Below are 57,671 nucleotides of genomic sequence, written 5' to 3'. Positions count from 1 at the left end.
CTCTCTGAGATGGTTAGTTGATTCTGAAGCTAAGAGAGTATACTCAGTGAAGAGAGAAGGACTTCTGAAAGAAAGAGGAGTAGATGTTCCGGATATTTATCTGACTACAATCGAATTTGAGAACGGTGTAGTAGCTCAGATGGAGAATGGATGGGTTACACCAAATGGTAACAGAAATGTGAATGACTTCCTTTGTGATGTAATGTGCACAGAAGGTATGATGAAACTGAACCTGTCTGCTCACAATATGATCGAGGAGATTACAGAAGAGTCATCAAGCGTACCGGATGTTCTGGTATCTAACATGGTGTTTGATAAGTGTAAGGGACTTTCTTATGAGAGTATCCGTGATTTTGTAGACAGACTGGTTGACGGAAGAGAATTCCGTGTAACGCTGGAAGATTCCAGAAAGACAGCGATTGCTATTCTGGCTATTCTTGAGTCTGCAGAGAAGGGTGTTCCGGTAGAAATCGAATACTAAGATTGAATAGAGAGTAAAGGTATAAGGGCGGGATATGGAGCGTATCCCGCCCGCTTTCTATAGAATGATATATGACAGGAGTGATGTTATGAAAGCGCGAAAAGGTATCTGGGCTGTGCTGGCAGGAGTGACAGGAAGTGCAGCCATGATGACAGCATTGATTTACAGGCAGGTATTCGTGTGTCCAAAGAAAAGACCGGAACAGGTGAAATTCCCGTCAGGGTCTCAGTATCAGCCGTATAAAGAGCAGGCAGAGGAACTGAGGGAGAAAATCAGGGAACTTCCGTATGAAGAGGTGAGTGTTAGGTCGCAGGATGGATTGAAATTGTATGGCAAGTATTATGAACAGAAGCCAGGCGCACCGTTAGAGATATTGTTCCATGGTTATCATGGTGCGGCAGAACGCGATTTTTGTGGTGGATTCTGGCTTGCCAGAGAGGCAGGACATAATGTGATCCTTGTAGATGAGCGCGGACACGGAAAAAGTGAAGGAAGAGTTTTAAGCTTTGGTATCAAAGAACAATACGATTGTCTGGAGTGGACAAAGTATGCGACAGAACGGTTTGGGGAAGACACGAAAATTGTGCTTGGCGGCATTTCCATGGGAGCTGCTATCGTATTGTTGGCAGCAGGGCTTGATTTGCCGAATACAGTAAAAGGCATTCTGGCAGACTGTGGATATACCTCTCCGAAGGAGATTGTACAGAAGGTGTCAGGAGACCGCGGACTACCGGTGAAGATCATGTATCCGTTGGCAAGGCTGGGGGCGAAGCTGTTTGGACATTTTGATCTGGAAGACGGAAATACAGAGGAAGTGCTTCGAAAATGTAAGGTTCCGGTATTGTTTATCCATGGCGAGGATGATCGTCTGGTACCATGCGAGATGAGCCGGAGAAATTATGAAGCATGCGCATCTGAAAAGATGATCTTTACTGTACCAGGGGCTGGACATACCTTGAGCTATATGGTAGATTATGAGGGATATCGGGAAACGGTATCTGCATTTATGAAGAAAATCGGATGCGAAACTGACAGAGAAACTGAGAGGTCGGAATGATCGACAGCACAAATCCTATGAAGGAGGTGCCGGAAGTGGCATTTTTAAAGAAAGAAAAGAAGAGACTGGTATTCCGCCTTGATAAGTCTGCAAGTGAGATTGTCGAACTGCTGGAGCATCCGAGGTTTGAGGACAATATCAAATATACATTTGAGAAAAATACAGGTACATATACATTTGCCATTACGAAGATACCATACCAGCTTGGCAAGCATCGTCCTGTGAATTACAGACTCTGGTTTGAACAGGGGAAAACAGGAAATTATCTGCTGATAGAAGCAGAAGAAGAGAAAAGCTTATTCGTTACATCCAATCAGGAGCCGGAGATTTACCGCTTCTTTATTCAGGTGTGCGGATGTGAACCTGTAGCAGCGGTGGAGTAACGAGTATGGCACAGTGGTATTCGGAACATATCTATCCGTGGATTGTATCGCTGATAGGAAGATTCTTTGGTATATTTCCATTTTCCGTGGCAGAGTTTTTGTTATATGCAGGGATTTTGTTGCTTGTTGGATCGTTAGTGCGGATCATATACCGGTTAATAAAGAAGAAAGCAGATAAAAAAGAAGGACTCCGGTATTTACGGAGGCTTGGCATAATAGCACTGATTCTGGCGGCCTTATATATGACAAACTGTGGGATTAATTATCACAGGAATTCCTTCGCGGAGAGTATCGGACTAAAAGCAGACACTTATACGGTGGATGAGTTAAAAGGCGTGTGTATGGAGCTGACAGAACGAGTTAATACATATGCCGGACAAGTGGAACGAGATGCGGATGGCGTGATGGTGCTGAGCGGTAATGAGCGAGAAGAAGCGGTTGCTGCAATGGAGCGTCTGGGTGAAAAGTGGGACGTGTTGGCAGGTTATTATCCAAAGCCAAAGCCGCTTGCTTTTTCGGCGTTTCTGTCAGTGCAGAATCTGACAGGGATTTATTCGCCGTTTACTGTGGAGGCGAATTATAATCAGGATATGACGCCTTATAATATTCCATTTACGGCATGTCATGAATTGTCCCATCTGCGAGGATTTATGCAGGAGGAAGAAGCGAATTTTATCGCATGGCTGGCATGTAAGGATGCGCCGGAGACAGAACTGCAGTACAGCGGCAGTATGCTGGGGTGGATTCATTGTATGAATGTGCTATATGAAGAAGACCGGGCGGCATGGTCAGAAATTCGAGAGATATTGTCAGAGGAAGCAGACGTAGATCTGAGGGAAAACAGCAAATTCTGGGACAAATGGGACGGCGCTGTGGCAGAAGTGTCGGAGCAGATCAATGATAATTACCTTAAGGCGAATGGACAAAAAGATGGCGTACAGAGTTACGGAAGGATGGCGGATCTGGTAGTAGCGTATTATCTGTGGGAAGAATAAAAACTCTGAACATAAATATTTAAATTAAAAAGAAAAAACACTTGCATTTTATAAAAAGCTATGTTAATATAATTAACGGTCACTGCTTGAGCGGTGACGATATGGCTCCATGGTCAAGCGGTCAAGACATCGCCCTTTCACGGCGGTAACCCGGGTTCGATTCCCGGTGGAGTCACTGCACAAGAGTGCATTATATGTTAAGGCGCCATAGCCAAGTGGTAAGGCAAAGGTCTGCAACACCTCTATCACCAGTTCAAATCTGGTTGGCGCCTCTTAAGAAGCCTCAGGAAATTTCCTGAGGTTTTTTTGCGTGATAAGCTATTACACAGAAAATTGTAGAAAGTTAACGAAAATTTTATAAAATCACTTGAACTTTTATGAAATAAGCCTATAATAAGAATCGGTTAAGAAAATGTTAAGAATTAGAGAACATTGGAGGTGTTTGTATGATTAGTTTCATCATTTGCTTAGCGCTTCTTATAGGAGGCTATTTCGTTTATGGAAAAGTGGTAGAAAACACATTTGCGCCGGATGACAGAGAGACACCGGCAGTCAGGATCAATGATGGTGTTGACTATGTGGTAATGCCACAGTGGAAGTTGTTCCTGGTACAGCTGCTTAATATCGCAGGACTGGGACCAATCTTCGGAGCAATGCAAGGTGCATTGTGGGGACCGGTTGTATTTTTATGGATTACATTCGGTACAATCTTTGCCGGTGGTGTACATGACTATTTTTCAGGTATGCTTTCTGAAAGAAATGGAGGAGCATCTATTTCAGAGGTATGTGGTATTTATCTTGGAAATGTAATGAAGAATGTCATGCGTGTATTCAGTGTAGTACTTCTGGTTATGGTTGGTACGGTATTTGCAGTAGGACCGGCAGGACTGATTGTTACGTTGCTTAGCAATAAAGGAGTTACCGGTGCATTTGCTAATCCGGAAGTATGGCTGTGGATCATCCTGGCATATTACTTTATTGCAACATTTATTTCTATTGATAAGATTATAGGTCGTATTTATCCGATTTTTGGTATCTGCCTGATTATCATGGCAATTGGTGTTATCTTTGGTATCTTTACAAATCCAAGTTACACGATTCCTGAGATTTGGAGCCATTTTACCAATATGCATCCGGCAGGCAAGCCAATCTGGAGCTTTATGTTTATCACAGTAGCGTGTGGAGCTATTTCCGGATTCCATTCAACACAGTCACCACTTATGGCACGGTGTATGAAGTCTGAGAAGCAGGGCCATTTCGTATTTATGGTGCCATGGTTGCTGAAGGTGTAATCGCATTGATCTGGGCAGCAGCAGGATGTGCTATTTACAAAGTGACAGGTGGACTTAGCACAGGATTGAATGATATTCTTGCTAATGGACAGTCAGCAGCTATCTATGATGTATGTATCAAGACAATGGGTACTGCAGGTGTTGCACTTGCCATGGTTGGTGTTATTGCCTGTCCGATTACTTCCGGTGATACAGCGTTCCGTAGCGCACGACTGGTACTTGCAGACTGGTTCAAGATTGATCAGGGTAAGATGCAGAAACGACTGGTATTGTGTGTTCCGCTTCTTGCTGTTGGCGCATTTGTAGGACATCTGGATTATTCCATCGTATGGAGATACTTCAGCTGGACCAACCAGACACTGGCTATGATCGTTCTGTGGACAGCCAGCATGTATCTGTTCCGTGAGAAGAAGAATTACTGGATCACAGCAGTTCCGGCAACATTTATGAGCGCGGTTTCTGTAACTTATTTCACCTGTGCAGAAGAGTGTCTGGGATTATCTACAGCAGTAGCTTATCCGGCAGGTATTATATTTGCAGTATTGTTCCTGGGTATTTTTATCCATGCGACAAAGAAGCCGATGAAAGAGCAGGCATAAGAGCATAAGAATAAGATAGAAACGAGATGATAATATGTTTAAACCACATAGATTAGGAGAGATATCCATTCCGGATGACGAATTACTGATTGATAAGAAGAACTGTAGAAAGATCGGACCTTGTGGAATTGGTGAGAAAGCGTTATATTTGAATAGTTTTTATATTGACAGAATATATTACATACCGATTCGTTCTGTAAGGAGGATTTTTAAAAGGGTTGCAATGAGTAAAGGCGGCTTCACGGGAAAAGGAGTATTTGGAACATTATCCTATCTTGTGGTTGCATATGGCAATGGTCAGGAAAAGCAATGCAATTTCAAACACGAAGAAGATGTGGACAGGTTCCTTGCTTATATAGAGGAAGCGTATCCGGACATCCCGGTGCATAGTGTGGAGGCAGAACGTAAGCTGGCAGAGAAAGAACGAAGGCTTGCGGAAAGACAGCGAGAGGTCAATGTAACTGCAGAGACAAGGAAGTGTCTTGACAGACTGGAACAGGCAGAAAAATTTCTGAAAAATCAGTCTGATATTTATGTGGATCTCAGCCAGTCTGCTAAGAAGAAGCGAATCTATGACAGAAGCAATCCGGCATATAAATGGGTGGCACTTGCCGTTGTTATTATGGGTGCCGGTGCATTCGTATATGGTGTCTGGGCGTTGCTGACGCATGCGGGATTCGGAATGTATTTCCTGTTGTTTGGTCTGGCGGCAATCTTCCTGTTTGCAGGAGCAAATGTGCTTCCTACATCCAGAAATAACCGCAACTATATAGAAAAGCAATTGGCAGATTCTATTCGTGCGATGGAAGATTATATTAAGGATTATCCGGATTTTCCGGTGCCTGCGCATTATGCGCATCCGATCGTGTTGGAAAGGATGCAGATGATTCTGAGAACAGGACGTGCAAGAACGATTCCGGAAGCATTGCAGATTCTGAAAAAAGATCTGAAAGCGTTGAATTCAAGCGTTATAGTTGAACAGGAGGAATATGAGGAGATTATTGCAATCAAACCAATGTTTCTCGTAATGGATTATAAGTAATGTAAATGAAAAGCCTGAGATTACATGAAGTATAAGGTCATGTGGTCTCAGGCTTTTTTTGTTTGCCGTTATGTTGCTGTTATATTAATTTACATTCGTTATTTCCTTTGGTGGCGAATGTTAGGAATTTATTCAGTGCAGGGGTCGGTTCAGGAGTCTCAGAATAGGCAACGACCAGGTTCCTGCGCAAGTGTTCGGTAAATGGACGGACACAGACGTTGAACGGGATGTTATGCAATAAGAGTTTTGGAAGTACGGTAATGCCGAAACCCTGTTCTACCATTTTAATGGCAGTGTAATCCTCGTTAATGCGGAATCTTATATTAGGTATAATGTGGTTCATGCGCAATAATTTACCGGTCTCGTAGTCAAAGTCATCTGCCGAAAGGATAAAATCCTGACCGTCAATATCAGCAAAAGATACAGTCAGTTTATTGGCCAGTGGGTGATCCAGGGAAGTGACCAACACAAGCTCATCTATTCCTATAGGAAGGCATGGAAGATCTTTGGCTACGTATTGTGAAACAAAAATACAGTCCAGTTCTTTTTTGTGGATTTTTTCAGTAAGCCGTTGAAAACTATCTACATAAAGCTGGAATGTGATGTTTGGATATTCGGATGAAAAATTCTTCAATACACCGGGAAGCCAGTGGTAAGCAATACTTTGAATCGTACCGATGCGTATAAAACCGCTGTTTAAATTGTTGATATTGGCTGCAATCTGCCCGATACGTTCATTGCAGGCACGCATATTTTTCAGCTCGGTAAAAATAGGTTCTGTTCCGGGTAGTGGTTCCATTCCGTTTTTGGAACGCTTAAATAATTTAAGCCCGATTTCTTTTTCATAATTACGGATTGTCTGACTGACGGCGGATTGTGTGTAGTTATGTTTGGCTGCTGCTTTTGAAATGCTTTGAGTCTCGTAAACATCGAGAATTATATCGTATTTTGACATGTAAGAACCTCCGTTCTGATGAAGAATGTTATCTTTCTATCATATTTTATAAAAAATATCATTAATAATCAATTCATCTATCGATATTATTCATTAAGTTTTCTGAATGATGATATTAAAATAACTGAAAAATAGAGCATAAATAATGGAAATTCATTAAACTTAAGGAAAACTGAATTGTTATATTATTTTTGCGAGCTTTTCAATGTTAAAAAAATAGCATACTATGTGACCAGAAGATAAAACCGTACGGACGTAAAAAATACAAATCTTAAGGAGGTAATCACATGGGTTACAGTTATTGGAACGGAGCAGAAGCAGCACATCGAAGAGTTATGATGAAGGCAGCGGGTTATTCAGATGAGGATATCCGCAAGAAACCACACATCGGAGTACCGAATTCCTATATGGCAGGTTCTCCGGGAACGGCACATCTGAGACAGGTGACAGAGGCTGTGAAAGAAGGAATCTGGGCAGCAGGAGGAATTCCGGTAGAATTTGGAATTCCGGCTACTTGTGGTAATGTGGCCAATGGTGCTGATGAGATGAAGTACGAACAGGTAGGAAGAGATATCGTAGCAATGTCCATTGAATTTGTGTCCAGAATACATAACTTTGACGCTATCTGTTGTGTGGCTTCCTGTGATCTGATCATTGCCGGATGTTATCTGGCAGCGTGCAGACTGGATATCCCGGCTATGGTAGTGACCGGTGGATCTATGCAGGCCGGTAATCACTGTGGAAAGACAGTTGTAGAAGCGGACCTCGATGCGGCAAGATTCTCTGGGGCATCTGAAGAAGAATTATTTGATATGGAAGAATGTGTATGTCCATCATTTGGTGCATGTCCATCCATGGGAACAGCCAATACCATGCAGATGTTGGGAGAGGTATTGAACCTTGTAATGCCTGGCACATCTACAATTCCTGCATCGGATAATGCAAGACTTCGTGCCGCAAGAGCAGCCGGAAAATATATGGTACAGCTTGCCAAATCTGGAAGAACACCAAAAGAGCTGATCACGAAAGATGTTCTGGAAAATGCGATCATGTTTGATATGGCAGTCGCCGGATCTACCAATGCGGTGCTCCACATTCTGGCATATGCATATGAGTTGGGAATTAAGATCACATTAGCAGATTTTGAAAAATACGCAAAAGAGATTTACTGTATCAACGCGGTTATCCCAAGTGGTCCGTATACGGTTGTAGATTTCCATTATGCGGGCGGTGTGAAGCAGGTGATGAAACAGCTTGCCGGTAAGCTTCATACAGATGCGCCGACCATGTATGGAAACACCTGGGGTGAGATTCTGGATACGGTTAAGAGTGAGCCGAATAAGGTGATCCATTCGATGGAAGATCCGGTAGCAAAGGAGCCGGGACTTAAGATTCTCCGCGGCAACATATCTCCGGCAGGAGCAATTGTACGTCCGACAGCTGTCTACGAAGAAGTAATGTATATTAAAGGCGCAGCAAAAGTATATGAATGTGACCAGGATGCATATAAGGCAATCATGGCTGGCGAGATCGTGGCGGGAGATATTCTGGTTATCCGTTACGAAGGCTGTAAAGGAGCACCTGGTATGAAGGAGCTGATGCTCAGTATTGATGCACTGATCGGACTTGGATTGGATAAGAAAGTTGGTTTGATCACAGATGCACGTTTCTCTGGATTTAATTATGGAGCAATTGTTGGTCATGTTTCTCCGGAAGCATATGATGGCGGCGTGATTGCACTGATAGAGAATGGTGATGAGATTGAGATGGATATTGCAGGAGGTACTGTAAATCTTCTGGTATCTGATGAGGTGCTGGCTGAAAGAAGAAAATCATGGGTGCGTCCACCACTCAAGCAGCAGAAGGGTGTGCTGAACATCTATGCTCAGAACTGCAGACCGGCGGAAGAAGGCGGAGCAATGCAGCCATGGGCACTGGATGCAGATTATGGTTACCTTCACGAATAGTTACTGTTAACGATTACGCATAGTGAGAAAGGATAGATTGGGGAACGGGTATGATTACAATATTAAGAATAGCAATCGTAGTGTTTGTTGTATGGTTTTTCTATCTGTTGGTGAAAGACGGCAGAGAAAATGGCTCGAAGGATGTTCCGATGAAGACAAAAGTTCTTTATGGAATTATGGGGTTTATACTAAATCTTCTGGATACGCTGGGAGTTGGAAGTAATGCGACACAGGCAGCATTTTTCAAATTTACCAAGCTTAGTCCGGATGAAGAACTTCCGGGTAATGGCAATGTTATCTTTGCCATCCCGGTAGGTGTGGAAGCACTGCTGTTTCTGAAAATCGTGGAAGTAGAGCCGGTTACATTATTCTCTATGTTGATAGCAGCAATGCTTGGCGGCATTGTGGGATCAAAAGTAATTACAAAGCTCCCGGTTCAGAAGATCCGTATGATTCTGTCAGTAACGCTTCCGTGTGTGGCAGTACTGCTGGTAATGAAAGTCAATGGATTTGGACCATTCGGTATGTTAGGAACGGCAACAGGACTCAGTGGCGGCAAGTTGATCTTGTCAGTTGCTATTAACTTTATCCTTGGCATGCTGATGTGTGCGGGAGTAGGTCTTTATGCACCATGTATGGCGCTCTGCGCATTAGTGGGAATGAATATTACTGTTGCATTTCCGATTATGATGGGTTCCTGCGCATTGCTGATGCCGCCTGCAAGTCTCGAATTTGTGAAGTCTGGAAGATACAATAGAGATGCAGCAGTCATCATGAGCATTACCGGTGTCATTGGTGTATTGATCGCGTATTTTATTGTCAAATCTATGCCAACAACAATTCTGACATATATCGTTGCAGTAGTACTGATCTACATGGCAATCAGCTTTGTTGTATCAAATCAGAAAGAGAAGAAAAAGGGAGAAAATTAATATGCCACATATCAGTGTAAAATTATATCCAGGAAAAAGTGAAGAAATGAAAGAGAATCTGGCAAAGGCAGTAAGAAAGGCACTTGCTGAGGAATCAGGTGTATGGTCACCGGACGATATTTCCGTATCTATGGAAGAAATTGCACCGGACAAGTTTGAAGCAGAGACGAAAGCAAGCTTCAAAAAGGATGAGTTATTGATCGACTCAAAATATATTAATTTTAAGTGATTTTGGAGGCACACGGCAATGGATTACAAGATAAATGTCAATTTTGACCGGTTTGAGGAGCAACTGAGGTCGTGGATGCGCATACCATGGGAGAGTTTTGTAGAATTCTGGTAGGCGGTATCCCGGAACCGCAAGGCAACACGATGATTGAAAAGAAAAAATGGCTGGAGGAGAACTGCGATTACATCCGTACAGCATTGATGTTAGAGCCGCGCGGACATCATGATATGTTTGGTGCAGTACTTTGCGAGCCGGTACATGAGGAAGCGGATTTTGGCGTTGTATTCATGGAGACAGGTGAATTTCTGAATATGTGCGGACACTGTACAATTGGTACAACAACGGTTGTTATCGAGGCGGGTATGATCGAGTCCCATGAGGGTGAGAATGAGGTTGTGCTGGATACTCCGGCAGGTATCGTAAGAACAAAAGCCATGGTGAAAGATGGAAAGGTAGAGAGTGTAACTCTGACTAATGTGCCGGCATTTGTATATCTGGAGAATCAGACAGTAACGATTGACGGCAAAGAGATTCATTTTACCATTTCATTTGGTGGAAGTTTCTTCGCATTGGTAGACAGCGAACAGCTGGATATCGGACCGATCAATGCAAAGACAGTTCCTGCATATACAACACTTGGTATGAAAATACTGAAAGAAGTCAATGAGAAGATTCCGGTTAAACATCCGGAACTGGATATTGATACTGTGGATCTGGTAGAGTTCTACGGTCCGACACCGAATCCGGATAAAGCAGATATGCGTAATGTGGTTATCTTTGGCGATGCGCAGGCCGATCGTTCTCCATGCGGTACGGGAACGAGTGCGAAACTTGCAACACTATATAAGTGGGGTGAGATTGGCGTAGGTGAGCCATTTGTATACGAGAGCTTCATGGGTTCACTGTTTAAGGGTGAGATCAAAGAAGTGACCAAGGTGGCAGATTATGATGCAGTAGTGCCGAAGGTAACAGGAAGCTGTTATCTGACCGGCGTGGCTACCTATCTGATCGACGGCAAGGATCCGCTGAAGTATGGATTCCTGATCGGATAAAAACAGATAACAAAATGGATGATATTGCAATTGGAGGATTAGATTATTATGTTATTGCTTTCCAGAGAAGATATTAAAAGTGTAATTACAATGAAGGATATTATCGAAGCGGATAAAAAGGCCTTTAAAATGGTAGTGGACGGTACAGTGGATACACCGCTTCGTACAGTTGTCAACGGTAAATATGACGGAGCATTTTTGTTTATGCCGGCATATGCACCAGAGATGGATGCAGCAGCAATGAAGGTCATTAACATTTTTCCACACAATATTGATAATGGACTTATGACGTCACCGGCGCAGGTAATGCTGATTGATGGAAAGACAGGCTACGTGATCGCGATGCTTGACGGTACTTATGTGACACAGCTCAGAACGGGTGCGTCTTCTGGTGCGGCGTTTGATCTGCTGGCTAAGAAGGACTGCAAAAAAGGAGCTATGATCGGTACAGGCGGACAGGCAGCGACTCAGCTTGAGGCAATGCTTGCGGCAAGGAAGCTTGAAGAAGTGAAGATCTTTGACCTGAATGAGGAGAGGTGTAAGGCATTTGCAGAACAGATGCAGGAAGAACTAGCTTCTTATGGCGCCAAGATCCTTCCGGCAGCAAGCTCAGATGAATGTATCGAGGATGCAGATCTGATCATTACGGTTACACCTTCACCAAAGCCGGTGTTTGACGGAACAAAAGTAAAGGCCGGTGCAACAATCAGTTGCGTAGGTACCTATGAGCCTCATAAACACGAGATGGATCCGGCTATCCTGCCAAGAGCATCTAAGATTATCTGTGATTCCAAAGAAGCAGCGCTGTCTGAGACAGGAGACTTGCTGATCCCGATTGCTGACGGAATTATTACAGAAGATGATATCCAGGGAAGCCTTGGAGATGTGATCAATGGCAAGATTAAAGGCAGAGAGAATGACGACGAGATCATTGTATATGAGACTGTCGGAGTGGCTGCACAGGATCTGGTGGCTGCAAAGGTAATCTATGATAAGGCCGTAGAAGCAGGAAAAGGACTTGTCTGGGGATAAGCCCGGTTAACTATGACAGATTAGGTGAATAAAATTGTAAATAGTGTGTGCTGAAAGCAGATGATATTTGTCATCTGCTTTTTGCATGTAAAGATATTTAACAAAAAAAGGTTGAATAAGAGAAAATATATGATAGAAGCGGAGCACTGTGTTAAAAAAATATCGGGTAAATTACCTAATTCTTATAAACGACCTGGAAAAATGGGTAATATTCCCTATGGAATCCCACCCGAGTAGCTACTTTTCTGAGAAAGGATTGTTTGATATTCTTTTAACAGAAATTGAATAGCGAATTCAAACAAAAGAAAAACAAAAGGAGGATAGTAAAGACAACACATAATAAATTAAACAACTTTAGGGGGTAAATTATGACTTTTGAATTTAATTTTGTACTTGTTGGTTTGATGCAAATTGTAGGTTTCTTTGTACAGGGATGTACAGGGTTTGGATGTACCGTAATCGCTGCGGCAGTTACAAATGGTTTACTGGGAACGACAGAAGGTGTTCCGTACGGAACATTGATCACACTTCCATTCTTATATTTTCTTGGTATTAAGGCATTTAAAGAAGTCTCATGGAAGGATCTTGCCAAGATCATAGTATTGTGTATGCCGGGTATTCTCGTAGGAAACTATCTGTTCCATGCGATCAGTCCTGTAGTAGCTAAAATCTGTATTGGTGGAATGGTTACTTTTATTGCATTGATGAATATTTACAAACATATTATCAAGCCGCTTGTTCTGAAGAAGAATGAGGAAGAAGAAGCAGATACAACATTTAAGAAAGTGCTTCGTTATGGATGTCTGATTCTCGGTGGCGTTGTACACGGTGCGTTCAACATTGGAGGACCACTGATTACAGTATATACGATCTCTGCTGTAAAAGAAAAAGAAAAATTCAGAAATACTATGAATATGGTATGGGTTATTTTGAATACATGGAATGCATTCTCACAGTTCAGAAGCGGCGTAGTTACACCGCATTTGTGGAGTGCACTTGCGGTTGGTGCACCGATGGCAGCAGTTGGTTTCTTTGTGGGTATGGCATTCCTGAAGAAAATTAATAAAGAGACTTTCCTGCGTATCGTATATTGTGTATTGCTGTTTGTTGGAGCAAACATGCTGATCACAAGCTTACTTGCGCTGTAATAGTTGCCTGATGGCAGATTTCTAAGTTATACAAAATCATGTAAAAAATTTAGAAATGGATTGAGAGACGATGGAAAAAAATACAAATAAAAAAACGATCATCGGTTGGGGGGTGACAATCCTCCTGCCACTGATCATTGGAGTAATCCCTGTACAGGGAATGTTTACAGAGGATCTTAGAAAATTCTTTATGATTACGGTGTTTGTAATTTTGATTATAGCGTTTGAGTTGATACCGAAACTGGCTGCTTCGATTTTGCTGCCAACGTTATATCTGGTTACAGGTCTGGCACCGGTGGAAGTTGCATTTGGCTCATGGACCAATACTACCGTCTGGATGGTACTTGGTGGACTGGTGTTCAGTGCTGTATTGGAGGAATGTGGACTTCTGGAACGAATTGCATATTTTATCATTACAAAATGTGGAGGAACATATGTAGGAACAGTATTTGCCTGCTTTGTAATAGGCATTATCCTGAACCTGATTACATTCTGTAATGGATGGCTGGTTGCCAGTGTACTGGTATATGGTGTATGTAAGGCAATGGGATTAAAGCCATCAAAAGAATCTGCACTGTTGTGTTTTGCTGGTACAATCGGTGCAACTGGATGTACCGTGTGTCTGTATTATCCAGGATACTTTTCTATCATAGAAGGATCTGTGCGCGAGTTTATTCCGGACTATACTATGACAATGACTTCTTCGTTGAAATACAATGGATGGTTCATCCTATGGTGTATTATTTGTATCTTGATCCTGATGAAGGTATATCATACCAAGGATCTGAAGACCAGTGCTGGCAAGGAAATACTGGAAGAACATTATAAAAGTCTCGGTCATATTACTGGCAAAGAAAAAAGAGGTATTATTCTGGTGCTGATTCTTCTTGTGTATCTTTGCTCTACAAGAATCACGGGTCTTCCGGCAGCATATGGATTCATGGTAATATCAGTACTTGTATTTTTACCGGGAATCGGTATTGGAAATGAAGGAACGGTTAAAAAGATTAACTTTACAACGGTATTTTTTGTGTCATCTTGTCTGGAAATTGGTATTGCGGGAGCTGCCGTTGGATTCGGAGATTTCCTTACATCAATTGCGGTACCTGCATTACAGGGAAAAGGAATGTTGTTTGTATGTCTGGCATTTATCATTATCGGAATGATCGCAAATCTTTTTATGACGCCGTATGCGATGCTCGGAGGTTTGTCACTCCCATTTGCGCAGATGGCAGTTTCATTGGGAATGAGTCCGGTTACAGCATGTATGTTGCTTCTGTACTCTTGCGAAGTATTGTTCTTCCCATATGAGTCAGCTGGTAATCTGATCATGTATGAGTTTGGAATGATGTCTATGGGACGTTTTGTAAAGGAAATGACATTAAAAGCTGTTATTATGATTGTCGGATTTGTTGTAGTGATGTATCCGATGTGGAAATTAATGGGATTTTTGTAAATTATAATTAGATATTCTCTTGAAAGAGTCTTTTGTTCTTTTGTGAAAGAATAAAGGGCTCTTTTTATGCACGTTGGGTAGTTGTCAACCTGCTCGATTTATGATTGATGCAGAGAAGCTGCGTTATTATAATAAGAATAAATATACAAATGTCAGGGAAAGGGGATGGCTTATGAAGCAGTTATATACCAGATGGGGAAAGAAGATAGATCCGGAACATGTACTTTCAGAGTATCCAAGACCGCTGCTTGTCAGAGATTCATATATCAATCTGAACGGATATTGGGAGTATGCATTTACGGATGCTTTTCAGAAGCCGGAGAAATACGATGGAAAGATATTGGTGCCATTTTCACCGGAAGCAGTACTGTCAGGAGTGAATCGTCAATTGCAGCCGGAGGAATATCTGTGGTACAAGCGTACCATAGATGTGAATGAAGTACAGTTGAAGAAGCATCGTCTGATTCTTCACTTTGGAGCAGTGGACCAGGCATGTGTTGTGTATGTGAATGGACATCAGACTGGCAGACATACGGGAGGATATCTTCCGTTTGAACTGGATATTACCGATGCTGTGCATGATGGGGCAAATGAACTTACAGTAGCTGTGAAAGATCGCAGTGATACATCTTATCACGCCAAAGGAAAGCAAAAATTAAAAGCAGGCGGCATGTTTTATACGTCTCAGAGCGGTATCTGGCAGACCGTATGGATGGAATACGTACCGGAAGTATATATAACAGAACTGGAAGCAATACCGGATATAGATCGGAACGTGGTAAGAATCTGTGTTCACGCGTCTGAACCGGAGCAGAAGTGCCGGATTACAGTGCATCAAGCGGCGATTTATCCGGAGCCAATGAAATGTGCAGAAGATGTTTCTAGCCTGTTTGGAATACCTGAGACGGTGATAACAGAAACTAAAGGGAACACAAGTGCATGGATTGAGATACCTGTTCCGGATGCCAGATTATGGACATGTGAAGAACCGTATCTGTATTATTACAAAGTAACAATGGGTGAAGATCAGATAATCAGTTATTTCGCCATGCAGAAGTTTTCACTGGAGCCGGATGCAGAGACAGAAGGGTTTCCACGTATCTGTCTGAATGGAAAAGAACAGTTTCAGAATGGTGTGCTGGATCAGGGATATTGGCCGGAGGGATTGTATACACCACCGTGTGATGAGGCATTTATCTTTGATATTACAGAAATGAAAAAGACTGGATTTAACATGGTACGCAAGCATATTAAGATCGAACCGCAGAGATGGTATTATCATTGTGACCGCCTTGGCATCGTAGTATGGCAGGATATGGTAAATGGCGGGGAACGATATAAGCACTGGTTTGTGACTTACCTCGCAACGGTAATGTCGTGGCTTAAGATTCCGATGAGAGACATTTATCCGAGCCTGCTTTCCAGAAAGAATAAGGCCGGACGTCTGGAGTTTGTCCGGGAAATGCGTGAGACGGTGTATGTACTGAAAGGACATCCGAGCATCGCATCCTGGGTAATCTTCAATGAAGGCTGGGGACAGTTCCAGACGGAGGATATGACAAGGCTTCTGCGTGAAATGGATCCGGATCGTCTGATCGATCAGGCGAGCGGGTGGTTTGATCAGGGTGGCGGAGATTTCTCAAGCCTGCATAATTATTTCTTTGGACTATTTATTCATCCGGAAAGAAAGCGCGCATCAGCATTATCGGAATACGGAGGATACAGTTATCCGGTAAGCGGACATACGGCGTGTGAAAAACAATACGGATATGGAGCATGTAAGACCAGAGAAGAGCTAAATAAACGCTGTACAGAACGGGCAGATAAGATGCGGGAACTGATTCCAGAAGGACTTTGTGCCAGCGTTTATACGCAGTGGTCAGATATCGAAGAAGAAGTGAATGGAGTCTATACCTATGACAGGAAAATCAGGAAGATTGATCGGGTATAAAATTTCGGATATCAGATTTTAAAAAAATCAAATAAATTTATATTTGCTGTAACGAAATGCTGTGTGCGGAGTCTTATTGGCAAAGGGGGTGAGGAGATGCAATTTGAAGAAATATATGCGCGATATTATAAAGAAGTGTATTATTATCTGCTGTCATTGGATGGAAACAGAGAGACTGCGGAAGAACTGACGCAGGAAACATTCTTTCGTGCAATGAAAGCCATTCATAAGTTTAAAGGAGAATGCCAGTTGGGAACATGGCTGTGTCAGATTGCAAAACATACTTACTTTTCCTGGAAGAAAAAACATAGGCGTGAAGTCATAAGCGATAGTCCGAAAGAGCTGGAAGAGGACAGGCTGAGGAGTATCCAGTTAGAGAGAGCGTTGGATGAACAGGTGGTGAGACGGCAGGAATCCATGGAAATCTACCGGATACTGCACGACCTGGAAGAGCCATATAAAGAAGTGTTTACTCTGCGGGTATTAGGAGAATTGTCATACCGTGAAATCGGTGAGGTGTTCGGACGAAAAGAAGGCTGGGCGAGGGTGACATTTCACAGGGCAAAGATTAAGATTCAGCAGTTGATGCAGAAAGGCGGACGGTGAATATGAAGAAGGAATGTGCGATTGTACAGGATCTGTTGGTGTTATATGAAGATGACTGCCTGCAGGAAGAGAGCAGAAAAATGGTGGAGGATCATATTGCAGAGTGCCAGGAGTGCAGATGGGTCTATGAAGCGTCTGAAAAAATGCAGGATATACAGGTGCAGACCCAGACAGAATCGGATCTTCAGATACAGAAAAGTGCGTCTCAAATTATGAAAAAAATAAAAAGGCGAACAACATTGAAAGCAGTTATCGGTATCGTATTGATTGTGGCAGTTATAATCGGTGGACATGTTTTTTGCAACCATATAACGGATAGCGAGTGGGGGTATTCAGAAATGCTCTATGGTATTGCGTCCGACGATGTAGAAGTAGCCCAATTGTATCAGCTTGCAGGTGGTGATATATATTGTGTATTAAAGAGCAGTAAGAGTATTGGAATACAATCCATGACAGGGCTTCAGGATCCGGCAGAGTTAAGCAATCAGAATGAAGACCAGACGCTGGAATATCGGATGCGAGGAAGAACTTTCTGGGAGACTGTCTCTGCACTGGAGATTAAGCAGAGTACCATCATATTTCCGGTCAGATTAGAAGGAATATCAGAAGAAACCAAGCAGGAGTATACCTGTTATGCTAAACAGGTTGTATTTTATGGTAAGACAATGTCGGATAAAAAGGTGATCTGGAATGAAGGCCAGGATATCGCAAAAGCACCGGATGAAATTGAATACCGTGCAATTCGTGCATATCTGGAGAATGGCAATGTGGAAAAGGCATATGCAGAATGCGAGAGCCTGGGCTGGGACAGTGCCAAAATTATCGCAGAAATCGGGAAACAGACATCACAGGATGGAATATACGAGGATGCAGGTGTACCGATACTGGTGAATGAAAAATAGATTTGAAAGAAGCAGTCCGCAGGTGAAATAAAGAAGATTCACCTGCGGACTCTGTAAACTAAAATTCATTGTCTCAATCAGGGACATGTGTTAAAATAAGGCTAGCATTATAAGAATACAGCTTAATCATTTTGACAGAAGAGCAGGAGGGCAGTATGGAATTTCAGAAAGTTATAGAATCAAGACGCAGCATTAGAAAGTATGACGCAGAAAAGAAAGTGTCAGAGGAACAGATCAGGGAAATGATTCAGGCAGCAATTTATGCGCATCATGGAAGAACAGCCAGACAGCAAGATATTATTGTGTACTTTCTCAGGATATGTTTGAAAAGGTACGTACTGAGTGCCTGCCGGAATTTAATGCCAATAATGTAGAGGGAGCTTCTGCGTTGATTGTTACAGCAGTGGTTAAGAATCGCTCCGGTTATGAAAGAAGTGGAGAGCCAACGAATGAACTTGGCAATGGCTGGGGCGTCTATGATCTTGGCCTGGCGAATGAAAATCTGCTGTTGAAAGCGGCTGAGATGGGAATTGGAACGCTGGTTATGGGAATCCGCGATGAGAAGAAGCTGCATGAGATTTTGAGTATCCCGGAGGAGCAGATGGTAGTATCTGTGATTGGTGTGGGATATGGAACTGTATCACCAGATATGCCAAAGAGAAAGTCTGTGGAAGAGGTGGCGGTGATCTGTTAATGAAGGAGAATAAGAATATGGCTATGTTGAAGGGGAAGACAGTAGTTCTTGGTGTAACAGGAGGTATTGCAGCATACAAGAGTGCAACACTTACAAGCCTTCTTGTAAAAGCAGGAGCGCAGGTACAGGTAATCATGACAGAACACGCCAGACAGTTTATTGCTCCGCTGACGTTTGAGTCACTCACAGGAAGAAGATGTTTGACGGATACGTTTGACAGGAATCACGAATATAGTACGGAGCATGTAGAACTGGCTAAAGAGGCTGATGTAGTGATGATCGCGCCGGCTACGGCGAATATTATTGCGAAGATTGCACATGGTATGGCTGACGATATGCTGACTACAACTATTCTTGCCTGTGATTGTCCTAAGATCGTAGCACCGGCTATGAATACTCGCATGTATGAGAATCCGGTGACGCAGGATAATATCCGTAAGCTGGAAGAATATGGTATGACGATTGCATTTCCGACAAGCGGACATCTTGCTTGCGGAGACATCGGTAAGGGAAAGATGCTGGAGCCAGAAGAATTATTTCAGTATATTCTGATGGCCTGTGCGTTTGAAAAAGATATGGCAGGGAAGCATGTGCTTGTAACAGCTGGCGCAACACAGGAAGCATTGGATCCGGTACGCTATATCACCAATCATTCATCCGGTAAGATGGGATATAGTCTTGCAAAGATCAGTGCGTTCAGAGGTGCGGAGGTCGTGCTGGTCAGTGGACATACGGCTCTTGCGGCACCGCTTTTTGCGGAGCGGGTTAGCGTGACCAGTGCAGAAGATATGTTTCAGGCAGTTACAGAGAGAAGCGAGTGGGCAGATATTATTATCAAGGCAGCGGCGGTAGCGGATTACAGACCTGCAACTGTCAGCTCGGAAAAGATCAAGAAGTCGGATGATCAGATGTCTATCGGATTGGAACGGACACAGGATATACTTGGGTATCTCGGGGCGCACAAGAGGGATGGACAGTTTTTGTGTGGTTTTGCTATGGAAACGCAGGATCTGTTGGAGAATGCATCCCAAAAGTTAAAGAAGAAAAATGCAGATATGATCGTGGCCAATAATCTGAAGGTGACAGGAGCCGGATTCGCGGGAGATACGAATGTGGTAACGCTGATAACTGAGAATGGCGCAGAAGAGCAGGAACTCATGTCAAAAGAAGAAGTGGCAGGCGTGATACTTGATAAGATTATGGAAAAGATAGGATAGACGGGCGGCAGCGGAGCTACTGCCTGCTGGGAAGATATTCAGCCCCGCCCGGACTATTCGTAAAATCTGCCATCTAACGATGTCAGACGCAGCAAAACTGCGTATATTTTACTCATAGACGGGCGGCAGCTCTATTCAGAGCCGTAATGGTATAGAACTGCATATTCTTATGTGCAAGCACAACGATATGCAGTTCTATACCATAGACTGAATAACTGTCTGTTGAACTAAAAAAGGCTGCGTGGTTACGCAGTCTTTTAGCAATCTGGAGATTGAATGTGAACACGATTCGGGGGATGCATGAATATCATGCATTTGTGTTCATGAACAATATATCATGATATATGGTAATGGTACATATCCTTTTGCTACAGAAAATATCATTTTAATTGTGCTTTGAGCACAATTTTGATAAAATAGAAACGATAGGATAAAAAGTGTATGATTTTATGGCGGTAAAATTGAATTTATTGACAGAAAGGGTAAGATATGGCGGTTGCATTGGAAGAACTGTATCGGGAAGTTGAGCCGATGTATGATATGCACCTGGTTACAAAGAGCTGTTTCCATAAGGTGATTGAATGGACGCATATTGTAGAGAATCCGGAGTTTATCGAATTGCTGCATGGCGATGAACTGATATTCAGTGCGGGGATTCAGTATACGTCTGAGGAATGGCTGATGGATTTTGTGCAGAGATTGATTGAGGCCGGGACAGGAGGACTGGTATTGTCGCTTCATGAAGGCAGCTGCTATCCGCAGAGGATTGTGGATTATTGTAATAGGAAAAAGTTTCCATTATTTTCAAGTGGATGGAAGACACCGTATCTTGATGTAATGCGCATATTTGCATCTATTCTTCTGGAGAATGAACAGCGGGATACGAATTTGAATGAGGCACTTAAGAATGCAATCTATTATCCTGAGCATGAGGCGGCGTATCTGCATCATTTTGAGCATAATGGATTTTATCGTAATATGCATTATATTATGGCAATCCTGAGCTGTCATGCTTACCGGGAGGGGGAAGAGAATAAGCGCCTTCAGGAACTGGCAAAGCAGCTTCAGTATTCGGATTTTCGAGGCGTTGTCGTGACAGATGAGGACAGGCTTCTGATCATGGTAGCAGATAAGACAGTAAAGCAGGTTCAGCGTATATTCCAGAAGATCTGTAAGCAGGATATGCAGGTCTATGTGGGAATTGGCGATGTGGTAATGCGCCTGCAGGATCTGGAAGACAGCTACGAACATGCGATGGTGGCATATCAGCTGACAAAGACAGCGATTGCGACAAATCTGCTGGTATACGATGAACTGGGCGTATATAAAGTACTGTCAGATCTGAGACATGAAGACACCGGAGAGGCATTTATCAGAGAGGTGCTGGGTGAGCTGATAGACTATGATGAAAAAGAAAACACAGATTATCTGGATATATTAAAAGCATTTTTTGAAAATGAATGCAGCATTGTGCATACGGCACAGGCAATGTACTGCCATAAGAATACGATGAATTATAAAATGAATAAAGTGAAAGAAATTCTGGGATACGATATAATGAGCAACGAGAATCGTACGAGGATTATGGTGGCATTGTATTTTATGAAAATGCGAGGATAGGAGGATATTATGAATAAAATGATATCAGAGAGAAACAGAAAACTTGCTGAGAAGGTCATCAGGGGACTGGAATCCAGAAATATGGAAGGTCACTATGCGGAGACGAAGGAAGAAGCGCTTAAGATTGCACTTGCGCTGATTCCGGCTGGCAGCGGCGTTGGCTGGGGAGGATCTGTATCGATAGCAGATATCGGGCTGAAGGATGCAGTCTGTTCCGGCGATTATACGGTGTATAACAGAGATGCATGTAGTACGCCGGAAGAGAAAAGAAGCGTTGAACTTCAGTGTCTTGGGTGTGATTATTTTCTCAGCAGTACAAACGCTGTTACAGAAGATGGAATACTGGTTAATATCGATGGCAAAGGCAATCGTGTGGCAGCGATTACCTGGGGGCCGGAACATGTGCTGATGATTGTTGGGATGAATAAAGTAGTTAAGGATTTGGATGATGCATGGGCGAGAGCGCGTAACCTGGCGGCACCGGTTAACGCACAGCGATTTGATATTCAGACACCGTGTAAGAAGACAGGTTCCTGCGCGGACTGCAAATCACCGGATACAATTTGCAGCCAGTTTCTGGTAACCCGTTATTCCAAGGCACCGAAACGAATCAAGGTGATTCTGGTGAATGATAATCTGGGATATTGATCAGAAGATGTATATAGGTGGTATGTAAGAATATAGAACTATGTGAAAAATACTGTATGAAAGGAAAAGACGATGGAAAAGAAATATGATGTAGCGGCCATGGGTGAGTTGTTGATAGATTTTGCAATGAATGGACAGAGTGAACAGGGAAATAACTGTTTTGAGGCATGCCCGGGAGGGGCGCCGTGTAATGTGCTTGCCATGCTTGGAAAGCTTGGCAGAAAGACAGCATTCCTTGGTAAAGTCGGAGAAGATCAGTTTGGCAAATTACTGAAAGAAACAATAGAAGAGGTGGGAGTAGATACGACAGGACTTCGGATGGATCAGGAGATTCCGACCACGCTTGCATTTGTACATACTTTCCAGGATGGAGATCGCGATTTTTCTTTCTACAGAAAGCCGGGAGCGGATATGATGCTCCGGGAAGAAGAAGTCGATTATGATGTGATCCGTCAGGCAAAGATTTTTCATTTTGGAACATTATCGATGACAGATGAGCCGGTCAGGAGCGCAACAAAAAAAGCATTAGAAGTGGCAAAAGAGGCTGGATGCCTGATTTCACTGGATCCGAATCTCAGACCACCGCTGTGGAAGTCTCTGGATGAAGCAAAGAAGATGATGGAATATGGGTTCCGATATTGTGATATATTGAAGATTTCCGATAATGAGATTCAGTTTGTGTCCGGGAAAGAAGATTATGATGAAGGAATCCAGTATCTGCAGGAGAAGTATCATATCCCGCTTATTTTCCTTACAATGGGTAAAGATGGAAGCCGTGCATACTATAAGGGTATGCGTGTAGAAAAGGCAGGATACCGGGTGGATACCGTGGAAACGACAGGTGCCGGAGATACATTCTGTGGAAGTGCATTGAATGGTGTGCTGGAAAGAGGTATTGATAATCTAACCGAGAAGGATCTGACCGAAATCCTTGATTTTGCGAATGCTGCAGCAGCGATCGTAACTACTAAAAAAGGTGCAATCCGATCCATGCCGGAGCAAGAAGAGGTCGAAGAAATGTTGACGAAATAGAAAAAGAATGATATAATATATGAGTGTCTCGGGAAGAGCACTCATATATCTTATGGCGCCATAGCCAAGTGGTAAGGCAAAGGTCTGCAACACCTCTATCACCAGTTCAAATCTGGTTGGCGCCTTTTGAAAAAAGCTTCAGGAAGTACCTGAGGCTTTTTTGTGCAATAAGCCGCTATGCAGAAATCGTGCTTGCACGAATTTCTATATGGCGGCCAATGTTCATCGAGCCGACAGGCGAGATGACATTGATTGCACGTCGAGTAGGTGTTGGCCTACTCGATTGCGCCGGGCGGTTAAGTTCTTGATTTTCTCATTAAATAAAACCGACTGCAGATTGCTCTGCAGTCGGTTCATATAAGGAATGAATTAATTTCTTATTTGTCTTTTTTCGGTGGATATTCCAGACCAATACGTTTTGCCTGATTTTCCGGATCCCAGAAGAAGTTCCACTCTACGAAGTTTTTGATTCTTGCTGTATCTGCAGGTGTCCATGTTACCAGATCTCCCTTATCATACATAGCATCAATCTCTTCTTTTGTATATCCGAAGCTTTCGAGTACTTCGCGGTTGTGCTCACCGAAGCAAGGAGCAGCAGCAACGATCTGTGAAGGATGTTTCTTGAAGATGTTGGTAAGTCCGATACCTTTCATCTTACCGAAGCACTGATCTTCCCATTCAACGATGTTCTCACGTGCTTCGTACTGAGGATCTTTTTCGATATCAGCCGGTCCATATGCTCTCTGGCATGGGATAGCAGCTTTGTTGAAGATTTCTTCCAGTTCATCACATGTACGCTCAGCACAGAATTTTGCACACAGCTCATCTGCCTGTTTTCCACGTGGGTCAAACAGAGGGAATCCGGTACAGTTCTTCGGAATTCCTTTTGTGATACCAGGTTTGCCCATTCCGATGATCGGGTATCCACGTTTTACAGGTCCCTGTCCAACGATAGCTACGAACATAGCACCGCCGTCCTTGGTGTCGTAGAATGAGAAGCATGAAGCCATATCACTCTTATTACCTGTACGATATGGAACCGGCTCGCCCTGTTTCGGGTAACCTTTGTTGAACCAGTTTGCCGGGTAGTTGTCCAGCAGACGGAACATGGTATCGTACTGAGCTACGTCACAAGAATCTCCTTCGCCTGTATTCTGTGCTCCGATATATCCTGCCATAGCTGCAATACAAGCATTGTAAGCTGTAATGTAGTCAGAAAGGTAAGGATTAACTTTCAACGGTCCTGATGTAGGAGATACACCGTTCATGTACATATATCCACCCATTGCCTGTCCGGATACGTCGTAAGACGGTTTGTCTTTCGATGGTCCGAACTGTCCGTAACCAGATACGTGAACGATAGACAGCTTCTTGTTGTGCTCCCAGCAAACTTTGTCAGTCAGACCACGTTTAGCATAGGAACCCGGACGTCCGGCTTCAATCCAGATATCTGCCCATTCGATACATTTCAGGAAGATTTTCTGTCCTGATTTTTTAGCCACGTTGATTGTGATAGAATACTCATTACGATGATTCTGAGACCATGCAAGAGTACCTCTTGTCTGGCATGCAATAGAAGGTGCCTCTGCCTGAAGTACTTTAGCACCCATTTCAGCCATCAGAGAACCGGCAAAAGGTCCGGCGATATTAGTACCAGTAACGAATACCTTTACGCCCTGAAGAACACCAAATGTTGGGTATTCGTCAAATTTCTGAGTTAATTTGTTGTTAATCTCTTTCATGTTATTCATCCTTTCTTAAATTAATTGCATTAAGTGCATAATTAATTCTTAGTTATCTCCCTGAGGATACTTAGCCTGCAGTTTCTCGCCGCCCTTGATTGCGCCAGATACGCACAGGAACAGGGCGATAGCAACAAACATGTAAACGATCCATGTGATGCCGTATCCAACGATTCCCTGAATGATAGATGTCAGTACGGAACCGAATGCAGCACCGATCAGGAAGAACAGGTTAGCAAATGCATAGATAGCACCGTAGTCTTTGGTTCCGAATACTTTAGACATAAGTACTGACGGAAGTACCTTAGGCAGGAACATTGCAATTGCAAAGAAGATAGAATATCCAAATGCGATTGCTGTAGTACCGGTTACAGAATATGCATATAAGCTTGCAAGTCCGATGATTACCAGAACAGCTGCGCCAAGAACTGTCTTGCGGATACCAATCTTATCCATCAGTGCACCACCTGCTACCATACCGATGATAGATACGATAGAGTATACAGAGAGGATTGTTCCCTGAAGTGATCCGCCGTCCTGAGCAACTGAAGTTACAAAGTTAGGTACATGTGTAGTTACACCGGCTGAAAGGATACCAGTGAACATTACAACACCGATTATGCAGCGCCATGCACCAGATTTGGTAGCAGTCTTCTTAGATACACCGATCCATGCGTTGGAATTCTGTGTAGCTTCTTTTTCCTTTTCTTTGCTGTCACCTGTACGATATGGCTCTGTTCCGTACTCTGCCGGTGAACGTTTTACCAGGAAGAGAGCGGTAAGAATCATAACTACAGCAACAACACCAGCGGAGAACAGCATAGCTGTCTTCCAGCCTGTACCGCTTGCAGAGATGAAGCGGGAAATTACAGGAGCCCATACAGCTCCGCCGAGTCCGCCGCCTGCGTAAGCGATAGACATCATAGTAGCACGCTTATCTTCAAACCATGCTGTAACCAGCATAGAGATCGGAAGCTGTGTAAGACCGGCCATAAAGATGTTAGACAGCGCAAATACCAGATAGAACTGCCAGATGGCTGTGCAGAGTGTTGCTACAAACCAACAGATACATGTACCGGCTGTAACGATAACCATAGTGATTTTCATATTTTTCTTCTGATACATTCCTGCGATGACCATAGCACCGATGGCACTTGCAAAGGATGCGATCAGGTTAACCATTGACCAGCTGGTTGTGCTGAATCCAAGGTTTTCACATACCGGAGCCATATACAGTGAGAAACAGTTGCTCATGATTCCGGTAGGTATAAATGACATGATAAAGGCTGCAGCTAAGACTCCCCAGCCTTTGAATTTTTTATTCTCCATGTTTTTCCCCTTTCGTACTTGAAGAAGAACACGTGTCCGCATGTCGTTTCAAATAATCCTCGACCAGTTGACTGCGGACGACTTTGCCACTCTCATTCCGTGGGATGTGGTCAGTGTGTTCAAATGATTTTGGTATTTTATATGGAGGCAGATAATTCAGTGCAAATTTGATCAGTGTTTTATCACTGACGAGTTCTGTTGTTTCGACAAAGGCATGAATGCGATGTCCCCATTCTTTGTCAGGAAGTCCGACGACAACAGCGTCATTTACTTTTTTATGTTTCTTCAGGACAGATTCAATCTCAGCAGCGAAGACATTCTCGCCACCAGTGACAATCATATCACTGCGCCTGTCTTTGAAATAAAGATACCCTTCATTATCTACGTATCCGATGTCGCCCACACTGCGAAAGCCATTTTCATCACTTTCCAGAGGGGTTATATTCTTATATGTAACCTTTGGCTTGTTCGGCCCCCAGGACATGAAAATCTCCCCGGTTTCGCCGATTGGAAGATTGTGACCTTCGCTGTCGCGGATCGCAATTTCTCCGCATGGCATTCGACCTACACTACCCTCGTGAGCCAGCCACTCATCGCCCCGGATAGATGTCATACCGACACATTCTGTCATAGAGTAAATCTCATAGATCTTTTCCGGGGGAAGGATGTCAAACCACTTCCGTTTTAAGTCTGCGGAACAGACGCCACCGGTGTGACAGAATACTTCGAGGCTCTGCAGATCCTCCGGGTTGAAATCCGGAAGACGGATAATTCTCTGCATGAGAGTAGGAACCATCTGTACATATTCGATTTTATATTTTTTGATCAATGCTACAATTGCTTTTGCGTCAAAGCAGGAAGGAATATATAATGTGTTGCCACAATATAATCCGTTAAATGCTACAGAATGCGGTGCACCATGAAATAATGGACCGGCAAGCAACTGGCGCATTTCAAAACGCATACCGGAGATTGCAAACCAGGTTTTGAGACCTTCATCGCTTTCACCGGCTGCCATATCCTGCTCAATAACTTTTGTCTTGCCAGAAGTACCACCTGAGCAGTTAGCAAGATTTGGAACCGCCATAATGTCCGGAGGCATATGCTCCGGGTAATCTTCGCTGATCGTCTTGAGTTCGGAAGAACTGAGACTTAAGCATCCTTCTGGTTTCCAACGATTGGTGATAACCAGTGATGGAGATACACATTCGCATATTTCTATCATATTTTTGCGGGGTACTCGCGGAGAAATTGGTACATAGCATCCACCTGCCTTCCAGATTCCAAAAGCAAGAGCAATGTGGGTGGGAATGTTGGGCAGAGCGACAATGACGCTCTTGCCCGGCTTGATTCCCTGTTCCAGCAGATACCACGCGATACGATTGGAGAGCACGTCGAGAGAATGCCAGGTCATGACAGACTCTTTATTCTCCGGATTAATATATACGATGGCCGGAGCATCCGGTTTGACTCTTGCTATATTAGCTAATTGTACTCCCGGTGTAAAAAAACTGCTTTCGCCAGTATTAAATATATTAAAGTGCTTGGTACTCACAATGACGTCTCCTTTGTGTATCTGCTTAAATTCATATTTGGCTTAATTCGGCTTAGCTACTGTGTTGTGTGGAACATATCCACCGTCTACCTGCAGTGTAACACCTGTGATATACTGTGCTGCGCTTGAAGACAGGAACAGGATCGCATTTGCAATTTCCTGTGGTGCTCCAATATATCCAAGAGGAATCTGTTTTGCAAGGTTCTTCTTAGCGAATGGAGGAACTGTTGCAAGCAGGTTGGTATCGATAACACCAGGAGCTACTGCGTTGCAGCGGATTCCGGCGTATGCCTGCTCCCAAGCCATAGACTTAGTGAAAGCAATAACACCACCCTTAGAAGCTGGGTATGGGCATCCGCATCCTGCACCGTAGATACCGGCAACGGATGCTGTGTTAACGATACATCCTTTTGTCTTCTTAAGGTACTTGATAGCGTATTTTGTAAGGTTGAACATTCCCTTAAGGTTAACGTTCATGACGTAATCCCACTGAGACTGTTTCATCTTGTGGATCGGTAAACTGCTGTCTACACCAGCGTTGTTAACCAGAACATCCAGACGACCCCATTTTTCTTCAATCTCAGCATAGAGTGCCTGAGCTGCTTTGTAATCGCAAAGGTCGATTGTGTTTGACGCAAAGTCGTAATCAGGATTGATAGCTTTCAGCTCTTCTGTCTGTTTTGTTAAATCCTCACCTGGTTTTCCTAAGAAGTATACTTTAGCTCCGGTTGCAAGGAATGATTTAACGGTTGCATAACCAATACCTGTGCTTCCGCCTGTTACTAATACAACTTTTCCTTCGAATTCTTTTTCAAACATTTGAATGAATCCCCTTTCTTTTTTTCTTGATATTCTCTTTGGTTTTTTGTTGTTTTCCGAAAGTTTCCCGTTCCTTCGAAAATTTACTACCGATACGTCATATCAATGACTGATAATATTTTAACAGCAAAACCAGGCTTTAAACGGTATCAGAGTGTAAATTTTATTCAGAACAAACCGACAAAAAATTAACATTTATAATCAAAGCGAGTGACAAAGTGAAAAAAGATAAAACTATCTGTAGAAAATGGTTAAAATATCGGGAATAAAAGAGAAAGGCTTGGTTATAATTGACAAATAACGAAAACCTTTCTCAAATAATTAACTTTGTTAAAGAAATTACTTTTTTTCTTTGCTGTGTGTCGTACTTGATGCAAAATATGCTTTTGGCATCTGATCTGTGATGATTCCGAGAAAATTCATCATATAACAGAAGCAGAGCTGGATACGGTCTGCTGAATCATTCATGGCTTCGTGGAGCAGTCCGTCCATAGATTCATTGGCAATTTCAGCCGACAGACCTTTAAGATATACGACCGGAGGCTGAGACGGAACAGTCATCTGTTCACATTTCAGGTAAGGATTAGCGATCATATATACATAGGTGGAACTGTTCATACGTGCTTCTGCAATTTCCAAGGGAGTTCCTTTGGATGGTAGAAAACGGTAACGGTGAAATGGACCGAGATTGATCAGTGTATTGGGTCTCAAGTTATATTCCAGACCGTTGATTAATGCTTTTCCCTTGCCGGAACGGACAAGAATAAATGTCTGATCCCGGTTGTTGGCATAAGAGGTAGGAGTCTGATAACGACTCACATGCGCCTGGATCGTATCAGGCAGGACATTATTTACAAAGTAGTCATGGGCGCCGGAAAAAATGGCGTGCCCGGGAGTCTTTGGCTCATCAGGGTCAACAGACTGTGGTATATCTTTCTGCATAGTTTATCGCCTTCCTGTGTATAGTTTGAGTGTAATCTTATAGGTCAGACGCAGATGCTGGCTATTTACTGGCTTTTGAGGGAGCTTTCTGGCTTTGCGGAATTCTCCCGGAGATATGCCGTTTATATTATAAAATACCCGCGCCATAGTGCGGTCTGAGCCGAAGCCGGATTCGATAGCAATATCTACTGTCGGCAGTGAAGTTGTAGTGAGCAGTGCTTCGGCATAACGCACGCGGAACTGGGACAGCACCTGTTTGTAACTGGAATTCAGACGGTTCTTAAACTGGACACGCAGAATATTCTCTGAAGTGTACAGCTCTTTAGTAAGAGTTTCGGCGTCAATAGGATCTGTCATGTTCTCGTACAAATAGCTGATCGCGGAGATTAGAGTTTCGTTCATAATAGTAGTGCGGTATACAGTGTGATGCTTTCCGTCGCTGAGCGTCCTTTTCATATAAGTCTGCGGTGTCATACCGATCAGAGATTTGAAACGGCGGAAGAATGTAATCTCCATATTAAATCCTGATATCGAGGATATGTAGTCAAACGGAAGACTGTCATAGAGAAAATACGACATCGCATGCGCAATCCGCAGCCGGTTCAGATATTGATTGAAATTCAGACCTGTTGCAACAAGGAGTGCATGATTTAGGGCTGATTCGCTGATAGATGGCGCAATTGCCTTCACTACATCTGCACAGGTCAGTGCAGTTGTGCTGTGCACTGCAATATACAGACTGACCTTGCGGCTCAGCGGCAGGTTGCTGAATTTGTAATGGGACTTCATACTTTTGGCAAACCGGTTATATAAAAGTTCAATTCTGCGAAGATAGGAACTTCGAATAATTGCAGAGCCGTGAGAATGTCTTTTAGAAAGCTTCCGATATTGATGGAATAAGTGGACAATCTCTTGTACCTCATCACCATCAGGACCGATTACCGGAAGATTATTGACAATCTCAAGTTCTCTGGTTGGAGCAATATTGCTAAATGAGTAATAGCTCAGAAGCTGGTAGTCGTAAGGACAGATCCAAAGTACGAGATTATTGCCAAAATCAGGACAGACAGTGAGTACCTGAGAGCACTGGATCCAGGATACGCAACCAGGTTCGACGGAAAATTCTTCTCCGTTGATCACAAAATTACCATGTCCTTCTTTTACCAATATAAAGTAACTGTCGTATTCCATCACCGGAAACATCTCGCTGGTTATGGTGTGCTCCTGTAATGTGAGATATTTGTCAGGGCCGCAGAATATGCCGTCGCGCGGTGTCTCACATAAAGGGCGGATTCTGTTTTTCAATATGGCTCACTCCCTTGAAAATTGTACAAAAATACAAACATTTATACAAACATTTGATTTAAGACTATCACATAATAAAATCGAAGTCAACGGAGAATGTCAAAACTTTGACAGGACAAAAAATGAAAATTTACAACATGTCGAAAAAGAGGTAAAAAAAGATTGCAGACACTGAAAAAAGCATCTGCAATCTTAATAAAAGTATGAGGGAAATATGTTTTATTAAATCTCGTATCCGGCGAAGTATCCTTCATGAAGAGCTTTACTTGCAAGACCTGTTCTTACAGCATCTCCGATAACTCTTACTTCCGGTACGAACTTCTTCAGTTCTTCAGAGAATGGATCATAATTTCTGGAGCCCATTCCGACTACGATATGGTCGAAACCTCTCAGCCATTCTTCTCTTCCGTCTGTTGTGTACTGGATCTTAACATCGTGATCAGTAACTTCCAGAACCTTAGCGTTAACATAGCTCTTAACACCTGATCTGTGAAGGCTGTCCATCAGTACATTACGGTTCGGCAGACATACATTTGTCATAAGCTGTGGCATCATTTCTACCAGAGTTACTTCTACATCACCGATGCTTCCTGTTTTTACAAAGGAAGCCGGACGAGCGTCTGTCATCAGCATTTCAGCTGTCTCGCAGGCAACTTCTCCACCACCGAGGATACATACAGTTCCCTTCGGTACGGTCACCTTACGGCTCAGGATATCATGAGTAGTAGTTACAGGGTAATCGGTCAGACCTTTGATGAATGGTGGAACAAACGGTCTTGCACCGGTAGCTACGATAACTGCATCAGGAGCAAATTCCTTAATATCATCTACAGTAGCTTCTTTGTTGAATTCAAATGTAACACCTGCTTTGTTAGCACGGTATGTAAGGTGTGATAACCATTTACACATTTCCTGCTTACCAGGAGTAACAACAGCCAGTGCAAGCTGTCCGCCGACCTGACAATTCTTCTCCCATACAGTTACGTGATGTCCACGCTCTGCTGCGATTACGGCTGCGTACATTCCGCCAGGGCCTGCTCCGACAACCAGTACGTTCTTCGGAGTATCAACCGGGTTAAATGGATAATCGTATTCGTGACCAACCAATGGGTTGATGTGACACTGACATACCGGATGCTGTGGATCCTTAGGAGTTACACAACGTCCGCCGCATGAAGCACATGGTGTGATGTCATCGAAACGGTTCTCACGGGCTTTGTTCGGAAGATCAGGATCTGCAAGTAACGGACGTCCGAGAGAAACACCGTCTACCAGTCCACGCTCTACGATATCTGCAGCATAGCGGATGTCGTTGATCTTACCAACAACGAATACAGGGATATTAACAACTTTCTTAATCTCAGAAGCTTCGTATACGTTACGTCCGATCTTCTTGCTGTGTGATGGGATGATATCCTGCATATCTTCGTACTGAACACCACCGGATACTTCTAACATATTAACGCCGGCTGCCTCGAACTTCGGAGCAAGGTATAACATTTCTTCCAGACTGTTACCACCTTCGATACGCTCTGAACCAGAGATACGAAGGATGATCGGGAAGTCTTCGCTTACGTTTTTACGACATTCTTCAATGATCTCAAGGATCAGACGAGCACGGTTATCGATTGTTCCGCCGTATTCATCCATACGTTTGTTACGCAGTGGAGAAAGGAATGCACCTGGAAGCATGTAAGCATGTGCTGCGTGTAATGCGATACCGCCGCATCCTGCTTCTTCTGCACGGCGTGCAGCTTTTCCATACTGTTTGATGATCTTCTGGATCTCTTTAATAGTAGCCGGTCTTGAAACATCACCATTTGCATTTGTATTTATAGATGGTCCGATCGGAGTAATACCTTTCATAGCGCAGATAGATTCCGGACCCGGGTGAATGATCTGTGGGATCAGTTCGCTTCCTGCATCTTTTACACGAGTTGCGAATCTCTTGAACTGAGGAACCAGAGAGTCCTTATCAAGAGCAGTAGTCTTTCCAATATACCAATATTTGTGGTCAACAGTTACAGCGTCGATTACTACGTATCCTGCGCCGCCTTCTGCACGACGGACGAAGATGTCTGCCAACTGTTTTGGTACAGTTCCGTTAGTTGCTTCATAATGCATGCTCATTGGAGCCATTGCAATACGGTTTTTTAAAGTTGTTCTTCCAAGCTGAAGAGGCTGGAAGATCTTTGCATCTTTCATATCTGTGATCATTTTGTTCCCTCCTGAACATATCGAAAATTTATCTGTTGAGCATAGTATAAACGAATCTCGAAGACGGTGTTTCACATTTTTTTGTTAAATAATCTACATTTTTCGAAAAAATCATGACAATTCACTTCTGCAAATGCAGACAAAAAATGCAAAAACACTACAAGCATAAAAAAGAAAAAATGATTAATTAGAAAAATGTGATAGGAAAAATTGATTTTTTGTACATTGCTTGTGCACTATATTTTGGAATTTGTTCCGACACATAGTATGTGCTCGTGTTAAAATTTAGACAAGCTTTTAAAGGGAAGGTAAAGCTAGAGATACTATTTACTACCGTATAACGAACAGCTTCCGATTATATATTCAGACAAGTGATTCCCGTACCGGTCTGGATTATATGGCGGAACGATGACTCCTATTAACCTATTTAATAATGAAAGAAAAGAGGACGATTTCAAAATGAGTTATGATGCATTGTTTTCTCCAATTAAATTGAGAGGTCTTGAACTGAAGAACAGAATTGTACTTCCTGGTATGAATACCAAGATGGTTAAGGACAAACATCACGTAGCAGATGATATGATTCAGTACCACGCAGCACGTGCAGCAGGTGGATGCGGACTGAACATTGTAGAGCTGGTATCTATTTGTAAAGAATGTCATGCGTATTTATATTTCGGACTGTATAGTGAAGCAGACAGAGATGAACTGAAGAAAGTAACTGAAGCAATCCATGAAAATGGTGGTAAGGCAGCTGTTCAGATCTGGCACGGAGGATTCGTACCGGCTGACTTCTTTGACAAGACAAACGTAGAAGAGACACCGGATACAGTTACAGTAGAGCGTATCCATGAGATCATTAAGCAGTTCGGAGAGTCTGCTAAACTGGCTGTAGAAGCTGGATTTGATGCACTGGAGTTCCATGGAGCACATACATATCTTCCACACGAATTTATGAATCCGTCTCTGAACAACCGTACAGATGAGTATGGTAACCAGAGCCTGGAGAATCGTTGCCGCTTCAATCTGGAAGTTATCCGCGAGATGCGTGCTAACATGCCAGAGGATATGCCACTGCTTATGCGTCTGGATGCAGTAGATGAGTTACTTCCTAAGAATACAACTGTAGAAGAGACTATCCAGTTCGTTAACTGGGCAGAAGAAGCAGGCGTAGATGCAATCGACCTTTCAAGAGGTAATGCACGAAGCCTTGCAACAGTATACGAAGTACCGCCATATAACCTTGAGCCAGGTTTCAATATGGAAAACATCGCTAAGATCAAGAAAGCAGTTAACATCCCGGTAATCGGTGTTGGACGTGTTAACATGCCAGCACTTGCTAACAAGCTGATCGAAGACGGCGAGATCGACATGATCTCTATCGGACGTGCACAGCTGGCTGATCCAGAGTGGTGTAATAAAGCAAGAGAAGGTCGTGAGGATGAGATCCGTCGTTGTATCGGATGTACAGAAGGATGCTACGACAAGGTTATCGATCCAAAGGCTACACATATCACATGTACACGTAATCCAATGCTCTGCCTGGAATACAAAGGTATGCCAAAGGCTGAAAAGGCTAAGAATGTTATGGTCATCGGTGGAGGTATCGGTGGTCTGGTAACAGCAGAGATCCTGAAGAAACGTGGACACAATCCGACAATCTACGAAGCATCTGAGAGAGCAGGTGGAAGATTCAGATTAGCTGGTAAAGCTCCTAAGAAACAGGAATTTGAAGCAGCTGTTGACTGGGAGATCAAAGAATGTGAAAGACTTGGCATCGAGATCAAGACAAATACAACTGTTACACCAGAGATGATCGCTGAGATCAAACCGGATCATGTAGTAGTAGCTATCGGTTCTGAGTTCGCTACACCGGATCTTCCGGGCGTAGATGGAGCTGACATTGTTACAGCAGAGGATGTTCTGGCTGGTAAGGCAGAAGCCAAAGGTGAGATCCTGATCCTTGGTGGTGGTCTGGTAGGATGCGAGACAGCAACATACCTGATCAACAAGGGTGAGAAGAATGTTCGTATCATGGACAGCAGACGTGTTGGTAAAGCAATGGGTATGCTTCGTAGCATGTTCCTTGATATCGAATATCCTGGAAAGACAATCCAGAAGAGCAACCGCAGCAAGGTTACAGCAATTGGTGATCACACAGTAGATTACAAGTTCACAGATAAATTCAAGAAGACAAGCAATAAGTCACGTAGCTTCGATACATTAGTACTTGCTACAGGAGCTAAGTCTCGTCCGACAGCAGACCTGACAGCTAAATGTGATGAGCTTGGAATCGCTTACAATGTAATCGGCGATGCTAAGAAAGTACGTATGGGTATTGACGCAACAGCTGATGCATATAAAGTAGGTATGGAGGTATAAAAATGACAGTAGAAGAACGCCTTGAGGCTTTGGAAAAAGAATTACAGCAGATTAAAGATGTACAGGCAATTAAAGAACTGAAGAGTAAATATTTCCAGGCTCTTGATACAAAGAACTGGGATGAACTTGAGACTACAATGGCACCGGATATCGAGACAGCATATTCTAATGGTAAGCTGGTATTCCACGGACCAAAGGAAATCACAGATTACTTCAAGAAATCTATGCCTAAGACAGAGATTACACTTCATCAGGGACATAACCCACAGGTATGGTTTGAGAGCGACACAGTTGCTTACGGAAAATGGTATCTGGAAGACAGACTGATCTTCGCTAAGGGTGATCCATATGAAGGACTTCAGGTAGAAGGATCTGCAATCTACACAGATAAATATGTTAAAATCGATGGTGAATGGCTGATCCAGGATACAGGATATATCCGTATCTATGAAGAGCAGTTCATGCGTGATGAGACACATCGTATCCGCAAGAACATGTTCGCACCAAAGAAAAAGAAAGTCGTTAAGAAAAAGAAGACAGCTGCTGTAAAGAAAGAGCAGTAAAGTAAAGCGAGAGATGCCGCTGTGCCAGTCTGGCATGGCGGCATTTATCATGCCAGGAGGAAAGTAAAGTGCTGCGCAAATATCTTAGAAAATTTCATTATAAATACCGTTTCGTACCGTGGTACCGCAAAGCGTACTATTATAAATGTAAAAAGGATAAAATGGATGAGATCATTGCTAAATATAAGGAGCCGGATGAACTTGCCGATCCGAAATATGTGAAAAAATTAAAGAGGGATATGATCCGCTGCCTGTTTAAATATGGTTCTTATTACAGTGAGTATTTTGCATTTGGATATGAGGGACAGGACGCAGAGTATCGTAATTCATCATTACAGAGGGCATCCGTCTGAGTTATTATCCGCGCATGAATCAGCGAAAGAATACCGATCTCCTGGAGAACAAGTACCGGACCTACAAGAAATTCAAAGATATGTATAAGCGGGAAGTTATCCGCATTTTGAAAAATGAAAAACCGACCGAAGAGAATCTGGCAAAACTTCGCGAATTTGCGGAGCGGCATGAGAACTATGTGGTGAAACCGGTGTATGCAGCTTTCGGCAACGGTGTCAGAGTAGAGAATCTTGGTATGTATGATTCTGTAGAAGAGGCACATCAGGAGTACAGTAAGAGCGGCGCAGTTATCGAAGAAGTGATCGTACAGGGTGAAGCGTTGTCGAAGATTCATGCAGGATCCGTGAATACTCTGCGTATTCCAACCGCCATCATTAAGAATGAAGAGGGCGAACCGGAGATAAAATTATTCCATCCATCGATCCGAATGGGCCGGGGAGATAGCTTTGTGGATAATTTTAGTGCGGGAGGAGTCAGTGCACTCATTGACGCAGAGACAGGAGTCATTTATACTGATGGAGCGGACAAAAAAGGACACACGTATGAGTGCCATCCGGACAGTGGTATCAGATTTAAGGGATTCCAGATTCCGAAGTGGGATGAGGCAGTCTCTATGGTCAAAGAAGCAGCTATGATGATCCCGGACAATCATTATTGCGGATGGGATCTGGCTTACAGCAGAGACCACGGCTGGTGCATGGTGGAAGCTAACTGTACGGCACAAATGGGTGCAATGCAGATGGTGACAAAGACCGGAAGAAAGTACGAACTGGAAGAGCTGATAAAGCAAATGTAACGATGAATTAGAAAGAGGATACATATGGGACAGACAAATAGTTTTACAAGACTTATCAATTCGAGAAAGCATATCAGATTATATGCCAGAGAATATGCCGAAGAGCATGGACTGAATGCATCTGAAGTAGAGAAGGATATTATACAGGCTAAGAAATACAATCACATTTCTTTTGGCGAATATGCATGGACCGGATTCTATGATCTGACACAGGAACAGAAGAAGACGGTATCTACACTCTGGTCCCGTATGGAATTTCGTAAGAAATTTACAGACCGACGTTATATCGGTATGTTGATGAATAAATATATATTTTCCAAAGTATTTGATGAATTTTATGGAAGAAAATGTGTGCAGGCTTCCGATGTGACGGAGGATGTACTGAAAGAGCTGGCGGAAGGAACCGGCAAGGTTGTATATAAGCCAAACTGCAAGGGGATGGGCAAGGGTGTCCGTGTCCTGCCGGTAACCTGTGCAGAAGATATAAAAGATGCACTTGATCACATTCGGAATGGCGGCAACGGAATCATAGAAGAATACATCTGCCAGGATAATGTGCTGAGTGAACTGAATCCAAGTGCAGTGAGTGTGGTGCGATTTTATTCGGTAACGTCTCCATACGGAACCCATCTGTTTGCGCCGGTGCTGACTTCGGCACTGCACAAAGATATCGCCAATGGCTGCCAGGATGCGCTGACTGCGGTAGTGGATATCCGTACGGGAAAAGTGCTCACAGATGCTGTGGATCAGAACAAGATGGAAGAATATACGGTGCACCCGATGACAGGCGTGGCTTTCAAGGGGCTGCAGCTAAATCATTGGGATAAAACACTGGAAATGCTGAAGCGGGCTGTGCCGCTTGGCAAGAAGATCTCTAATATCGGCTGGGATGTGGCAATCACAAAGGATGGACCGGTATTGATCGAGGCCAATACCATTCCGGGATTTAATACCGCTCAGTATGCGGGATATGGATGGATCACAGATGGTTATGGATATCAGCCGCTGTTTGATGCGGTCAATGACATTCCGTTTGTAGATGACGGAAGATATGAACGAGTAGTTATGAGATTGGAATAGAAAGATAGTAGAGGAATTACAGATGCCGGACAAGATTAAGATGTATTATTCGAAATTGCGGAATATGGGAGACTGTCTGAATGAGCTGATCGTAAAGGAATGCTTTGGATATGAGGCAGAACGCCATTCTTTTCTGGATGGGGAGATCTGCGGGATCGGAAGCTGTCTGGGACAGTATACGCTGCATGGTTCGGCAATGATGCGTCTGCAGCAGCGGATCAACGGGATCCGTAAGCCACATGTGTATGTGTGGGGGACCGGTTTTATCAATTATTCGGATGCGGATGGGAAGTTTTTTAAGCGGAATATGGAATTCTGCGCCGTCAGAGGAGAGCTTACCAGAAAGAATGTAGAGCGCATGACGGGAAAGAAAATGGACATTCCGATGGCAGATGCCGGAATTCTGGCGTCAGAGTTATTGAAAGAACGGCCGGAGGTATGTTATGATGTGGGCGTTGTACCTCATCTGTGTGATCTGAAGGACCCGGCGGTGGAGAAGCTGCTGGCATCCTATGATAACGCAAAGTTATTAATGTAAAAGATGATCCTTTACAGGTAGTGAAGGAGATTGCAGAGTGCAGATACATTATTTCCAGCAGCCTGCATGGACTGATCGTTGCAGACAGTCTGGGAATCCCGAATATGTATCTGGTATTTGGAGACCGTCTGTTAGGAGACGGTTATAAATTTGAAGATTATTATTCGGCGTACGGTGTGGAAGCGCAGCCAAGAGATCTGCGCACAGAGAAGGCGCCGGAGTTAACAGAGATAGAAGAACAGTATCAGATCTTACCGGAGATGGTGGAGGAGAAGAAACGGCAGATGAAGGCAGCATTTCCATATCCGGTAAAAAACAGGTAATAAAACGGAAAGATACAGAAGGATATATCTAATGGAAGCGAAGAAGATTTCGGTAATTATTCCTACATATAATAGAAAAGAAAAGCTGCCGGCCTGCGTGGACAGTGTGCTTGCGCAGACCTATCAGAATATCGAAGTGCTGGTAGTGGATGATGCTTCGACGGATGGGACAGAAGAATTATTCCGTGAGATCAGTGATCCTAGAGTGAAGTATCTCAGATACGAAGAGAATCACGGCGCCTGTTATGCAAGAAATTATGGCGCGGAACGCTCGGATGGTGAACTGATCGCATTTCAGGACAGTGACGACACCTGGCATCCGGACAAGCTGGAGAAGCAGGTGCGCTTTCTGGAAGAGACACAGGTGGATATGTGTTTCTGCGGAATGAACCGGATAGCGACAAATGGCAACCATTTCCATTTTCCGGTGCATGATTTTCACAAGGAGCATGCGGTAGAGGAGTTTCTGGCGGAGAACAGAGCCAGTACACAGACCATGCTGATGAAGCGGGAGATCTGGGAGACACTGCGCTTTGATGAGAATATCAAGCGGTATCAGGATTGGGATTTTGGTATCCGTGCGGCGAATACATTTGACCTGGGGTATATGCCAGAGGCATTGGTAGAATCGGAAGTGGGTGCAGACAGTATCTCAGCGCGAGTTGCGTCTTATCAGCATCTGCTGCATTTATATAAGAAGCATCTGGATCTGTACGAACAGTATCCGAAGAGTATGGCAGTGATGAACCGGAGAATGGGTAAGCGTGTGCATCCGACAGATCCGGCGCTTGCTGCAAAGCATTTTAAAAAGAGCCTGAAATTAAGTAAGAATCCATATGATCTGAAATATTGGATCATGGACAGCATAAGAAGCAGTGTGAACGGAAGAGAAAGGAAGGTTTCGGAATGATAGCATTTGTAATCCTGCACTATCGTGCAGCGGATATGACTAGAAAATGCGTGGAACGAATCAAGGCACTGGAAGGCGACAAGAAGATTGTGATCGTGGACAATGCGTCGCCGAATGGAACAGGACAGGAACTGTTAGACGAATATACAGAAGATTCAGAGATTAAAGTCATTCTGAATCCGGAAAATTCCGGCTTTGCAAAAGGTAATAATATGGGAGTGCGCTGGGTACAGGAGAATGTGCCGGCGGATTTCGTGGTGGTACTTAACAATGACGTGGAGATTTTGCAGAAAGATTTCTGTCCGAAGGTGGAAGCAATCTATCGCAGACATTCGTTTGATGTGCTGGGACCGGATATTATCTCGGTGTTTTCCGGTATTCACCAGAATCCGAAGAGCCTTCACGGATATTCACTGGAATCCGTAAGAAAGAAACGGGAAAAGGTGGCGCGTACAAAGAACCCGATCCTGCTGTTACTCAGCAGCGGAGAAAAGAACAGCCCGGCAATCTGGAAGAGAGTACAGCGCAGAAGAAGAGCAAAACAGTGTATCGACAGCAGTATCCCTACGGAGGGAAGTGTACTGCATGGTTCCTGCGTGATTTTTTCCAAACGCTATCTGAAAAAGCATCCGGAGCCATTTTATCCGAAGACCTATATGTATTTTGAGATGGAGATTTTGGACTGGCTGTGCAGAAAAGATAAAAGTGTGGTGCGTTACGATCCTTCAATTGAAGTGCTGCATTACCAGTATGTGTCCTCCAAACAGGAATACCGTTCGATCGTAAAACGGTCAAAGTTTGTGATCGACTGTCTGCTTGATTCTCTGACGGCAGCAGAAGAACTGATCCTGGAAAGTGAGGCAGAGGCATGAAAAAGAAGAAGATAAGCAAAGCGTCCAAGGCTTTTTACATAGCGCTTTCCTATCTGTCTCCGAGATTGAATACGAAGTTATTATTTCTGAAAAAATTCGGACGTTTTCCGGATCTGAAGGATCCAAAGACATTAAATGAAAAAATCCTGAAGCTAAAGCTTGAGACATATGGCAGGGATCCACTGGTCAGACAGTGCGCAGACAAATATTGCGTCCGGGAATACATTGATAACTGTGGACTGGAGCATTGCCTGAACAAGCTGATTGCAGTCTATGACACACCGGAAGAGATCGAATGGGACAAACTTCCGGAGCAGTTTGCCATGAAATGGAACTTTGGATGTGGATATAACATCATCTGCCAGTCTAAGAAGGATTTAGATATCCCGGCGACGGTGGAGAAACTCCGCAAATGGGGCAAAGAACCGTTCTGGGCGTATTTTTCAGAGCTTCAGTACCGGAAGATTGAGAAGAAGATCATCGTAGAAGAATATATCGGCGGAGCAGACGGATCACTTCCGGAGGATTACAAATTCTACTGCTTTCATGGAAAAGCGTACTGCGTGATGGTATGCGCAGGCAGAGAAGAAGGCTGGCCGAAATTCTATTTCTTTGACCGGGATTTTAAGTTGATGCGTATTAACAGAGATTCGAAAAATGCACCGGAAGGCTTTGCGCTTCCCAGACCTGCGGGACTGGAAGAAGCCTTTCAGACAGCGGATCGGCTGAGTGAAGGATTTCCATTTGTCAGAGTGGATCTGTACCTGACAGAGCAGGGAGTCCGATTTGGGGAAATGACATTCACGCCGGCTGCAGCATTGGATAATAAACGACTTCCGGAGACAGATCTTCTCTTTGGAAGCATGATGTAGGAGAGGGATATGAGAGTAGCAATTGTAGGAGCGGGCAATGCCGGATGTGCGATTGGAGCAGACTATGCCGGTAAAGGTCATGAGGTGACGCTGATCAAGACATCGCATGCCATGCATGATGATAACTTCCGGTATCTGTCTGAGAATCAGGGCAGGATGGTGCTGGATGAATTTGGGGAAGAAAAAGTAAGTCACATTGCCCATGTGACGAGAGAGATAGAAACAGTAAAAGGACAGGATGTGGTCTTTGTCTGCGTGCAGACAGGCTATCATCGGGATGTGTTGGCAAAGATACTCCCGCATCTGGAAGCGGGGCAGATTGTGGTAGTGAACCCTGGATATCTGTCAACGGCCTATGCCATTGGAATTGGCATTCCGAAAGGCGTGATCATCGCAGAGGCAGAGAGCAGTTTCATCGATGGACGGATCATGGAACCGGGAAGATTTAAGGTGGGATTTCGCAATGTAAGGAATCCGATCGGTATCTATCCGGTGCACCAGAAAGATTATGCTGTTTCCAAATTAGATCAGCTCGGCACGCCGTTTGCCTATGCAGACAGCGTGATCGAGACGGCGCTTCACAATCCGAACATGATTGTTCACACAGTTGGGGCAGTCATGAGTATTCCACGGATTGAAGCGACTGGTGGTGATTATTGCATGTACCATGAAGTATTTACTCCGTCAGCGTGGAAGATACTGGAAGCACTGGATCAGGAGAAAATGAATATCTTAGAACATCTTGGACTGAAGCCGGTTCCATATGTGGAAATGTGCAAATACCGCAACAGTCTGGACGATGAGAGTGATGCGAAGGAAGTATTCTTTGCGTATGCGGCAATGCCGGAGCGTGCGAAGGGACCAACATCCGTGAATTCCAGATATATTACGGAAGACATTCCACAGGGACTGGTGTTGATGGAATCACTGGGACATGTGCTGGATATTCCGGTTCCGGTGTGTACATCATTGATCGAGATCGCATCGGCAGCACTGGGTACGGATTTCCGTGCCGGTGGCCGTACCCTGGAACGTCTGGGAGAAGAGAATGTGCAGCAGATATTGAAGGAACGGAAAGGCGAGTAACGGACATGTCACAGTGGAATGCTGTTAAGAAAACATGGAAGATGGCAGAGAGTCTCCGCAGACAGCGGGGAGGGCTTGCGATGTGGTATTTTCTGGATGCCATAGGCTGTGGCTACCGGCACGGCGCATCGCCTGAGAATTACCTGGTACTGCGCTTCTATGAGCTGAAAGATGCAGAGCGTTATCAGTATCTGACTTCTGGCAGGTCATCCAAGGCAGACCGGGAGCTGAACCGGCGGCTGTCAGAGGAAGATGCCAGGATCATGGCACAGAAGCATCTGTTTTACCGACAGTTTGAAGGACTGGTAAAGCGGGAATATCTATATGTGCCAGATACGGAACCGGCAGACTTTGAGGCATTTCTGAAGGGTCATGAATGCATCATATGCAAGCCGAGCCGGGGAATCATGGGGCATGGGATCCGTAAGATCCATACAAAAGAAATAGAAGATATTCCGTCATTCTATGAGGAATGTAGGAAAAATAATATGCTGGTCGAAGAATGTATCGTGCAGCATGAAGTACTGGAACACGTCCGTCCGGGATGTGTGAATTCCATTCGGATCAACACAGCCAGAGACCAGAAAGGCCAGATACATCTGATCGGTGCCTGTCTGAAATGTGGTGGTGCAGGAGCAGTGGCGGATAATTTTCACTCCGGCGGTATCGCATATCCGCTGGATCTTGACAGAGGATGCGTATCGGGACCTGGAAGAAATAATACAGAGATCCGGGACTACGACAGACATCCGGGAACCGATTATTATATGCCTGGACTGCAGATTCCACACTGGGAGCAGATCAGGGCATTGGTAAATGAAGCAATGGAAAGAATGCTGGGAATTGGCTACGTGGGATGGGACATTGCAGTGACACCGGATGGTTGTGAACTGATCGAAGGGAACTGTCACTGGCCTGGCGGCAATATTATACAGTTAGATGGGATTGGCAAATATCCACAGATACAAAAGTGTTTAGAGGGAGCAGCAGAGGAAGATGGAAAAGAAGAAAAACATATTATTGGATAATTATCTTGTGAAGAATCTCAGAGCATATCCGGTTCTGAAGAAGAAATTCATGCATTATATAGAAGGGACAAAGGAACTGCCGGAAGGATTTACCAAGCGTAAGTTATTCCATGATTATCTGAAGGTGCGCAGAAACAATCCGGAAAAACGAGTGTCTCAGTCAGAGTATATGATCTTCGGCTTCTATGGCTTAAGTCCGGAAGAACAGAAAAGATATCTGACAGATATCGAGGCGACCAGACTGATGCGTCCATATAATAACGAATCTGAAAAATATCTGAAAGACAAATTAAGCTTTTTGAAGAATTTTACACAGTTTGTCAGCAGGGGATGGCTCTATGTGCCGGAAGCAAGCTATGAAGAGTTCGATGCATTTGTGCACAAGTATCATGTGGTTGCGCTGAAGCCACAGTATTCTAGCTGGGGAATCGGATTTATCCGTCTGACAGAGGCAGAGTTTGACGCGAAAGAAGATAAAGAAGAATTCTATCAGAAGATGATCAAGGGAAGATATCTGGCAGAAGAGTTTGTGGAGTCTCATGAATCACTGGCAGTATTCCATCCATCATCACTGAACACGCTGCGCGTGATCACATTCCGTAACGAGGATCGGTTTGAAGTATTCGGATGTGGATTACGTGTGGGCAATAACGGACTCCATGTGGATAACGCTCACGGAGGCGGAATTTTCTGCGAGATCGATCCGAAGACCGGTATTATCAACACAGACGGGATCGATGAATGTGCCAATACCTATATCGCACATCCAATGACCGGTATGCAATTCCGAGGTGTGCAGATTCCATTCTGGGAGGAAATCTGTGCGCTGTGTAAGGAAGCGTCACAGGCACTTCCGTGTCTGCGTGTGGTAGGCTGGGATGTGGCAATCCTTTCCGATGGAAGACTGGAGCTGATCGAGGGCAATCACAGTCCGGGAATGAATATCGTACAGGCACCGGCAAAGCACGGTGTGCATGATAAATTTGAATCTATGCTTTTGGATTACTATGGTGATCCGGAACAGTACATATGAGATACAAGGGAGGATTCCGTCTGGTGGCGGGATCCTTTTGCTTGCACAGAAATCAACTATGGAAAGTTCTGCTATGAGTTCATAGAGTATATTGTATGAATAATACTGGCTGTGGTAAAATGGTTAAAAATAAAATGTATTAATCTCTATTTGGAAAGGAAAGCATATGGCATTAGAAAATAAGCTTAATATTACAGATTCCACAGAACTTGCGAGAATGGAAGAAAAGATAAGCAAGAAAAAAGCAGTAGAGCTATTTGAAAATGGATATTTGGATAACTATAAAGCAGGAAGTTTTGAGATGCTTGCGGCCATTCATAAATATCTATTTGGAGAAATATACGATTTTGCGGGAGACGTGAGATGTGTAAATATTTCGAAAGGAAACTTTCGATTTGCTCCTGTTATGTATTTGCAAGCTGCAATTGATAATATTGAGAAGATGCCGCAGTCAACATTTGATGAAATTATTGAAAAATATGTTGAAATGAATATAGCTCATCCATTTCGTGAAGGGAACGGCCGAAGCACCAGAATATGGCTGGATATAATTATGAAAAGAGAGTTGAACAAAGTTATTGACTGGAGTGTTGTGGATAAAGAAGATTATCTGTTGGCGATGGAAAGAAGTCCGATCAAAGATATCGAGATAAAATATATTTTAAAACAGGCTTTGACAGAAAAGATTAACGATAGAGAAGTTTATATGAAAGGTATAGACCATAGCTATTACTATGAGGGCTATGTGGTGTACAAGGCGGAAGAACTGTAGCTATGTCATGTTCCAATTATTACAGAACCGTAAAGCTATTTCTGCTGGAAGATCCAGGCAAGTCCAGAGTATATGATTATACGGAATCTGTTCCGGTACACATATATCAGGAAGACTGCCGGATCTCACTTGATGAGCTGTTTCATTAAAAGTATCGTCCGCCACCGGTTCCCGGACCACCGCAGCAGACGCTTCCGCCGCAACAGAGGTTGCATACCAGATTGGCAATGCAAAGCTTCATGCAGTAATCGCTGCCGCCCATCGAGTAAGGACGATAAGGATTCTGCCTGGTCTGATACCAGCTTCCGCCACTCTGCAGACGCTGTAAGAGTACCTGATACTGCATGTTATTCGGGTCCATCTGATAAGCAGTCTTGGCGTGCTCCAGTGCAGCTACATTATTGCCAAGTCCGGAATTCGCCATAGCGCTGTAGTAGTACCACTGTGCACTGCGGTCTTTCATATCATTCAGCACATTCAGTGCTTCCTGATAGTGACCGCTGCCTATAAAGTTGGCAGCAGCACGCAGATGTAAGACATCTTCGTTATCCGTAGCTTCGGGACCGGCCTGTTGTCTGTAGCCACCGCCGAAGTCTCCCCAGAATCCACCGAAACCGCCAAAGCCTCCAAACGGATCCCCACTCTGACCGCTACCGTAGCTTCCGTATCCGCCGGAAGTACCGTAACCGCCTGTTCCATAGCTGCCGGAAGAGCCGTATTCACGTTCTTTCATAATCTGCTGGTAAGCCTGCTGTACTTCTTTGAATTTGGCTTCTGCCTGGTCTTTGTTAGGGTTATTGATATTCGCATCTGGGTGGTACTTGCGGCTCAGCGTACGATAAGCCTTCTTGATCTCGTCGTCACTGGCATCTCTGGATACCCCCAGAATCTGATATGGATCGGTCATGATTTGTTCTCCTGATTATTAACTGATTGGCGCTTTTCACAGATTGCTTCAAATCGGCACCATACGCCGGAATAGAGAATGTTGCGAAGAATCTCAGCATGAGTGAGGATTGGTAACTTCTCAAACTCACGAGAACATTCAGCAATCATCATCGTAAGGATCTGCTTACAGTAATCATTAAAATCTTCGCGTTCTCTGAAGCGCATAAAAGGATTATAACACGCATTTGCAATATCGTCATCTATATCCTCATAAGCATCCATCAGATAAATGAATTTGCCCAGGAAAAATCCCATTCGGTGAAGGGAGTCTTTCCATATATCCTGCTTCCAGACGAAGATTTCAGCCATGATCTCGCCGAACAGACCGGCCATCTTGTCCAGATCCTGCTCATTCGCTTTTTCGCAGGAAGAGATTTGGACGAGCATATCGCGGATGAGCTTAACTTTTTTCGGGTAAGTCTTTTCAATCTTCTTCACCTTGGAACGAAGAAGCCTGGAATTGATCCAGGCTTTTTTCTTATGTTCGTCTGTCCAGTCATCCAGACATTTATAATAAGAGAGAACAATATTCATATCTGCGGCGTACTGCGTGATCTCATTGGTGCGTGCGGCATGCTTCTGAAATGGATGTGCCACACAGTTACGGATCGAATCTTCTGCCGGCGGCTCGTATAAGCCGGAAAGCAGGATAATGAGAAATGTCATATCATAGGATAATGTAATCTGACCGCTTCGCCCGTAACGTTCCTTTAAGTCTTTGCAGAGTCCACAGTAATAAGCATGATAAATGTCAAAATCGCGGAATTTCATTTCCGCTTTATTAATTGCAATGTATCCGAACATGGGATGACTCCTTAGCTCTTTTTGATAAATGTGGTGTTACACTTTGGACAGCGGATCTCAATCTTGCCCTTGCCTCTTGGTACACGGATCTTCTGTTTGCAGGATGGACAACGGTAAATATGGTGTGTCTTTCTCTGGCCAAACAGGATCTTCTGGGTGTAGAACCAGTGACGGATCTTATATGTTTTGTTCAGAAACACCTGATTTTCGGAAGATCTCTTATATACATTGCGGGAGAACATCCGGTAATATGCCAGAATCAGAAGAACCCACACCAGTAGATTAATAATCCGGCTGGTAAAAATGTAGTTGATAACAACTAAAAAAAGTGCCAGTCCGATGGTAAAACGTCCCATAGTATCCATACCATATCGACCAGCCATGAAGCGTGCAAACTTTTCACGCATGATCTCACGTCCTTTCGTAGAGACTCTTTTAAGAGTCTGCCCTCATATAAATTTTCTATTTTAAAATGATACGCTGAATCTGCGGAAAGTCAATAAACTTCCTCTTAAAAATCTATAAAAAAAGAAGCAGATGTGTTATTCTAAAAGAACACTGAGAGCGTAGGGAGGGGTGTGTATGGAAGAACTGACCAGACTGATCCGTGAGGACATGAAACCGGCATTGGGAGTAACGGAACCGGGTGCAATCGCATTTGCGGCAGCACGGGCGAAAGCAGAGACCGAGGGAGAAGTGTTGCGTGTGGATGTGGCACTGAATTCCGGCATGTATAAGAATGCATATACCTGTGGTATACCAGGCTCAGATGCGTATGGGAATCTCCAGGCGGCAGCTTGGGTGTAGTAGCGGCAGACCCGGCGAAAGGGCTGGAATCATTGGATGGTATTACAGATGCAGATAATGAAGCTGCGGCGAAGATGGTTCGGGATGGCAGGGTGCATGTTGCACTGGATCATATGGGATCAGAGATCACCATTGATGCGACGGTGTGCACAGAGACCGATACCTGCAGTGTCCATATCAGGGGAACGCACACGCATATCCAGTGGATAGAGAAGAATGGCGAGATCGTATTTGGAGAAAAGACAGAGCAGCAGGAAGAATCAGAGGAAGCAGAGACACCGGTCATTCACCGTTATACTCTGCGACAGATTCTGGAATACGTGAAACAGGTGCCGGCGAAGGAGATCAGCTTCATCAGAGAAGCATTTTCCATGAATATCGAGCTTCTGGAAGAAGGAATCCATTCTAAGAAAACGACGATCGGTCCGATGCTTCTTCGTGCCAATGATGGTAAGATTATATCCGAAGATGCCCGCAAGACAGCACAGCTGATGTGTAATGGTGCGATCGAGGCGCGGGTACTGGGGTTATCCAGTCCTGCTATGAGTATTACCGGAAGCGGAGCACATGGTATTATCACAACCATGCCATTATTTGCCTATTACGAGGTGAATTATGAAGTGATCGATGATGATATTCTTCTTCGGGCAACGGCACTCAGTTACCTTATTACCATGTACATTAAGGAATATTCCGGAAGACTGTCTGCCTTTTGTGGATGTGGCATCGCAGCGGGAACCGGGATGGCATGTGGACTGGGATATCTGCGCGGTGCATCGGAAGCACAGCAGACGATGATCATCCAGAATATGGCATCGGGACTCACCGGTATGATCTGTGACGGCGGTAATCAGGGATGCGCGATGAAAGGCATGGTGGCTGTGGACGCGGCATTTCGTTCAGTGGATATGGCAATGCAGAATGTCTGTATTGATGCGATTCATGGCATTAACGGCCGGACGCCGGAAGATACCATGCGTAATATGGGCAGGATCGCGTCACCTGGAATGGTAAAGACAGAAGAAGTAATCGTAGATATCATGAAGAATAAGTGAGACTCTGAAAAATAGCAGAAATAAAGGGAGAACTGACATGGGGGAGAGAAAGACGTATCACCGCGGACGCAGGAAAAAGAAAAAGGGCGGCATCATAAGTACACTGATATTGATCATTGCGATTGCTGTGTTCTGCGTGTCAGGTTATCAGCTATATAAGATATTCGGTGGATATCATCAGGGTAAATCTGAATACGACAAGGTTCGGGAAGTGGCGGTACATGGCGATGACAAGGATGAAGATGAATTCGTAGTAGATTTTGATGAATTGAAGAAGATCAATGCAGATACAGTGGGATGGATCCGCTTCTATCCGGAGCCGTCGCAGATCAGTTATCCGCTGGTGCAGACAACGGACAACGATCTGTATCTGAATCGGACATTTTCAGCGAATGAGAATACAGTAGGCGCGATCTTTGTAAATTGTGACAACGCATCGGATTTCAGTGACCGTAATACGATCATTTACGGACACCGTATGAGGGATCATTCCATGTTTCATGATCTGGAGAAATACAAGGATGAATCTTTCTGGAAAGAGAATCCTTATTTCTATATCTATACACCGGACGGACGGAAGCTGACCTGTCACATTTATTCCGCAGGAATTGTGAAGGATACATCCAGTACGTACCTGACGCAGTTTGCATCTGATGAAGAATATCAGGCATTTCTGGATGATACGAAGCGCGCCGGAGCGTATCATACAGGTGTGGAAGTTACGACCGATCAGCGCGTGGTCACATTGTCTACCTGTACGGCGGCAAGCGATGATAACCGTATGGTGGTAAGAGGTGTGATCGAATCTGAAGATGTGGTAAAAAAGTAATGAAGAAAAGATGGAAATGAGGAATATTCATGGCATATACATATGAAGTCGGAGACATTGTAAAACTGAAAAAGAAGCATCCGTGTGGCAGTTTCGAGTGGGAGATCCTGCGTGTGGGCGCAGATTTTCGTCTGAAATGCACCGGATGCGGACATCAGATTATGACACCGCGTAAGATGGTGGAGAAGAATACGAAGGGACTTCGCAAACCAGAGTAAAAAAGGTAAGGTAAAAAAGAAGAAAGTGCTTGCATTATAGCTGGTTATATGGTATCATTCTAACTCGTGATATATTGTTTTGCCCAATTACAGGGCTATCCTTGCTCCTGGGAAGAAACAGGGGCCAAAAGACCAGAAGGAGGTGCACACTACATGAATAAGTATGAATTAACTGTTGTAGTCAATGCAAAAATCGAAGATGACGAAAGAGCACAGGTAATCGAAAAGGTAAAAGATTTAGTTACTCGTTTCGGTGGTAATGTGACAGACGTTGATGAATGGGGTAAGAGAAGACTCGCTTACGAAATTCAGAAGATGAAAGAAGCATATTATTACTTCATCCACTTCGAATCTGACGCTACAGTTCCAGGCGAAGTTGAAGAAAGAATTCGCATCATGGACAACGTACTCAGATATTTATGCGTAAAAGACGAAGCATAGAAGAAGAGAGGTAAAAGAATGAATAAAGTAATTTTGATGGGACGCCTGACCAGAGATCCAGAGGTACGCTACTCAGCAGGTGAGAATTCAACGGCAGTTGCAAGATACACACTTGCAGTTGACAGAAGATTCAGAAGAAATAATGACGGTGAACAGACAGCAGACTTCATCGGATGCGTAGCATTCGGCAGAAGCGCAGAGTTCGCAGAGAAGTATTTCCGCCAGGGTCTTAAGGTGATCGTTACAGGTCGTATTCAGACCGGAAGTTATACGAACAAAGATGGTCAGAGAGTTTACACAACAGACGTTGTAGTAGAAGATCAGGAATTCGCGGAGAGCAAAGCAGCAAGCGAGTCTCACATGAACGGCGGTTTCCAGGCGGCTCCAGCACCGGCACCTAGCGCACCGGCTGGTGACGGCTTCATGAACATTCCAGACGGAATTGATGAAGAATTACCGTTTAACTAGGCTGAATATATTTTCGGCAAATTATTTTTCAGGAGGTAATAATCATGGCTTACGATAAAAGCAATCGTCCAGAAGGCGGCTTCAAGAGAAGAGGCGGCGGACGCAGAAGAAAAAAAGTATGTGTATTCTGTGGTAAAGAGAATAACGAAATCGATTACAAGGATGTAGCAAAACTGAGAAAGTACATCTCTGAGAGAGGTAAAATTCTTCCTAGAAGAATCACAGGAAACTGTGCAAAGCATCAGAGAGCACTTACAGTTGCAGTTAAGAGAGCAAGACACATTGCACTGATGCCATACGTTCAGGACTAATTTAATTAGTCGAGTATGAGTGAATGAAAGAAAAGCCTTTAAATACCGGAAATCCGGTGTTTAAGGGCTTTTTTCTGTATCCGGGAAGTCTTGTATTTTCTTAACAGTTCTTAGGATTTCTTAGGAAAATGGTGCAAAATTTGGCAGAACAGAAATCATGCTACTAGAGAATTTTGGAGAGATTGTCCATGAAAGGGAAAAGAAAAGGCTTCCGCTGTCGGAAGTCCTGGAAGAATATAAAAATGAACGACGCAACATTCTATCGGAAATTGAGGGAATACCGTCTGATGAAACAGAAATAATATGTTCCAAACTCTAAAAAAACACACCTTTTACAAAAAATATAATCTGGTAATTTTAGCAAAAAAAAACATCTTCAGAGCTGTTCTAAATGATAAATCATTGAATAAATAGGCGTTTTCAGCTATACTAGATAATGATATAGTGGCTATTAACAGGTGTACCTTTTGAGAAAAGTCAAGGAAAGGAGCAGAAAGTAAATATGAAACAAAGATATTTGAAAAAGCCTTGTTCATTTTTGCTGGTAAGTGCAATGGTATTGACTATGTTTCCGACGTTTAGTACCAGCGTTCATGCAGAGGAAAATCAATCGCCAACGAAAGAGCAGTTTTCAACTGTTGAAGAATTAAAAAACTATGATACAAATGATAATGACGGAGTGAAAAATCCTGCAAAAGTCTATTTCGGAAACAACAATCAACAGTGGTGGATTGCAGGAAGTCAAAGTAATGATGGCATAACGTTATTTTCTGCAAGTTCTATGAGAGATGATGTACAATTTGAATCAAATTATATGGACAATAAAACATATGATGATAAGTGGAACTGTACCTATCCTGATAGAGAACCGGCAGAAGTTTTCCCGAATCACTACGGTGCGAGCTATATAAGGAATGTTACCTTAAAAGAGATGGAAGCTTCTTTTTTTACAGGTTCAGAACAGGCACTGATAAATAAAACAACGATTTATACTGATGATACGAAAAACAACGGCGTCTATTCCACGACGGATAAGCTATATTTGGCTTATGGAGACCAAGAAGATTATAATCACATTACTGTGGGAAAGAACAGCGCAAATGATTTGAATGACGGTCTTCGTATTGATCCAAGTTATTGGGGAAAATCTGTTCTTGAATTATTTTGGATTCGTTCACCATTTGTTAGTAATGATAATCCGAATGATGGAAGTAGTGTTTTGACTGCGTGGCCTTCTAAGAATTATCCTGCTTTTAGTGGAGCTCGAACAAGCAATGTAGAAAAAATAAGACCTGCTTTTGAACTGAATTCATCAACGATTCTTTTTGCGTCGGCTGTTCCGTCAGCAACATCCACAGGTAATTTAACACTGCAGGATACGGATGGAGATGGAGCGTTTACATTACGCTATGACGCCGGTAAGTATAGTAAGAACCTAGGTTCAGCCGTAATTTCTTATGATGATAGCAAGGTTATCTTAACAGATGTTCCAAATGGTACATATCTGGTTGCACAAAACAGCAATGGTGCGTATGCGAAACAAATTACGAATGAAACAGAAGTTTCTGCAAGTGGTATGAATTTAGATAGTTTTGCGAATTGCAAGATATGGCTGGAAACAACAGATACAGCAAATAGAATCACATATGCGGCTTTGGCAGAGAAAGAACAAGAAACTGCTGTGAATATTGTTGCGGGTGCGGGATTGAATATCACATCGAATAATGGTGTGCAGAAAGTTGTTCCAAACACGGCAATTACGAATATTATAGTAGAAGCTGTTGACGGATATTTTCTTCCGGATGGTTATGAGGATGGTATCCAGGGCTTGAACGGATTGACAGTAACAAATATCACTAAAAACGGTTTTACCATTTTAGGTACGCCAGCAAGTGATGTGAATATCACACTGCCACCTGCAACAAAGGCAGTTTACAGCATGCTTTTAAATGGTGACGGAACATTTACAGGAACTTGCGTAGGATATCAACCAATTACCGCAAAGGAATTTACGATTACAAATAGCGGAAATGTTGATTTAGAGAATGTAGATATATCTATCACGGGTACAGATAAGGATAAGTTCGAGTTGAGTGGTGATGGTACTACAACCATCCAGCCAAACGACACTCTAAAAGTAGCAGTAGCACCAAAAGACAGTTTAGCAACAGGTATATATCGGGCAACGCTTACTGTAACAGCAGCTAATGCTCAAATAGCAACAACGGAGCTACAGTTTACTGTAAACGAACATGATTATGTTGCAGTCGTTACACCACCAAATTGCACAGAGAAAGGATATACGACATATACTTGCAGGAATTGTAGTCATAGCTACAAAGGAAATGAGGTAGATGCGACAGGTCATACGTGGGGAGAATGGAAAGTCATCAAGGAAGCAACAACCACAGAAACAGGCAAAAAAGAACGTGTTTGTGAACGTTGTGATTATAAAGAAATAGCAGTCATTTCTATGATTTCCAACAAAGAACAGCCTACTACTTCTACAAAGCCAGATACAGCAGTTAAGACAGGCGATAGTACAAATATTTTGCTGTGGAGTATGGTAATGGTCATTTCCCTTGCAGGAATGCTGACAGCATTGTTCTTCAAACGCAGAAGAAACAGATAAGCAAGGATAAGGACAGGGACAAAGGTTTCTGTCCTTTTTTAGTTTATGGATGGTTCAGTGCGTCAGACCCATCGCCGGCATTCGCAAAACCTGACATCGCAGATTGTGCAAAGTTTTAGACAAATGTGTCATTGCGGGGGATATGTGGTCGTGCTATACTTGAAATAGCAGGGTTGAAAGGAGATATGACATGAACTCTATTGACATTCAGAACAAAGACAGTAAATATATTGCAAATACATACAAGCGTTTTCCGGTCACTCTGACAGAGGGATGCGGAGCGATCGCGAAAGATCCGGAAGGAAAGGAGTACATTGATTTCACAAGTGGAATCGGTGTGAACTGCCTGGGCTACGCAGATAAGGGGTGGGCAGATGCGGTGTCTGAACAGGCACACAAGCTGCAGCACACATCGAATCTGTACAGTACACAGCCGGATGTAGAGGTGGCTGAGAAGCTGTGCGAGTACACAGGGTTTTCCAAAGTATTCTTTGGCAACTCCGGTGCAGAGGCGAATGAAGGTGCTGTAAAGGTGGCAAGAAAGTACGGTATGGAGAAGCATGGAAGCCAGTGTAATACGATCATTTCGCTGAATAATTCTTTCCACGGACGTACGATCACTACACTTTCAGCGACAGGACAGGATGTGTTTCATCAGTTCTTTTTCCCATTTACAGAGGGATTCCGTTTTGTAGATGCAGGAGATGTTGAAGGATTGAAGAAAGCTGTTGATGATACGGTCTGTGGTATTATGATCGAGCTGATCCAGGGAGAAGGCGGAGTAGTTCCGGTAGATTCTGAGTTTGTAAAAGAGATCGCGCATATCTGTGAAGAGAAGGATCTGGTATTTGTAGTAGACGAGATCCAGACAGGCGTGAGCCGTACAGGTACATTCTTCTGCTATGAGCAGTTTGGAGTACATCCGGATGTAGTAACTATGGCAAAAGGTATCGGTGGCGGACTTCCGCTGGGTGCAGTACTGATGAATGAGAAGACATCCGGAGTGCTGGGATTTGGTCAGCACGGTTCCACATTTGGCGGTAATCCGGTAGCATGTGCAGGTGCCAAATATGTACTGGATCATGTTATGGATGAGACATTTTTGAAAGCAGTTAATGAAAAGTCTGCATACATGATCGAGAAGCTGAATGCGATGCCTCAGATCAGGTCAGTGACAGGTCTGGGATTGATGCTTGGCGCAGAGCTTCCGGAGGATATGACGGCCGGAGAAGTAGCAGCGAAATGTGCAGAGAAGGGTCTGTTGGTACTGACAGCGAAGACAAAGCTCAGATTCCTTCCGCCGCTTACCATCAGCAAAGAGGAAATTGACCGCGGTATGGAGATTCTTGCAGAAGTGCTGCGCGGTTAAATGGATAGATATAAGAATAAAAGGATATGGAGGAAGCAACTATGGACAAACCAGTATTGGTAATTATGGCAGCGGGTATGGGAAGCCGTTACGGTGGTCTGAAACAGATCGACCCGGTGGATGCAGAAGGACACATTATTGTGGATTTCTCACTGTATGATGCAAAAAGAGCGGGATTCGAGAAAGCAATTTTTATTATTAAAGAGGAAAATGAGCAGGCATTCCGTGAAGCAATCGGAGACCGTGTGTCGGAATATATGGAAGTATCTTATGCTTATCAGAAGCTTGATAATCTTCCGGACGGATACAGCGTGCCGGAGGGCAGAGTGAAGCCATGGGGAACGGCACATGCAGTACTTAGCTGCATCGATCAGGTGAATGGACCATTTGCAGTCATCAATGCGGATGATTATTACGGCGTAGAGGCATTCCAGCTGATCTATGATTACCTGACAACACATCAGGATGATGATAAATTCCGCTATACCATGGTAGGCTATATTCTTGGTAATACCGTTACCGACAATGGACATGTATCTCGTGGTGTATGTACGACCAACGATCAGCATGAACTGGTAGAGGTTACTGAGCGTACCAAGATCGAGAAGAGAAATGGCGGTATCGCATTTACAGAGGATGACGGCGAGACCTGGACAGAGCTTCCGGCAGATACGATCGTATCTATGAATATGTGGGGATTCACCCGCAGCATTCTGGATGAGATCAAGGCAGGATTCCCGGCTTTTCTTGACAAGGGCATCAAAGAGAATCCGATGAAGTGCGAGTATTTCCTTCCGGCGGTAGTCAGCAGACTGTTAGAGGAAGACCGTGCAACCGTATCTGTACTTAAGTCTCATGATAAATGGTATGGAATTACCTACAAAGAGGATAAGCCGGTTGTAGTAGAAGCAATGCAGAAGATGAAAGATAACGGGGTATATCCGCAACATTTGTGGAAGTAAGATAAGGAGGATCAAACCTATGAGTATATTAATTACAGGAGGCGCAGGTTATATCGGAAGCCATACAGCTCTGGAGCTGTTAAATGACGGCTATTCCGTAGTGGTATATGATAATCTGTGTAATTCTTCCAGAGAGTCACTGAAGAGAGTGGAAGAGCTGACAGGCAAGAAGATTACATTTTATGAAGGGGATATCCTGGATGAAGAAGCATTGAAAGCGATGTTTGCAGCAGAGGATATCGAAGCAGTGATCCACTGTGCGGCACTGAAGGCGGTTGGAGAATCGGTAAAGAAGCCGTTGGAATATTACCAGAATAATATTACAGGAACATTGACACTTTTGAAGGTTATGGACGAAGTAGGCGTCAAGAATATCGTATTCAGTTCGTCTGCTACCGTATATGGTGATCCGGAAGTGATTCCGATCACGGAGTCTTGCCAGAAGGGACAGTGTACCAATCCGTATGGCTGGACCAAGTCTATGATGGAACAGATCATGACAGACCTGCAGAAAGCACATCCGGAATGGAATGTGATCCTGCTTCGCTATTTTAATCCGGTAGGCGCACACGAGAGCGGACGCATCGGTGAGGATCCGAAGGGTATTCCGAACAATCTGATGCCTTACATTTCACAGGTGGCGGTCGGCAAGCGTGAGAAACTTGGTGTGTTTGGCAATGACTATGACACACCGGACGGAACCGGCGTGCGTGATTACATCCATGTAGTGGATCTGGCAATCGGTCATGTAAAGGCAATTCATTATATCTTTACCAAACCGGGACTGGACATCATCAATCTGGGAACAGGAAGAGGATATTCTGTACTTGAGATGGCAAAGGCATTTGGTGAAGCCTGCGGCAAAGAGATTCCATATGAGATCCAGCCGAGAAGAGAAGGCGATATTGCAACATGCTACGCAGATCCTGCCAAGGCATGGAAGGTGCTTGGATGGAAAGCAGAGCGTGGTCTGAAGGAGATGTGTGAGGATGCCTGGAGATGGCAGTCTCAGAATCCGG

53 protein-coding genes, 3 tRNA genes and 4 pseudogenes (1 of these 60 running past the window's edge) are annotated in these 57,671 nt (G+C 43.8%); 49 read left to right on the top strand and 11 right to left on the bottom strand.

The window, feature by feature from the left end; translation table 11 throughout:
* From DXA18_RS05710 to DXA18_RS05675, 8 genes and pseudogenes are all read left to right on the top strand, one after another.
* Positions 1–481: the 3' end of a Gfo/Idh/MocA family protein gene (locus DXA18_RS05710; RefSeq protein WP_118383077.1), read on the top strand. It extends 551 nt beyond the left edge of the window; 481 of the gene's 1,032 nt are visible here — the last part of the coding sequence; the start codon falls outside the window, past its left edge; it ends in the stop codon at positions 479–481.
* Between the two features lie 88 nt (positions 482–569).
* Positions 570–1,538: an alpha/beta hydrolase gene (locus DXA18_RS05705; RefSeq protein WP_158567096.1), complete on the top strand. Its 969-nt coding sequence runs from the start codon at positions 570–572 to the stop codon at positions 1,536–1,538.
* Complete coding sequence (locus DXA18_RS05700) at positions 1,535–1,921, top strand: hypothetical protein (RefSeq protein WP_118383075.1); 387 nt, start codon at positions 1,535–1,537, stop codon at positions 1,919–1,921. Before DXA18_RS05705 ends, DXA18_RS05700 begins: the two co-directional genes overlap by 4 nt.
* Positions 1,922–1,926: 5 nt before the next feature.
* Positions 1,927–2,916: a DUF3810 domain-containing protein gene (locus DXA18_RS05695; protein ID WP_118383074.1), complete on the top strand. Its 990-nt coding sequence runs from the start codon at positions 1,927–1,929 to the stop codon at positions 2,914–2,916.
* A gap of 103 nt (positions 2,917–3,019) precedes the next feature.
* Positions 3,020–3,091 (top strand) — tRNA-Glu (locus DXA18_RS05690).
* Between the two features lie 26 nt (positions 3,092–3,117).
* Positions 3,118–3,188: transfer RNA gene (locus DXA18_RS05685), tRNA-Cys, on the top strand.
* A gap of 174 nt (positions 3,189–3,362) precedes the next feature.
* Positions 3,363–4,807 (top strand): annotated as a pseudogene (locus tag DXA18_RS17325) (carbon starvation CstA family protein).
* 34 nt (positions 4,808–4,841) lie between these two features.
* Complete coding sequence (locus tag DXA18_RS05675) at positions 4,842–5,849, top strand: ATPase P (RefSeq protein ID WP_118383073.1); 1,008 nt, start codon at positions 4,842–4,844, stop codon at positions 5,847–5,849.
* Positions 5,850–5,928: 79 nt separating this feature from the next.
* On the opposite strand, the gene DXA18_RS05670 is transcribed toward DXA18_RS05675, so the two are convergent.
* The gene (locus DXA18_RS05670; RefSeq protein ID WP_118383072.1) at positions 5,929–6,804 is read right to left on the bottom strand and encodes a LysR family transcriptional regulator; all 876 of its coding nucleotides are present in this window, start codon (positions 6,802–6,804) and stop codon (positions 5,929–5,931) included.
* Between the two features lie 287 nt (positions 6,805–7,091).
* Here DXA18_RS05670 and ilvD point away from each other — a divergent pair, with 287 nt between their 5' ends.
* The 16 genes and pseudogenes from ilvD to DXA18_RS05590 all read left to right on the top strand — a co-directional run bounded on the left by ilvD (position 7,092) and on the right by DXA18_RS05590 (position 23,415).
* The gene (ilvD, locus tag DXA18_RS05665) at positions 7,092–8,771 is read left to right on the top strand and encodes a dihydroxy-acid dehydratase (RefSeq protein WP_118383071.1); all 1,680 of its coding nucleotides are present in this window, start codon (positions 7,092–7,094) and stop codon (positions 8,769–8,771) included.
* A gap of 50 nt (positions 8,772–8,821) precedes the next feature.
* Positions 8,822–9,703 (top strand): sulfite exporter TauE/SafE family protein, encoded by an 882-nt coding sequence (locus DXA18_RS05660; RefSeq protein WP_118383070.1) that lies wholly within the window; start codon positions 8,822–8,824, stop codon positions 9,701–9,703.
* A 1-nt stretch (position 9,704) separates the two neighbouring features.
* Entirely contained in the window at positions 9,705–9,932 is a 228-nt protein-coding gene (locus tag DXA18_RS05655) for a tautomerase family protein (protein ID WP_118383069.1), read from the top strand.
* 18 nt (positions 9,933–9,950) lie between these two features.
* A pseudogene (locus tag DXA18_RS05650) lies at positions 9,951–10,984 on the top strand (proline racemase family protein).
* Between the two features lie 48 nt (positions 10,985–11,032).
* On the top strand, positions 11,033–12,016 hold the full coding sequence (locus DXA18_RS05645) for an ornithine cyclodeaminase family protein (RefSeq protein WP_118383068.1): 984 nt from the start codon (positions 11,033–11,035) through the stop codon (positions 12,014–12,016).
* Between the two features lie 368 nt (positions 12,017–12,384).
* Positions 12,385–13,164: a sulfite exporter TauE/SafE family protein gene (locus tag DXA18_RS05640; RefSeq protein ID WP_118383067.1), complete on the top strand. Its 780-nt coding sequence runs from the start codon at positions 12,385–12,387 to the stop codon at positions 13,162–13,164.
* 70 nt (positions 13,165–13,234) lie between these two features.
* Positions 13,235–14,620, top strand: coding sequence for an SLC13 family permease (locus DXA18_RS05635; RefSeq protein ID WP_118383066.1), 1,386 nt, complete (start codon positions 13,235–13,237; stop codon positions 14,618–14,620).
* Between the two features lie 172 nt (positions 14,621–14,792).
* Positions 14,793–16,571 (top strand): glycoside hydrolase family 2 protein, encoded by a 1,779-nt coding sequence (locus tag DXA18_RS05630; protein WP_118383149.1) that lies wholly within the window; start codon positions 14,793–14,795, stop codon positions 16,569–16,571.
* A 96-nt stretch (positions 16,572–16,667) separates the two neighbouring features.
* On the top strand, positions 16,668–17,177 hold the full coding sequence (locus tag DXA18_RS05625; RefSeq protein ID WP_118383065.1) for an RNA polymerase sigma factor: 510 nt from the start codon (positions 16,668–16,670) through the stop codon (positions 17,175–17,177).
* 2 nt (positions 17,178–17,179) lie between these two features.
* Positions 17,180–18,079, top strand: a complete 900-nt coding sequence (locus DXA18_RS05620; RefSeq protein WP_118383064.1) for a zf-HC2 domain-containing protein — start codon at positions 17,180–17,182, stop codon at positions 18,077–18,079.
* Between the two features lie 155 nt (positions 18,080–18,234).
* A pseudogene (locus tag DXA18_RS17320) lies at positions 18,235–18,773 on the top strand (nitroreductase family protein).
* Between the two features lie 23 nt (positions 18,774–18,796).
* Positions 18,797–19,990: a bifunctional phosphopantothenoylcysteine decarboxylase/phosphopantothenate--cysteine ligase CoaBC gene (gene coaBC / locus DXA18_RS05610; protein WP_118383148.1), complete on the top strand. Its 1,194-nt coding sequence runs from the start codon at positions 18,797–18,799 to the stop codon at positions 19,988–19,990.
* Between the two features lie 489 nt (positions 19,991–20,479).
* Positions 20,480–21,610: a PucR family transcriptional regulator gene (locus tag DXA18_RS05605; RefSeq protein WP_118383063.1), complete on the top strand. Its 1,131-nt coding sequence runs from the start codon at positions 20,480–20,482 to the stop codon at positions 21,608–21,610.
* A 9-nt stretch (positions 21,611–21,619) separates the two neighbouring features.
* Positions 21,620–22,258, top strand: a complete 639-nt coding sequence (locus DXA18_RS05600; RefSeq protein WP_118383062.1) for a lactate utilization protein — start codon at positions 21,620–21,622, stop codon at positions 22,256–22,258.
* Between the two features lie 72 nt (positions 22,259–22,330).
* Entirely contained in the window at positions 22,331–23,290 is a 960-nt protein-coding gene (locus DXA18_RS05595) for a carbohydrate kinase family protein (protein ID WP_118383061.1), read from the top strand.
* A gap of 54 nt (positions 23,291–23,344) precedes the next feature.
* Positions 23,345–23,415: transfer RNA gene (locus DXA18_RS05590), tRNA-Cys, on the top strand.
* Between the two features lie 252 nt (positions 23,416–23,667).
* On the opposite strand, the gene DXA18_RS05585 is transcribed toward DXA18_RS05590, so the two are convergent.
* The 7 genes from DXA18_RS05585 to DXA18_RS05555 form a co-directional block, all read right to left on the bottom strand.
* Positions 23,668–25,032 (bottom strand): CaiB/BaiF CoA transferase family protein, encoded by a 1,365-nt coding sequence (locus DXA18_RS05585; RefSeq protein ID WP_158567095.1) that lies wholly within the window; start codon positions 25,030–25,032, stop codon positions 23,668–23,670.
* Between the two features lie 48 nt (positions 25,033–25,080).
* On the bottom strand, positions 25,081–26,361 hold the full coding sequence (locus DXA18_RS05580) for an MFS transporter (RefSeq protein WP_158567094.1): 1,281 nt from the start codon (positions 26,359–26,361) through the stop codon (positions 25,081–25,083).
* Positions 26,351–27,916, bottom strand: coding sequence for a bile acid--CoA ligase BaiB (gene baiB, locus DXA18_RS05575; RefSeq protein WP_243007046.1), 1,566 nt, complete (start codon positions 27,914–27,916; stop codon positions 26,351–26,353). The genes DXA18_RS05580 and baiB overlap by 11 nt, the downstream gene beginning before the upstream one ends.
* Positions 27,917–27,958: 42 nt before the next feature.
* Positions 27,959–28,735 carry an SDR family NAD(P)-dependent oxidoreductase gene (locus tag DXA18_RS05570; RefSeq protein ID WP_118383057.1) on the bottom strand — a complete coding sequence of 259 codons (777 nt, stop codon included), beginning with the start codon at positions 28,733–28,735 and terminating at the stop codon, positions 27,959–27,961.
* A gap of 339 nt (positions 28,736–29,074) precedes the next feature.
* Complete coding sequence (locus DXA18_RS05565) at positions 29,075–29,677, bottom strand: hypothetical protein (protein ID WP_118383056.1); 603 nt, start codon at positions 29,675–29,677, stop codon at positions 29,075–29,077.
* A gap of 3 nt (positions 29,678–29,680) precedes the next feature.
* A complete protein-coding gene (locus DXA18_RS05560; protein WP_147345577.1) occupies positions 29,681–30,982 on the bottom strand; it encodes an AraC family transcriptional regulator in 1,302 nt (433 codons plus the stop codon).
* A 222-nt stretch (positions 30,983–31,204) separates the two neighbouring features.
* A complete protein-coding gene (locus DXA18_RS05555) occupies positions 31,205–33,199 on the bottom strand; it encodes an oxidoreductase (RefSeq protein ID WP_118383054.1) in 1,995 nt (664 codons plus the stop codon).
* A gap of 459 nt (positions 33,200–33,658) precedes the next feature.
* On the opposite strand from DXA18_RS05555, the gene DXA18_RS05550 reads away from it, so the two are divergent.
* The 15 genes from DXA18_RS05550 to DXA18_RS15625 all read left to right on the top strand — a co-directional run bounded on the left by DXA18_RS05550 (position 33,659) and on the right by DXA18_RS15625 (position 45,957).
* Positions 33,659–35,581 (top strand): oxidoreductase, encoded by a 1,923-nt coding sequence (locus DXA18_RS05550; protein WP_118383053.1) that lies wholly within the window; start codon positions 33,659–33,661, stop codon positions 35,579–35,581.
* A gap of 2 nt (positions 35,582–35,583) precedes the next feature.
* Positions 35,584–36,144 (top strand): nuclear transport factor 2 family protein, encoded by a 561-nt coding sequence (locus DXA18_RS05545; protein ID WP_118383052.1) that lies wholly within the window; start codon positions 35,584–35,586, stop codon positions 36,142–36,144.
* Positions 36,145–36,212: 68 nt separating this feature from the next.
* On the top strand, positions 36,213–36,497 hold the full coding sequence (locus DXA18_RS05540; protein WP_118383051.1) for a hypothetical protein: 285 nt from the start codon (positions 36,213–36,215) through the stop codon (positions 36,495–36,497).
* Between the two features lie 14 nt (positions 36,498–36,511).
* Positions 36,512–37,294, top strand: a complete 783-nt coding sequence (locus tag DXA18_RS05535) for a sugar-transfer associated ATP-grasp domain-containing protein (protein WP_118383050.1) — start codon at positions 36,512–36,514, stop codon at positions 37,292–37,294.
* Between the two features lie 24 nt (positions 37,295–37,318).
* On the top strand, positions 37,319–38,374 hold the full coding sequence (locus tag DXA18_RS05530) for a sugar-transfer associated ATP-grasp domain-containing protein (RefSeq protein WP_118383049.1): 1,056 nt from the start codon (positions 37,319–37,321) through the stop codon (positions 38,372–38,374).
* A 22-nt stretch (positions 38,375–38,396) separates the two neighbouring features.
* Complete coding sequence (locus tag DXA18_RS05525; RefSeq protein ID WP_118383048.1) at positions 38,397–38,912, top strand: hypothetical protein; 516 nt, start codon at positions 38,397–38,399, stop codon at positions 38,910–38,912.
* A gap of 20 nt (positions 38,913–38,932) precedes the next feature.
* On the top strand, positions 38,933–39,235 hold the full coding sequence (locus tag DXA18_RS05520) for a polysaccharide pyruvyl transferase family protein (protein WP_158567093.1): 303 nt from the start codon (positions 38,933–38,935) through the stop codon (positions 39,233–39,235).
* A gap of 31 nt (positions 39,236–39,266) precedes the next feature.
* Entirely contained in the window at positions 39,267–40,145 is an 879-nt protein-coding gene (locus DXA18_RS05515) for a glycosyltransferase family 2 protein (protein WP_118383046.1), read from the top strand.
* Positions 40,142–41,017, top strand: coding sequence for a glycosyltransferase family 2 protein (locus tag DXA18_RS05510; RefSeq protein ID WP_118383045.1), 876 nt, complete (start codon positions 40,142–40,144; stop codon positions 41,015–41,017). The genes DXA18_RS05515 and DXA18_RS05510 overlap by 4 nt, the downstream gene beginning before the upstream one ends.
* Entirely contained in the window at positions 41,014–41,889 is an 876-nt protein-coding gene (locus tag DXA18_RS05505; RefSeq protein ID WP_118383044.1) for an ATP-grasp fold amidoligase family protein, read from the top strand. Before DXA18_RS05510 ends, DXA18_RS05505 begins: the two co-directional genes overlap by 4 nt.
* A 9-nt stretch (positions 41,890–41,898) precedes the next feature.
* A complete protein-coding gene (locus DXA18_RS05500) occupies positions 41,899–42,975 on the top strand; it encodes an NAD/NADP octopine/nopaline dehydrogenase family protein (protein ID WP_118383043.1) in 1,077 nt (358 codons plus the stop codon).
* 5 nt (positions 42,976–42,980) lie between these two features.
* Complete coding sequence (locus tag DXA18_RS05495) at positions 42,981–44,003, top strand: sugar-transfer associated ATP-grasp domain-containing protein (RefSeq protein ID WP_118383042.1); 1,023 nt, start codon at positions 42,981–42,983, stop codon at positions 44,001–44,003.
* Complete coding sequence (locus DXA18_RS05490; protein WP_118383041.1) at positions 43,972–45,036, top strand: sugar-transfer associated ATP-grasp domain-containing protein; 1,065 nt, start codon at positions 43,972–43,974, stop codon at positions 45,034–45,036. Before DXA18_RS05495 ends, DXA18_RS05490 begins: the two co-directional genes overlap by 32 nt.
* 166 nt (positions 45,037–45,202) lie before the next feature.
* Positions 45,203–45,808, top strand: a complete 606-nt coding sequence (gene fic / locus DXA18_RS05485; protein ID WP_118383040.1) for a protein adenylyltransferase Fic — start codon at positions 45,203–45,205, stop codon at positions 45,806–45,808.
* A 2-nt stretch (positions 45,809–45,810) separates the two neighbouring features.
* Positions 45,811–45,957: a hypothetical protein gene (locus DXA18_RS15625; RefSeq protein WP_158567092.1), complete on the top strand. Its 147-nt coding sequence runs from the start codon at positions 45,811–45,813 to the stop codon at positions 45,955–45,957.
* Here DXA18_RS15625 and DXA18_RS05480 read toward each other — a convergent pair.
* The 3 genes from DXA18_RS05480 to DXA18_RS05470 are packed head-to-tail and all read right to left on the bottom strand — an operon-like array spanning position 45,954 to position 47,967.
* A complete protein-coding gene (locus tag DXA18_RS05480; protein WP_118383039.1) occupies positions 45,954–46,715 on the bottom strand; it encodes a DnaJ domain-containing protein in 762 nt (253 codons plus the stop codon). The genes DXA18_RS15625 and DXA18_RS05480 overlap by 4 nt on opposite strands.
* On the bottom strand, positions 46,712–47,560 hold the full coding sequence (locus DXA18_RS05475; RefSeq protein WP_118383038.1) for a DUF5685 family protein: 849 nt from the start codon (positions 47,558–47,560) through the stop codon (positions 46,712–46,714). The genes DXA18_RS05480 and DXA18_RS05475 overlap by 4 nt, the downstream gene beginning before the upstream one ends.
* 11 nt (positions 47,561–47,571) lie before the next feature.
* The gene (locus tag DXA18_RS05470; protein WP_118383037.1) at positions 47,572–47,967 is read right to left on the bottom strand and encodes a hypothetical protein; all 396 of its coding nucleotides are present in this window, start codon (positions 47,965–47,967) and stop codon (positions 47,572–47,574) included.
* A 175-nt stretch (positions 47,968–48,142) separates the two neighbouring features.
* Between DXA18_RS05470 and DXA18_RS05465 the strand changes: the two are divergent.
* From DXA18_RS05465 to galE, 10 genes and pseudogenes are all read left to right on the top strand, one after another.
* A pseudogene (locus DXA18_RS05465) lies at positions 48,143–49,422 on the top strand (L-cysteine desulfidase family protein).
* A gap of 37 nt (positions 49,423–49,459) precedes the next feature.
* Complete coding sequence (gene srtB, locus DXA18_RS05460) at positions 49,460–50,251, top strand: class B sortase (protein ID WP_118383036.1); 792 nt, start codon at positions 49,460–49,462, stop codon at positions 50,249–50,251.
* 29 nt (positions 50,252–50,280) lie between these two features.
* Positions 50,281–50,469 carry a DUF951 domain-containing protein gene (locus DXA18_RS05455; RefSeq protein ID WP_118383035.1) on the top strand — a complete coding sequence of 63 codons (189 nt, stop codon included), beginning with the start codon at positions 50,281–50,283 and terminating at the stop codon, positions 50,467–50,469.
* 153 nt (positions 50,470–50,622) lie between these two features.
* The gene (gene rpsF, locus DXA18_RS05450; RefSeq protein WP_118383034.1) at positions 50,623–50,910 is read left to right on the top strand and encodes a 30S ribosomal protein S6; all 288 of its coding nucleotides are present in this window, start codon (positions 50,623–50,625) and stop codon (positions 50,908–50,910) included.
* 18 nt (positions 50,911–50,928) lie between these two features.
* Positions 50,929–51,378 (top strand): single-stranded DNA-binding protein, encoded by a 450-nt coding sequence (locus DXA18_RS05445; RefSeq protein WP_118383033.1) that lies wholly within the window; start codon positions 50,929–50,931, stop codon positions 51,376–51,378.
* A 44-nt stretch (positions 51,379–51,422) separates the two neighbouring features.
* Positions 51,423–51,689 (top strand): 30S ribosomal protein S18, encoded by a 267-nt coding sequence (gene rpsR, locus DXA18_RS05440; protein WP_118383032.1) that lies wholly within the window; start codon positions 51,423–51,425, stop codon positions 51,687–51,689.
* Positions 51,690–52,191: 502 nt separating this feature from the next.
* Positions 52,192–54,321: a hypothetical protein gene (locus DXA18_RS05430; RefSeq protein WP_118383031.1), complete on the top strand. Its 2,130-nt coding sequence runs from the start codon at positions 52,192–52,194 to the stop codon at positions 54,319–54,321.
* Positions 54,322–54,511: 190 nt separating this feature from the next.
* On the top strand, positions 54,512–55,690 hold the full coding sequence (locus DXA18_RS05425) for an aspartate aminotransferase family protein (RefSeq protein ID WP_118383030.1): 1,179 nt from the start codon (positions 54,512–54,514) through the stop codon (positions 55,688–55,690).
* Positions 55,691–55,731: 41 nt separating this feature from the next.
* On the top strand, positions 55,732–56,652 hold the full coding sequence (locus DXA18_RS05420) for a sugar phosphate nucleotidyltransferase (RefSeq protein ID WP_118383029.1): 921 nt from the start codon (positions 55,732–55,734) through the stop codon (positions 56,650–56,652).
* A gap of 19 nt (positions 56,653–56,671) precedes the next feature.
* Positions 56,672–57,671, top strand: a 1,000-nt coding sequence (gene galE, locus DXA18_RS05415) for a UDP-glucose 4-epimerase GalE (protein WP_118383028.1), incomplete at its 3' end; no start/stop codon positions are given.

This window comes from Dorea sp. AM58-8 (assembly GCF_003464045.1).
GTDB lineage: Bacteria > Bacillota > Clostridia > Lachnospirales > Lachnospiraceae > Claveliimonas > Claveliimonas ammoniilytica.
Note: the sequence above shows the minus strand (reverse complement) of the source record. Positions and strands in the feature narration are given on the sequence as shown.

What these genes read in the sequence shown, in the direction of transcription:
- DXA18_RS05490 (WP_118383041.1), top strand. Translation starts at nt 43,972, where the DNA reads ATGGAAAAGAAGAAAAACATATTATTGGATAATTATCTTGTGAAGAAT.
- srtB (WP_118383036.1), top strand. Translation starts at nt 49,460, where the DNA reads ATGGGGGAGAGAAAGACGTATCACCGCGGACGCAGGAAAAAGAAAAAG.
- DXA18_RS05645 (WP_118383068.1), top strand. Translation starts at nt 11,033, where the DNA reads ATGTTATTGCTTTCCAGAGAAGATATTAAAAGTGTAATTACAATGAAG.
- DXA18_RS05695 (WP_118383074.1), top strand. Translation starts at nt 1,927, where the DNA reads ATGGCACAGTGGTATTCGGAACATATCTATCCGTGGATTGTATCGCTG.
- DXA18_RS05595 (WP_118383061.1), top strand. Translation starts at nt 22,331, where the DNA reads ATGGAAAAGAAATATGATGTAGCGGCCATGGGTGAGTTGTTGATAGAT.
- DXA18_RS05660 (WP_118383070.1), top strand. Translation starts at nt 8,822, where the DNA reads ATGATTACAATATTAAGAATAGCAATCGTAGTGTTTGTTGTATGGTTT.
- DXA18_RS05515 (WP_118383046.1), top strand. Translation starts at nt 39,267, where the DNA reads ATGGAAGCGAAGAAGATTTCGGTAATTATTCCTACATATAATAGAAAA.
- DXA18_RS05570 (WP_118383057.1), bottom strand. Translation starts at nt 28,735, where the DNA reads ATGTTTGAAAAAGAATTCGAAGGAAAAGTTGTATTAGTAACAGGCGGA.
- DXA18_RS05705 (WP_158567096.1), top strand. Translation starts at nt 570, where the DNA reads ATGAAAGCGCGAAAAGGTATCTGGGCTGTGCTGGCAGGAGTGACAGGA.
- DXA18_RS15625 (WP_158567092.1), top strand. Translation starts at nt 45,811, where the DNA reads ATGTCATGTTCCAATTATTACAGAACCGTAAAGCTATTTCTGCTGGAA.
- DXA18_RS05585 (WP_158567095.1), bottom strand. Translation starts at nt 25,032, where the DNA reads ATGAAAGAGATTAACAACAAATTAACTCAGAAATTTGACGAATACCCA.
- DXA18_RS05535 (WP_118383050.1), top strand. Translation starts at nt 36,512, where the DNA reads ATGAATCAGCGAAAGAATACCGATCTCCTGGAGAACAAGTACCGGACC.
- DXA18_RS05475 (WP_118383038.1), bottom strand. Translation starts at nt 47,560, where the DNA reads ATGTTCGGATACATTGCAATTAATAAAGCGGAAATGAAATTCCGCGAT.
- DXA18_RS05425 (WP_118383030.1), top strand. Translation starts at nt 54,512, where the DNA reads ATGAACTCTATTGACATTCAGAACAAAGACAGTAAATATATTGCAAAT.
- fic (WP_118383040.1), top strand. Translation starts at nt 45,203, where the DNA reads ATGGCATTAGAAAATAAGCTTAATATTACAGATTCCACAGAACTTGCG.
- DXA18_RS05445 (WP_118383033.1), top strand. Translation starts at nt 50,929, where the DNA reads ATGAATAAAGTAATTTTGATGGGACGCCTGACCAGAGATCCAGAGGTA.
- DXA18_RS05555 (WP_118383054.1), bottom strand. Translation starts at nt 33,199, where the DNA reads ATGATCACAGATATGAAAGATGCAAAGATCTTCCAGCCTCTTCAGCTT.
- DXA18_RS05640 (WP_118383067.1), top strand. Translation starts at nt 12,385, where the DNA reads ATGACTTTTGAATTTAATTTTGTACTTGTTGGTTTGATGCAAATTGTA.
- DXA18_RS05505 (WP_118383044.1), top strand. Translation starts at nt 41,014, where the DNA reads ATGAAAAAGAAGAAGATAAGCAAAGCGTCCAAGGCTTTTTACATAGCG.
- rpsF (WP_118383034.1), top strand. Translation starts at nt 50,623, where the DNA reads ATGAATAAGTATGAATTAACTGTTGTAGTCAATGCAAAAATCGAAGAT.
- DXA18_RS05480 (WP_118383039.1), bottom strand. Translation starts at nt 46,715, where the DNA reads ATGACCGATCCATATCAGATTCTGGGGGTATCCAGAGATGCCAGTGAC.
- DXA18_RS05580 (WP_158567094.1), bottom strand. Translation starts at nt 26,361, where the DNA reads ATGGAGAATAAAAAATTCAAAGGCTGGGGAGTCTTAGCTGCAGCCTTT.
- ilvD (WP_118383071.1), top strand. Translation starts at nt 7,092, where the DNA reads ATGGGTTACAGTTATTGGAACGGAGCAGAAGCAGCACATCGAAGAGTT.
- DXA18_RS05420 (WP_118383029.1), top strand. Translation starts at nt 55,732, where the DNA reads ATGGACAAACCAGTATTGGTAATTATGGCAGCGGGTATGGGAAGCCGT.
- DXA18_RS05625 (WP_118383065.1), top strand. Translation starts at nt 16,668, where the DNA reads ATGCAATTTGAAGAAATATATGCGCGATATTATAAAGAAGTGTATTAT.
- DXA18_RS05635 (WP_118383066.1), top strand. Translation starts at nt 13,235, where the DNA reads ATGGAAAAAAATACAAATAAAAAAACGATCATCGGTTGGGGGGTGACA.
- DXA18_RS05550 (WP_118383053.1), top strand. Translation starts at nt 33,659, where the DNA reads ATGAGTTATGATGCATTGTTTTCTCCAATTAAATTGAGAGGTCTTGAA.
- DXA18_RS05675 (WP_118383073.1), top strand. Translation starts at nt 4,842, where the DNA reads ATGTTTAAACCACATAGATTAGGAGAGATATCCATTCCGGATGACGAA.
- DXA18_RS05470 (WP_118383037.1), bottom strand. Translation starts at nt 47,967, where the DNA reads ATGCGTGAAAAGTTTGCACGCTTCATGGCTGGTCGATATGGTATGGAT.
- DXA18_RS05500 (WP_118383043.1), top strand. Translation starts at nt 41,899, where the DNA reads ATGAGAGTAGCAATTGTAGGAGCGGGCAATGCCGGATGTGCGATTGGA.
- DXA18_RS05655 (WP_118383069.1), top strand. Translation starts at nt 9,705, where the DNA reads ATGCCACATATCAGTGTAAAATTATATCCAGGAAAAAGTGAAGAAATG.
- DXA18_RS05510 (WP_118383045.1), top strand. Translation starts at nt 40,142, where the DNA reads ATGATAGCATTTGTAATCCTGCACTATCGTGCAGCGGATATGACTAGA.
- DXA18_RS05495 (WP_118383042.1), top strand. Translation starts at nt 42,981, where the DNA reads ATGTCACAGTGGAATGCTGTTAAGAAAACATGGAAGATGGCAGAGAGT.
- DXA18_RS05700 (WP_118383075.1), top strand. Translation starts at nt 1,535, where the DNA reads ATGATCGACAGCACAAATCCTATGAAGGAGGTGCCGGAAGTGGCATTT.
- DXA18_RS05605 (WP_118383063.1), top strand. Translation starts at nt 20,480, where the DNA reads ATGGCGGTTGCATTGGAAGAACTGTATCGGGAAGTTGAGCCGATGTAT.
- rpsR (WP_118383032.1), top strand. Translation starts at nt 51,423, where the DNA reads ATGGCTTACGATAAAAGCAATCGTCCAGAAGGCGGCTTCAAGAGAAGA.
- DXA18_RS05565 (WP_118383056.1), bottom strand. Translation starts at nt 29,677, where the DNA reads ATGCAGAAAGATATACCACAGTCTGTTGACCCTGATGAGCCAAAGACT.
- coaBC (WP_118383148.1), top strand. Translation starts at nt 18,797, where the DNA reads ATGTTGAAGGGGAAGACAGTAGTTCTTGGTGTAACAGGAGGTATTGCA.
- DXA18_RS05455 (WP_118383035.1), top strand. Translation starts at nt 50,281, where the DNA reads ATGGCATATACATATGAAGTCGGAGACATTGTAAAACTGAAAAAGAAG.
- DXA18_RS05430 (WP_118383031.1), top strand. Translation starts at nt 52,192, where the DNA reads ATGAAACAAAGATATTTGAAAAAGCCTTGTTCATTTTTGCTGGTAAGT.
- DXA18_RS05630 (WP_118383149.1), top strand. Translation starts at nt 14,793, where the DNA reads ATGAAGCAGTTATATACCAGATGGGGAAAGAAGATAGATCCGGAACAT.
- DXA18_RS05620 (WP_118383064.1), top strand. Translation starts at nt 17,180, where the DNA reads ATGAAGAAGGAATGTGCGATTGTACAGGATCTGTTGGTGTTATATGAA.
- DXA18_RS05670 (WP_118383072.1), bottom strand. Translation starts at nt 6,804, where the DNA reads ATGTCAAAATACGATATAATTCTCGATGTTTACGAGACTCAAAGCATT.
- DXA18_RS05530 (WP_118383049.1), top strand. Translation starts at nt 37,319, where the DNA reads ATGGGACAGACAAATAGTTTTACAAGACTTATCAATTCGAGAAAGCAT.
- DXA18_RS05600 (WP_118383062.1), top strand. Translation starts at nt 21,620, where the DNA reads ATGAATAAAATGATATCAGAGAGAAACAGAAAACTTGCTGAGAAGGTC.
- DXA18_RS05545 (WP_118383052.1), top strand. Translation starts at nt 35,584, where the DNA reads ATGACAGTAGAAGAACGCCTTGAGGCTTTGGAAAAAGAATTACAGCAG.
- DXA18_RS05525 (WP_118383048.1), top strand. Translation starts at nt 38,397, where the DNA reads ATGCCGGACAAGATTAAGATGTATTATTCGAAATTGCGGAATATGGGA.